This is a genomic window from Curtobacterium sp. YR515 (assembly GCF_900113095.1).
GTDB lineage: Bacteria > Actinomycetota > Actinomycetes > Actinomycetales > Microbacteriaceae > Curtobacterium.
In genome coordinates this window covers 113,689-168,416 of the sequence record NZ_FOOD01000006.1, presented here as the reverse complement: position 1 = coordinate 168,416, position 54,728 = coordinate 113,689, and the positions used below count along the sequence as shown (strand labels likewise).

At 72.5% G+C, this 54,728-nt stretch carries 61 protein-coding genes (2 of these 61 only partly in view); 28 read left to right on the top strand and 33 right to left on the bottom strand.

Features of this window, described 5'->3' with window-relative positions; translation table 11 throughout:
- Positions 1-103: the end of a hypothetical protein gene (locus BM028_RS17115; protein WP_092388194.1), read on the top strand. 548 nt of this gene lie to the left of the window's left edge; the window shows 103 of its 651 coding nt (coding positions 549-651); the start codon falls outside the window, past its left edge; its stop codon occupies positions 101-103.
- On the opposite strand, the gene BM028_RS17110 is transcribed toward BM028_RS17115, so the two are convergent.
- Entirely contained in the window at positions 100-711 is a 612-nt protein-coding gene (locus BM028_RS17110) for a helix-turn-helix domain-containing protein (RefSeq protein WP_071296572.1), read from the bottom strand. The genes BM028_RS17115 and BM028_RS17110 overlap by 4 nt on opposite strands.
- Positions 712-778: 67 nt before the next feature.
- Between BM028_RS17110 and BM028_RS17105 the strand changes: the two genes are divergently transcribed.
- Positions 779-1,753 (top strand): NAD(P)/FAD-dependent oxidoreductase, encoded by a 975-nt coding sequence (locus tag BM028_RS17105; RefSeq protein WP_092388191.1) that lies wholly within the window; start codon positions 779-781, stop codon positions 1,751-1,753.
- Positions 1,754-1,841: 88 nt separating this feature from the next.
- On the opposite strand, the gene BM028_RS17100 is transcribed toward BM028_RS17105, so the two are convergent.
- From BM028_RS17100 to BM028_RS17080, 5 genes are all read right to left on the bottom strand, one after another.
- Entirely contained in the window at positions 1,842-2,507 is a 666-nt protein-coding gene (locus BM028_RS17100) for a pentapeptide repeat-containing protein (protein ID WP_092388188.1), read from the bottom strand.
- 4 nt (positions 2,508-2,511) lie between these two features.
- Positions 2,512-2,931: a DUF6314 family protein gene (locus BM028_RS17095; RefSeq protein WP_092388185.1), complete on the bottom strand. Its 420-nt coding sequence runs from the start codon at positions 2,929-2,931 to the stop codon at positions 2,512-2,514.
- A gap of 9 nt (positions 2,932-2,940) precedes the next feature.
- Positions 2,941-3,288 (bottom strand): SHOCT domain-containing protein, encoded by a 348-nt coding sequence (locus BM028_RS17090; protein ID WP_139219856.1) that lies wholly within the window; start codon positions 3,286-3,288, stop codon positions 2,941-2,943.
- A 75-nt stretch (positions 3,289-3,363) separates the two neighbouring features.
- Entirely contained in the window at positions 3,364-4,401 is a 1,038-nt protein-coding gene (locus tag BM028_RS17085) for an NAD-dependent epimerase/dehydratase family protein (RefSeq protein WP_092388179.1), read from the bottom strand.
- Positions 4,401-5,594, bottom strand: coding sequence for a zinc-dependent alcohol dehydrogenase (locus BM028_RS17080; protein ID WP_092388176.1), 1,194 nt, complete (start codon positions 5,592-5,594; stop codon positions 4,401-4,403). Before BM028_RS17080 ends, BM028_RS17085 begins: the two co-directional genes overlap by 1 nt.
- 338 nt (positions 5,595-5,932) lie before the next feature.
- Between BM028_RS17080 and BM028_RS17070 the strand changes: the two genes are divergently transcribed.
- Positions 5,933-6,751 (top strand): polysaccharide deacetylase family protein, encoded by an 819-nt coding sequence (locus tag BM028_RS17070; RefSeq protein ID WP_092388170.1) that lies wholly within the window; start codon positions 5,933-5,935, stop codon positions 6,749-6,751.
- On the opposite strand, the gene BM028_RS17065 is transcribed toward BM028_RS17070, so the two are convergent.
- Positions 6,743-7,378: a TetR/AcrR family transcriptional regulator gene (locus BM028_RS17065; RefSeq protein ID WP_092388168.1), complete on the bottom strand. Its 636-nt coding sequence runs from the start codon at positions 7,376-7,378 to the stop codon at positions 6,743-6,745. The genes BM028_RS17070 and BM028_RS17065 overlap by 9 nt on opposite strands.
- Positions 7,379-7,432: 54 nt before the next feature.
- Here BM028_RS17065 and BM028_RS17060 point away from each other — a divergent pair, with 54 nt between their 5' ends.
- Positions 7,433-7,759 (top strand): hypothetical protein, encoded by a 327-nt coding sequence (locus BM028_RS17060; protein ID WP_092388165.1) that lies wholly within the window; start codon positions 7,433-7,435, stop codon positions 7,757-7,759.
- Here the strand turns inward: BM028_RS17060 and BM028_RS17055 are convergent.
- Complete coding sequence (locus tag BM028_RS17055) at positions 7,743-8,243, bottom strand: GNAT family N-acetyltransferase (RefSeq protein ID WP_092388163.1); 501 nt, start codon at positions 8,241-8,243, stop codon at positions 7,743-7,745. The two genes, BM028_RS17060 and BM028_RS17055, sit on opposite strands and share 17 nt — an antisense overlap.
- 51 nt (positions 8,244-8,294) lie before the next feature.
- Between BM028_RS17055 and BM028_RS17050 the strand changes: the two genes are divergently transcribed.
- Complete coding sequence (locus BM028_RS17050; protein WP_092388160.1) at positions 8,295-8,879, top strand: TetR/AcrR family transcriptional regulator; 585 nt, start codon at positions 8,295-8,297, stop codon at positions 8,877-8,879.
- Between the two features lie 85 nt (positions 8,880-8,964).
- Here BM028_RS17050 and BM028_RS17045 read toward each other — a convergent pair whose 3' ends face one another.
- A complete protein-coding gene (locus BM028_RS17045; RefSeq protein ID WP_092388157.1) occupies positions 8,965-9,861 on the bottom strand; it encodes an aminoglycoside phosphotransferase family protein in 897 nt (298 codons plus the stop codon).
- Positions 9,862-9,883: 22 nt separating this feature from the next.
- On the opposite strand from BM028_RS17045, the gene BM028_RS17040 reads away from it, so the two are divergent.
- Positions 9,884-10,252 (top strand): nuclear transport factor 2 family protein, encoded by a 369-nt coding sequence (locus BM028_RS17040; protein WP_092388154.1) that lies wholly within the window; start codon positions 9,884-9,886, stop codon positions 10,250-10,252.
- An 83-nt stretch (positions 10,253-10,335) separates the two neighbouring features.
- On the opposite strand, the gene BM028_RS17035 is transcribed toward BM028_RS17040, so the two are convergent.
- The 8 genes from BM028_RS17035 to BM028_RS17000 all read right to left on the bottom strand — a co-directional run bounded on the left by BM028_RS17035 (position 10,336) and on the right by BM028_RS17000 (position 15,542).
- Positions 10,336-10,986 carry a DNA alkylation repair protein gene (locus tag BM028_RS17035; protein ID WP_175496115.1) on the bottom strand — a complete coding sequence of 217 codons (651 nt, stop codon included), beginning with the start codon at positions 10,984-10,986 and terminating at the stop codon, positions 10,336-10,338.
- Complete coding sequence (locus tag BM028_RS17030; RefSeq protein WP_071303334.1) at positions 10,983-11,786, bottom strand: sulfite exporter TauE/SafE family protein; 804 nt, start codon at positions 11,784-11,786, stop codon at positions 10,983-10,985. The genes BM028_RS17035 and BM028_RS17030 overlap by 4 nt, the downstream gene beginning before the upstream one ends.
- A 38-nt stretch (positions 11,787-11,824) precedes the next feature.
- The gene (locus tag BM028_RS17025; RefSeq protein ID WP_070419286.1) at positions 11,825-12,226 is read right to left on the bottom strand and encodes a sigma factor-like helix-turn-helix DNA-binding protein; all 402 of its coding nucleotides are present in this window, start codon (positions 12,224-12,226) and stop codon (positions 11,825-11,827) included.
- Positions 12,223-12,432 carry a ribonuclease PH gene (locus BM028_RS17020; RefSeq protein WP_092388151.1) on the bottom strand — a complete coding sequence of 70 codons (210 nt, stop codon included), beginning with the start codon at positions 12,430-12,432 and terminating at the stop codon, positions 12,223-12,225. The genes BM028_RS17025 and BM028_RS17020 overlap by 4 nt, the downstream gene beginning before the upstream one ends.
- Before the next feature lie 63 nt (positions 12,433-12,495).
- Positions 12,496-13,692 (bottom strand): peptidoglycan DD-metalloendopeptidase family protein, encoded by a 1,197-nt coding sequence (locus tag BM028_RS17015; RefSeq protein ID WP_092388148.1) that lies wholly within the window; start codon positions 13,690-13,692, stop codon positions 12,496-12,498.
- A gap of 152 nt (positions 13,693-13,844) precedes the next feature.
- Positions 13,845-14,321 (bottom strand): SRPBCC family protein, encoded by a 477-nt coding sequence (locus BM028_RS17010; protein ID WP_070417228.1) that lies wholly within the window; start codon positions 14,319-14,321, stop codon positions 13,845-13,847.
- Positions 14,318-14,707 carry an ArsR/SmtB family transcription factor gene (locus BM028_RS17005; protein WP_071303328.1) on the bottom strand — a complete coding sequence of 130 codons (390 nt, stop codon included), beginning with the start codon at positions 14,705-14,707 and terminating at the stop codon, positions 14,318-14,320. Before BM028_RS17005 ends, BM028_RS17010 begins: the two co-directional genes overlap by 4 nt.
- A gap of 79 nt (positions 14,708-14,786) precedes the next feature.
- A complete protein-coding gene (locus tag BM028_RS17000; RefSeq protein ID WP_071303327.1) occupies positions 14,787-15,542 on the bottom strand; it encodes an AraC family transcriptional regulator in 756 nt (251 codons plus the stop codon).
- A 76-nt stretch (positions 15,543-15,618) separates the two neighbouring features.
- Between BM028_RS17000 and BM028_RS16995 the strand changes: the two genes are divergently transcribed.
- Positions 15,619-16,458, top strand: a complete 840-nt coding sequence (locus tag BM028_RS16995; RefSeq protein WP_092388145.1) for a sulfite exporter TauE/SafE family protein — start codon at positions 15,619-15,621, stop codon at positions 16,456-16,458.
- Positions 16,459-16,485: 27 nt separating this feature from the next.
- Positions 16,486-18,378, top strand: coding sequence for a gamma-glutamyltransferase family protein (locus BM028_RS16990; RefSeq protein ID WP_092388142.1), 1,893 nt, complete (start codon positions 16,486-16,488; stop codon positions 18,376-18,378).
- Positions 18,379-18,397: 19 nt separating this feature from the next.
- Here BM028_RS16990 and BM028_RS16985 read toward each other — a convergent pair whose 3' ends face one another.
- A complete protein-coding gene (locus BM028_RS16985; protein ID WP_092388139.1) occupies positions 18,398-19,441 on the bottom strand; it encodes an NAD(P)-dependent alcohol dehydrogenase in 1,044 nt (347 codons plus the stop codon).
- A 274-nt stretch (positions 19,442-19,715) separates the two neighbouring features.
- On the opposite strand from BM028_RS16985, the gene BM028_RS16980 reads away from it, so the two are divergent.
- The 3 genes from BM028_RS16980 (at position 19,716) to BM028_RS16970 (ending at position 22,067) form a co-directional block, all read left to right on the top strand.
- Positions 19,716-20,156, top strand: coding sequence for an OsmC family peroxiredoxin (locus BM028_RS16980; RefSeq protein ID WP_071303323.1), 441 nt, complete (start codon positions 19,716-19,718; stop codon positions 20,154-20,156).
- Positions 20,157-20,251: 95 nt separating this feature from the next.
- Positions 20,252-20,509 (top strand): hypothetical protein, encoded by a 258-nt coding sequence (locus tag BM028_RS16975; RefSeq protein ID WP_092388136.1) that lies wholly within the window; start codon positions 20,252-20,254, stop codon positions 20,507-20,509.
- Positions 20,510-20,561: 52 nt separating this feature from the next.
- Positions 20,562-22,067: a threonine/serine exporter family protein gene (locus tag BM028_RS16970; protein WP_071296545.1), complete on the top strand. Its 1,506-nt coding sequence runs from the start codon at positions 20,562-20,564 to the stop codon at positions 22,065-22,067.
- A gap of 159 nt (positions 22,068-22,226) precedes the next feature.
- Here BM028_RS16970 and BM028_RS16965 read toward each other — a convergent pair whose 3' ends face one another.
- Positions 22,227-22,901, bottom strand: coding sequence for a TetR/AcrR family transcriptional regulator (locus BM028_RS16965; RefSeq protein WP_092388133.1), 675 nt, complete (start codon positions 22,899-22,901; stop codon positions 22,227-22,229).
- Positions 22,902-23,069: 168 nt separating this feature from the next.
- Here BM028_RS16965 and BM028_RS16960 point away from each other — a divergent pair, with 168 nt between their 5' ends.
- Positions 23,070-23,393, top strand: coding sequence for a hypothetical protein (locus BM028_RS16960; protein WP_092388130.1), 324 nt, complete (start codon positions 23,070-23,072; stop codon positions 23,391-23,393).
- A gap of 77 nt (positions 23,394-23,470) precedes the next feature.
- Here the strand turns inward: BM028_RS16960 and BM028_RS16955 are convergent, their stop codons facing one another.
- Positions 23,471-24,382: an SDR family oxidoreductase gene (locus tag BM028_RS16955; RefSeq protein WP_071296596.1), complete on the bottom strand. Its 912-nt coding sequence runs from the start codon at positions 24,380-24,382 to the stop codon at positions 23,471-23,473.
- Between the two features lie 194 nt (positions 24,383-24,576).
- Here BM028_RS16955 and BM028_RS16950 point away from each other — a divergent pair, with 194 nt between their 5' ends.
- Positions 24,577-25,380, top strand: a complete 804-nt coding sequence (locus BM028_RS16950; protein WP_139219854.1) for a hypothetical protein — start codon at positions 24,577-24,579, stop codon at positions 25,378-25,380.
- Between the two features lie 10 nt (positions 25,381-25,390).
- Here the strand turns inward: BM028_RS16950 and BM028_RS16945 are convergent, their stop codons facing one another.
- Both BM028_RS16945 and BM028_RS16940 read right to left on the bottom strand, forming a co-directional pair.
- A complete protein-coding gene (locus tag BM028_RS16945; RefSeq protein ID WP_071303320.1) occupies positions 25,391-26,173 on the bottom strand; it encodes an endonuclease/exonuclease/phosphatase family protein in 783 nt (260 codons plus the stop codon).
- A gap of 25 nt (positions 26,174-26,198) precedes the next feature.
- A complete protein-coding gene (locus BM028_RS16940; RefSeq protein ID WP_092388127.1) occupies positions 26,199-26,759 on the bottom strand; it encodes a sigma-70 family RNA polymerase sigma factor in 561 nt (186 codons plus the stop codon).
- Between the two features lie 48 nt (positions 26,760-26,807).
- On the opposite strand from BM028_RS16940, the gene BM028_RS16935 reads away from it, so the two are divergent.
- On the top strand, positions 26,808-27,449 hold the full coding sequence (locus BM028_RS16935; protein ID WP_092388124.1) for a TetR/AcrR family transcriptional regulator: 642 nt from the start codon (positions 26,808-26,810) through the stop codon (positions 27,447-27,449).
- On the opposite strand, the gene BM028_RS16930 is transcribed toward BM028_RS16935, so the two are convergent.
- Together BM028_RS16930 and BM028_RS16925 are read right to left on the bottom strand one after the other, a co-directional pair.
- Positions 27,442-28,977, bottom strand: coding sequence for an LCP family protein (locus tag BM028_RS16930; protein WP_092388121.1), 1,536 nt, complete (start codon positions 28,975-28,977; stop codon positions 27,442-27,444). The genes BM028_RS16935 and BM028_RS16930 overlap by 8 nt on opposite strands.
- A gap of 138 nt (positions 28,978-29,115) precedes the next feature.
- The gene (locus BM028_RS16925) at positions 29,116-30,462 is read right to left on the bottom strand and encodes an MFS transporter (RefSeq protein WP_083295113.1); all 1,347 of its coding nucleotides are present in this window, start codon (positions 30,460-30,462) and stop codon (positions 29,116-29,118) included.
- 78 nt (positions 30,463-30,540) lie between these two features.
- Between BM028_RS16925 and BM028_RS16920 the strand changes: the two genes are divergently transcribed.
- From BM028_RS16920 to BM028_RS16910, 3 genes are read left to right on the top strand one after another with little or no spacing between them, the layout of a single operon-like run.
- Entirely contained in the window at positions 30,541-32,817 is a 2,277-nt protein-coding gene (locus BM028_RS16920; protein ID WP_368073388.1) for an FAD-dependent oxidoreductase, read from the top strand.
- 45 nt (positions 32,818-32,862) lie between these two features.
- Positions 32,863-34,269: a hypothetical protein gene (locus tag BM028_RS16915; protein ID WP_092388115.1), complete on the top strand. Its 1,407-nt coding sequence runs from the start codon at positions 32,863-32,865 to the stop codon at positions 34,267-34,269.
- Between the two features lie 26 nt (positions 34,270-34,295).
- Positions 34,296-35,072, top strand: a complete 777-nt coding sequence (locus BM028_RS16910) for an IclR family transcriptional regulator (RefSeq protein WP_070417242.1) — start codon at positions 34,296-34,298, stop codon at positions 35,070-35,072.
- Between the two features lie 92 nt (positions 35,073-35,164).
- Here the strand turns inward: BM028_RS16910 and BM028_RS16905 are convergent, their stop codons facing one another.
- Positions 35,165-35,815 (bottom strand): GntR family transcriptional regulator, encoded by a 651-nt coding sequence (locus BM028_RS16905; RefSeq protein WP_092388112.1) that lies wholly within the window; start codon positions 35,813-35,815, stop codon positions 35,165-35,167.
- A 12-nt stretch (positions 35,816-35,827) separates the two neighbouring features.
- Positions 35,828-37,954 carry an MMPL family transporter gene (locus BM028_RS16900; protein ID WP_092388109.1) on the bottom strand — a complete coding sequence of 709 codons (2,127 nt, stop codon included), beginning with the start codon at positions 37,952-37,954 and terminating at the stop codon, positions 35,828-35,830.
- A 76-nt stretch (positions 37,955-38,030) separates the two neighbouring features.
- Between BM028_RS16900 and BM028_RS16895 the strand changes: the two genes are divergently transcribed.
- Both BM028_RS16895 and BM028_RS16890 read left to right on the top strand, forming a co-directional pair.
- Positions 38,031-38,453 carry a MarR family winged helix-turn-helix transcriptional regulator gene (locus BM028_RS16895; protein WP_070417245.1) on the top strand — a complete coding sequence of 141 codons (423 nt, stop codon included), beginning with the start codon at positions 38,031-38,033 and terminating at the stop codon, positions 38,451-38,453.
- A gap of 63 nt (positions 38,454-38,516) precedes the next feature.
- On the top strand, positions 38,517-39,743 hold the full coding sequence (locus tag BM028_RS16890) for an LCP family protein (protein ID WP_092388106.1): 1,227 nt from the start codon (positions 38,517-38,519) through the stop codon (positions 39,741-39,743).
- Between the two features lie 64 nt (positions 39,744-39,807).
- Here BM028_RS16890 and BM028_RS18880 read toward each other — a convergent pair whose 3' ends face one another.
- From BM028_RS18880 to BM028_RS16865, 5 genes are all read right to left on the bottom strand, one after another.
- A complete protein-coding gene (locus BM028_RS18880) occupies positions 39,808-40,497 on the bottom strand; it encodes a LysM peptidoglycan-binding domain-containing protein (RefSeq protein WP_071303314.1) in 690 nt (229 codons plus the stop codon).
- Between the two features lie 335 nt (positions 40,498-40,832).
- Positions 40,833-41,984, bottom strand: a complete 1,152-nt coding sequence (gene rlmC, locus BM028_RS16880) for a 23S rRNA (uracil(747)-C(5))-methyltransferase RlmC (RefSeq protein WP_092388103.1) — start codon at positions 41,982-41,984, stop codon at positions 40,833-40,835.
- Positions 41,985-41,991: 7 nt separating this feature from the next.
- A complete protein-coding gene (locus tag BM028_RS16875; protein WP_092388100.1) occupies positions 41,992-42,873 on the bottom strand; it encodes an SMP-30/gluconolactonase/LRE family protein in 882 nt (293 codons plus the stop codon).
- Between the two features lie 25 nt (positions 42,874-42,898).
- Positions 42,899-43,543 carry a FadR/GntR family transcriptional regulator gene (locus BM028_RS16870; RefSeq protein WP_175496114.1) on the bottom strand — a complete coding sequence of 215 codons (645 nt, stop codon included), beginning with the start codon at positions 43,541-43,543 and terminating at the stop codon, positions 42,899-42,901.
- Between the two features lie 11 nt (positions 43,544-43,554).
- Entirely contained in the window at positions 43,555-44,277 is a 723-nt protein-coding gene (locus BM028_RS16865; protein ID WP_092388093.1) for an SDR family oxidoreductase, read from the bottom strand.
- A gap of 61 nt (positions 44,278-44,338) precedes the next feature.
- On the opposite strand from BM028_RS16865, the gene BM028_RS16860 reads away from it, so the two are divergent.
- Positions 44,339-45,166: an SDR family NAD(P)-dependent oxidoreductase gene (locus BM028_RS16860; protein ID WP_092388090.1), complete on the top strand. Its 828-nt coding sequence runs from the start codon at positions 44,339-44,341 to the stop codon at positions 45,164-45,166.
- Between the two features lie 21 nt (positions 45,167-45,187).
- Here BM028_RS16860 and BM028_RS16855 read toward each other — a convergent pair whose 3' ends face one another.
- On the bottom strand, positions 45,188-45,604 hold the full coding sequence (locus tag BM028_RS16855; RefSeq protein ID WP_071296432.1) for a MarR family winged helix-turn-helix transcriptional regulator: 417 nt from the start codon (positions 45,602-45,604) through the stop codon (positions 45,188-45,190).
- A gap of 73 nt (positions 45,605-45,677) precedes the next feature.
- Here BM028_RS16855 and BM028_RS16850 point away from each other — a divergent pair, with 73 nt between their 5' ends.
- The 8 genes from BM028_RS16850 (at position 45,678) to BM028_RS16815 (ending at position 54,002) form a co-directional block, all read left to right on the top strand.
- Entirely contained in the window at positions 45,678-46,622 is a 945-nt protein-coding gene (locus BM028_RS16850; protein WP_092388087.1) for a quinone oxidoreductase family protein, read from the top strand.
- A gap of 109 nt (positions 46,623-46,731) precedes the next feature.
- Complete coding sequence (locus BM028_RS16845; protein WP_092388084.1) at positions 46,732-49,620, top strand: Na+/H+ antiporter subunit A; 2,889 nt, start codon at positions 46,732-46,734, stop codon at positions 49,618-49,620.
- Complete coding sequence (locus BM028_RS16840; RefSeq protein WP_071303302.1) at positions 49,617-50,027, top strand: Na(+)/H(+) antiporter subunit C; 411 nt, start codon at positions 49,617-49,619, stop codon at positions 50,025-50,027. The genes BM028_RS16845 and BM028_RS16840 overlap by 4 nt, the downstream gene beginning before the upstream one ends.
- A complete protein-coding gene (locus tag BM028_RS16835; RefSeq protein ID WP_070417258.1) occupies positions 50,024-51,724 on the top strand; it encodes a Na+/H+ antiporter subunit D in 1,701 nt (566 codons plus the stop codon). Before BM028_RS16840 ends, BM028_RS16835 begins: the two co-directional genes overlap by 4 nt.
- The gene (locus tag BM028_RS16830; protein ID WP_070417259.1) at positions 51,721-52,308 is read left to right on the top strand and encodes a Na+/H+ antiporter subunit E; all 588 of its coding nucleotides are present in this window, start codon (positions 51,721-51,723) and stop codon (positions 52,306-52,308) included. Before BM028_RS16835 ends, BM028_RS16830 begins: the two co-directional genes overlap by 4 nt.
- Positions 52,305-52,649, top strand: a complete 345-nt coding sequence (locus BM028_RS16825; protein ID WP_254803980.1) for an MrpF/PhaF family protein — start codon at positions 52,305-52,307, stop codon at positions 52,647-52,649. The genes BM028_RS16830 and BM028_RS16825 overlap by 4 nt, the downstream gene beginning before the upstream one ends.
- Positions 52,646-53,002: a monovalent cation/H(+) antiporter subunit G gene (gene mnhG / locus BM028_RS16820; protein WP_070417261.1), complete on the top strand. Its 357-nt coding sequence runs from the start codon at positions 52,646-52,648 to the stop codon at positions 53,000-53,002. Before BM028_RS16825 ends, mnhG begins: the two co-directional genes overlap by 4 nt.
- A gap of 100 nt (positions 53,003-53,102) precedes the next feature.
- Complete coding sequence (locus tag BM028_RS16815; protein ID WP_092388081.1) at positions 53,103-54,002, top strand: hypothetical protein; 900 nt, start codon at positions 53,103-53,105, stop codon at positions 54,000-54,002.
- Between the two features lie 81 nt (positions 54,003-54,083).
- Here the strand turns inward: BM028_RS16815 and BM028_RS16810 are convergent, their stop codons facing one another.
- Positions 54,084-54,728: the 3' portion of an MFS transporter gene (locus BM028_RS16810; protein WP_092388078.1), read on the bottom strand. The gene runs 600 nt beyond the window's last position; only the last 645 of its 1,245 coding nucleotides appear in the window; its start codon lies beyond the right edge, outside the window; it ends in the stop codon at positions 54,084-54,086.

The following is a 54,728-nucleotide window of genomic DNA, read 5'->3' as shown; positions in this document are numbered from 1 at the left end:
CGGCGACACGTACTACACCCGCGGCGACGTCGGCATCCACGTCCAGCAGTCGAACACGCCGACGTCGGGTCTGCTCGACGACGTCATCGCACACGTCTTCTAGCGGTCGGCGGGCCGCGACCGGATGTGCGCCCGCTCGCCCTGCGGCCCGTACAGGCACAGCACCTCGGTCACCTCGTCCGTGGTGTTCCCGACCCAGTGCGGCGTGTGCGTGTCGAACTCGACGACCTCGCCCGGCCCGAGGTCGAAGTCACGGTCGCCGAGGAGCAGCCGGAGCCGTCCGGACAGCACGTAGAGCCACTCGTAGCCCTCGTGCGTCCGGAGGGATCGATCGGTGTTCGCGGGCTCCGGCGGGATCAGCTGCTTGAAGGAGCGCACGCCTCCGGTCCGTCGGGTGAGCGGCACAACCACCCGGCCGCCGTGCAGCTCCGGCGCGAGGTGCACGCGTGGATCCCCGGTCCTCGGCGCACCGACCAGGTCGTCGAGGGGCACCTGGTACGCCCGTGCGAGCGGCAGCAGGAGCTCGAGCGTGGGCTTCCGCTGGCCCGACTCGAGCCGCGACAGCGTCGACACCGAGATGCCGGTCTCGGCGGCGAGCGCCGCGAGCGTGACGGCACGGCGCGTCCGCAGCGCGCGCAGTCGTGGGCCGACCCCGTCGACGACCTCGGCCGTCGTGCGCGGGGTGATCCGTTCCTCCCGATCCGTCGCCATGCCGGCCATGTTGCCAGACCGGCAAGGATGTTTGCCGTCGGCGCTCATGGATCCGCAGGATGCAGGCATGCGTGATCACTACGACGTCATCGTGGTCGGCGGAGCAGCCGCCGGCCTGTCAGCAGCACTCGTCCTCGGCCGGTCGCGACGGTCCGTGCTCGTCGTCGACTCCGGCGAGCCGCGGAACGCCCGCGCCGAGGGGGTCCACAACTACCTGGGACGTGAGGGCGCCTCGCCAGCGGAGCTCGGCTCGGTCGGCCGCGACGAGGTGGCCGCCTACGGCGTCGAGGTGACGACCGGGAGGATCGTGGCCGCGTCCGCCACGGACGGTGACGGTGTCGACCCGGTCGGCTTCTCGGTCACGCTGGAGTCGGGCGCGGTCGTCGCGACACGCAGGGTGGTCGTCGCCTCCGGCGCCGTGGACGTCCTGCCGGAGGTCCCGGGCCTCGCCGAGCAGTGGGGGCGCGGTGTGGTGCACTGCCCGTTCTGCCACGGGTGGGAGATCCGCGACCAGCGCATCGGCGTGCTCGTGACGTCGCCGATCGGGGCGCACCAGGTGCTCATGTTCCGCGCGCTGAGCGAGGACGTGACGGCCTTCGTCACCGACCCGGCGCTCGTCGACGACACCACCCTGGCCGGTTTTGCCGCCCGCGGTGTCCGGGCCGTGACGGGACCGGTGCGCGACGTGGTGTCCGACGGTGATCGGCTCACCGGCGTCTCGCTGGCGTCCGGCGAGTTCGTGGCGCTCGACGCCCTGGCCGCGGCGAGCACGGCGGAGGCGCGCATCGGGTTCCTCGAGGGACTCGGGCTCGAGGCCACAGACCAGTTCATGGGTGACCACCGGTACGCGAGCGCCCTGACGGTGGACGCCGCCGGACAGACGAGCGTGCGAGGCGTGTACGCGGCCGGGAACGTGGCGGCGCCGATGGCGACCGTCATCGCGTCGGCGGCGGCCGGGACGCAGGCGGGCGCGGCGGTGCACGGCGACCTCGTGCAGGCGGACCTGGCGCGCGCGCTGGCGACCGCGTCCGCCAGCGCGTGAGGCAGTGTGCGAGGTTCCGCGCGCCGTGCGAGGACGTTCGCGTCCCACGCAGCACGGAACCTCGCACGCTGCGCCCCGCGCCGGCGGGTCAGTCGACGCGGTAGCCCGCCTGGGCAGCGAGGAGCGGCGCGAGCGTGTACAGCTGGTCGGCGGCGATCGTCGCGCCGCGGAACCCCTCGAGCCGCTCCACCCGGTCGAGGTCGGCGGCGCGGAGGTCGACGTGCTCGATCCGGGTATTCGACCCCTCGGCCGCGCGGATCCTCGTCCCCTCGAACGACACCCGCAGCAGTCGGGCGTCGGCGATGTCCAGCTCGTCGACGACGCAGTCGCGGAACACCACGTCGGTGAACGTCGACCCACGGAGGTTCACGAACCCGAGCTTCATCCCGACGAACTCGACGCCGTTCAGCCCCGCGTCGTACAGCTCGGCGGAACCGATGCGGCCGCCGGCGATCCGGACCTCGCGCCAGGAGCTGCTCGACGCCCGGAGCACCGGCGCGTCGAGCGTCTCGACGACCGAGTCACGCACCCGCAGTCCCCGGAGGTCGGCGCCGTCGACCCGGAGGGTGCCGATCACCGACTCCTCGATCTCGAGGTCCGGCAGCCGCTCCCCCGCGAGGTCGAACACGTCGATGCGCTTCCCCTCGATCCGGTCGCCCGTGAGGACGTCGCCGGGACCGGGCGTCCAGCCGTCGAGGTCCGTCGGTTCGGTCAGGGTGATGCGCGGGGCGTCGGTACCGGAGCTGCGGGGCATGCGCTCAGTCTGCCGCGTGGGACCGACGTCGCAGCGTGCTGTCGAGGACGTAGTCCTTCGCGGGACCGTGCGCCTCCCACCGGACCGTCCACCGTTCGGCGTCCCCGGCGAGCACCCCGGAGTAGTCGTCGGGCGCGCACGCGTGCGACACCGCCGATCCCCAGACCCAGTCGTGGAACACCCGGCCGTCGGCGAAGTGCACGGTCCAGCGGTCGTCCGGGCTCCGGCGCACCCGGAGCGTCCGTGCCACGGGGACGGTCCGCCCGTCGAAGGCCATCGTGCCGGTCTCGTCCCAGCGGACCTCGTCCGGGGCCGCGCGTGTCAACGTGGTCGTCCCGGTCACGAGGCCGTCGACCCCGGCACGCCGGTCGTGGACCGTGCGGCGCAGGGTCCACTCCCCGAGCAGGTCGATGGGCTGCAGCACCCGACCAGGCTAGCCGCGGAGGGCCTCGGTGCGGGCGGTGCGGTGCTCCTCGTCCGAGATGACGCCGCGGGCGAGCAGGTCGTCGAGTTCGGCGAGCCGCTGCTCGAGCGACTTCTCGGGCGCGAGCGTCCGGCTCTGCATGGCCTGGTACGCCAGGTCCTCCTCCATCGTGAACGGGTTCTGGCCCCGCTTCGCCATCCGGGCGCTGCGGAGGACGATCGTCACGACGATCGCGACGAACCCGAGACCGATCACGGCCGAGCCCACGCCGAACAGGACCCCGAAGGCGCCGAAGTCGCCGAGCCCGCCGAAGCTCCCGAACCCGCCGCTGCCGTCACTGTACAAATCCCCGAACACGCCGTCCCCCTTCGTCGGAACGATCCGACCGTAGCGCTTCCCCGCCCCGGGCGCTGCCCCGCGAAGGGGCCACCCTCACCCGCTCAACGGCCCCGACCCCGGCACCCGCGCCCCGTCCGCGAACCCGGCCACGAGCTCGCGCAAGGCATCCTCGGAAGTGTGCCGCGCCTCCCATCCGAGCACCGACCGCGCCCGGTCGGTCCGCATGATCGGCACCTGGGCCGCGATGTCCACCCACCCGGCGTCCGTCGGCTGCAACCGCAGCCGCCACGTGAGCGTGACGAGCCCGCGGATCAGCCACATCGGCGCCCTGATCGCCCCGAGCATCCCGAACGCCCGCGCCATCCTCGGCGGGTTGAGCACGGGGGTGGCAGCGATGTTGAACGCCCCGCCGGCACGTCGGTCGATCGCGCGCCAGAAGGCATCGGCGACGTCGTCGGCGTGCACGGCCTGGAACACGAACGGCAGCGGCAACGGCAGGACCGCCCAGCGGATCCACCGGACGATCGACATCGGCACGAGTCGTCCGAGGAACAGTCCGCGGAGCTCGGCGGCGGCGCTGCGCTGGAAGACCAGTCCGGGGCGGAGCCGGGTCACGACGACGTCCGGGTGGCGAGCGGCGAAGGCGTCCATCGCCGCCTCGTTCTCGGCCTTGTGGATCGAGTACGTGGCGGTCGGGATGCCGGTGACGGGGAACTCCTCGTCGACGGGCGTCCGCTTGCCGTCCACGTCGACCCCGCGGTACGCCCCCACGGACGACGCGACGACGACCTGGGGGACGCCGACGCGCGCCACGGCCTCGAGGACGTTGGCGGTCCCGGTCACGTTCGTCCGGTACTGCGCCGAGATGTCGTGCGTCGGTTGCAGGGCCCAGCCGAGGTGGACCACCGCGTCGGCACTCCGGAATACGGCGGCCAACTGGTCGACCGCGTCCGGGGCACCGATGTCGACGGCGTGCCAGACGGCCGTCCCGTAGGGCTCGGCACGGAGGTCCGGCAGCCGCCGAGCGATCCCGACGACCTCGACGGAGGTGCCCTCGGCGCGGACCGCTGCCAGCCGCCGCAGCACGGCGGTCCCCAGGTTGCCGGTCGCGCCGACGACGACGATCCGCATCAGGCGGCGGCCAGTGCGGGGTCGAGCACGACCTTCACGCAGCCGTCCTCCTTCTTCTGGAACACCTCGTACATGTGCGGGGCGTCCTCGAGCGAGACCCGGTGGGTCGTCAGGTCGAGCGTCCCGAGCGGGTCCGACGGGTCCTGCACGAGCGGCATGACGTCGTCGATCCAGCGCTTCACGTTGCACTGCCCCTCGCGGACGGTGATCTGCTTGTCGAACAGCGTGAACATCGGCATCGGGTCCGCTCGACCGCCGTAGACACCGCTCAGCGAGACCGTGCCGCCACGGCGGACCAGGTCGATCGCCGCGTGCACGGCGGCGAGCCGGTCGACACCGGCGACCTCGATGGCCTTCTGCGCGATCGCGTCGGGCAGGAGTCCGGCGGCGCGCTGCGCGAACCCGGCGACCGGGTTGCCGTGCGCCTCCATGCCGACCGCGTCGACGACCCCGTCGGGACCGCGACCGTCGGTCAGGTCGATGAGTTGCGGCACGACGTCCTTCGTCAGGTCGAACACCTCGGCACCGTGCTTCGCCCCCAGGTCGCGGCGGACCTGCTCGGGGTCGACGGCGAGCACCCGGTAGCCGAGGTGCGCGCCGATCCGGGCCGCGAACTGTCCGACCGGACCGAGGCCGAGCACCGCGAGCGTCCCACCCTCGGGCACGTCGGCGTACTGCACGGCCTGCCAGGCGGTCGGCAGGATGTCGCTGAGGAACAGCCAGCGGTCGTCGGGCGTGCCGTCGTCCGGGATCACGATGGGTCCGTAGTCGGCGTGCGGCACGCGGAGGTACTCGGCCTGTCCGCCGGGGACCTGGCCGTACATCTTCGTGTAGCCGAACAGCGAGGCGCCCGTCCCGTACTCGGCGGTCTGGGTGGTCTCGCACTGCGACTGCAGGCCGTTGCGGCACATCCAGCAGTGGCCGCACGAGATGTTGAACGGGACGACGACGCGGTCGCCCACCTTGAGGTTGGTGACGGCGGAGCCGACCTCCTCGACGATGCCCATCGGCTCGTGGCCGAGGACGTCGCCCTTGTCGATGTAGGCGCCCAGCACCCGGTAGAGGTGCAGGTCGGAGCCGCAGATCGCGGTCGAGGTGATCCGCACGATCGCGTCGGTCGGCTCCTGGATGGTCGGGTCGGGGACGGTCTCGACGGACACCTTCTCGGTGCCCTGCCAGGTCAGTGCGCGCACGTCGCGTTCCTCTCGTGGTCGCTTCGGGCCGGCCAGGAGGCGCGGCTCGTCTCCCCACGTCGGTACCCGCCCGCCCCGTGGTGCGTTCCCAGCCCCGTCCGGTCAGCGCGTTCCGTGGCGGACGCGAGCCGCGCCTCCTGGCCCGCCCGCGGCGACCCCGTGCCCCGCGTCAGCCGCCTGCCGGAGGTGCGCATCGGAACGACGTCTGCGCGCCGTCCACCGTGCGCACTCGTCGTCGCCGTGCGCAGTCCCGTGCCCGCGCCAGGTGGCCGACCGGCCAACCGGATCGTCCCGCCAGCCGATGCGCCCGACCGGCCGGTCGACCGAAGCTGGTGCCGATGGACCACCGCACCACCCGCCGCTCCCTGCTCGCCGGAGCGGGCGCCCTGCTCGCCGCCGGGGCGCTCTCCGCCTGCTCGCCGACCGGACCACGACGGGAGGCCGTCACGACGCACCCGCCGACCCCGACGCGTTCCCCGACGCCGACGCCCACGCCGACGCCGACACCGACGTGGGTGCAGCCGACGATCTCGAGGACGCCGCTCCCGGCGGGCACCGTGACCGGACTGCCGGCGGGGACGCCCGGGATCGCGTGGACCGTCGACGACGGAGCGTCCTCCGACGTCGTCGGTGCCTACGCCCGCTTCGCCGCCGCGACCGGCACTCGGTTGACGTTCTTCGTGAACGGGGCGCGGCCCTCCTGGACGGAGCACGCCGACGTGCTCCGGCCCCTCGTCGAGTCGGGGCAGGTGCAGATGGGCAACCACACCTGGGACCACCCGGCGCTGACGAAGCTCGGCGACCAGGCCATCGAGGACGAGCTGACGCGCAACCACGAGTTCATCGAGCGCACGTTCGGCGTCGACGCGCGCCCGTACTTCCGGCCGCCGTTCGGGTACCACGACGCCCGGGTCGACGCGGTGGCCGCTCGGGTCGGCTACACCACGCCGTTGCTCTGGTACGGCACGCTCGCGGACTCCGGAGACATCGGTGCCGGGCAGATCGTCGGGTTCGCGGACCAGTGGTTCACGCCGGGCCGGATCGTGATCGGGCACGCGAACTTCCCGGGGACGATCGACGCGCTCCCCCGGCTGGGCGCGCTCGTCCGGCGGCGTCGGCTCGGGACGTACACGTTGGACGACGTGTTCTCACGCTGACCGCGGACCCCGCGCGGGACCGGGGCCGGGGTCGCCGGGATCGGCGGGGTCGGCGGGGTCGTGCCGGGTGGCCGTGATCCCAGGTCCTGCTCCGGTGCGTGCCAGCGCGCGACGGGCGGCGGCGCGGGCCTCGGCAGCGGTCGGGGCGGGTTCGAGCCCCAGCAGTCGCCGACGGTGTCGCTCCCCGAGGAGCAGCGTGAAGAGCGCTTCCGCCTCGCCCGGGTCCACGCCGGCGCGGACGAGCGCGGCCTGCGCCGTGAGCGGGCCGGCCTCGTGGAAGCCCCGTGCGAGTTCGGGCGAGCTGACGGCCGTGGCGATGACCAGCCGGTGCAGCGCGACCGCGCGGTCCGAGAGCAACGCCTCGACCACGGCGGTCGCGGTCGATTCGAGGTCGGGGTGCGCGTCGTCGCTGTACCCGTGGTGCCGCTGGACGACCGCCCGGAGCAGGGCCGCCTTGTCGCCGAAGGCCGTGTAGATCGTCCGCTTCGTGACCTCGGCCGCCGCGGCGACGCGGTCGAGCGAGACGTCCGCGAAGCCGTGCGCCAGGAAGAGGTCGGTCGCGACGTCGAGCACCCGTTCGTCGCGTGCAGCACGCTCGTCCGCGGTCGGTCGCCCTCGCTTGCCCATGGTCCGAGTGTACCGGTAATGATACGTTGGCGTTTCATTACGAGAGGATGCGCAATGGACGACGTGATCTGCCACGTGGCGATCGCCGACGACTGGGAGATGAGCCGCGGGTTCGGCGTGTACGAGGTCGCGACCCGGAACGTGCCGCTCGAACCCGGCGACCACGTCCGTGTGACCACCCCTGCGGAGGTCGATGCGATCGTGGCCGAGCGCTACGCCGACCTGTCCATCCCACTGCTCCGGGTCGACCTGAGCGTCGCCGGACTCCGGGCCGCCGGCGTGGAGGTCGCCTGGCACGAGGGCACACCCCGGGTCCTCGGAGGCATCCCGATGGACCCGGACGTCGTCCTGGCCGAGACGCCCATCAGTCCGCGGCGCTGACCTCGGGGACCGCGTCGAGTCGCCGACCGAAGCACACCGAGTTCGTCGATCCGGCGTAGGCGCCGAAGAGCGGGATCGCCGTGTACCCCTCGCGCTCGTAGAACCGGATCGCGTCGGGTTGCGCCGTGCCGGTCTCGAGGACCACCGAGCCTGCGCCCGCCCGCACCGCTTCCCGCTCGAGCCGCCGGAGCACCGCCGTCGCCACACCGGTCCCCCGAGCGGACGGCGCCGTGTACATCCGCTTGATCTCCACGACCCCGGCACCGAGAACGTGGTCCGGGAGCGGCCGGAGTCCGCCGCAGGCGATCGCGGAGCCGTGCTCGTCACAGGCCAGGACGAACACCGGAACGTCGGCCGCGGTCGGCGGGACGCCGGGCTCGTGGTCGCTCGTTCCGTACCGCGCGTCGAGCTCCTGCCGCTGCGCTCGGCGGAGCCGGTCGGCATCCGGGTGGTCGAACGGGACGGTCGTGATGGTCCAACGCATGGCGATCCTTTCGGTAACGACCGTTACGGTAACACCTGTTACGCTTCCGGTGTGCCCAGGACCCGAGACGACGCCGCCCAGCGGACCCGGCTGTCCGAGGCCGTCTTCACCACCCTCGCCGACCTCGGTCCGACGGGCCTGACGCTCCGTGCGGTCGCCGAACGCGCCGGGTGCACGACGGGGCTCGTCCTCCACACGTTCCCCGACAAGCGCGCCCTCCTCCTGCACGCCCGGGACGTCCTGCACGACCGCACGAGGGTCCGTGCCGACGCGCTCGAGGCGGACGCCTCGGATGCGGCGTCGGCAGTGCGAGCCGTGGCCGGCGGCGCACTCGCGGTCGATGCCGGGCGCCTCGCCGAGGCCCGGGCGTGGGTCGCGTTCCTCGCCGCTACGCTCGGCGACCCGGTGCTGCGTGAGCGGCACGTAACGAACAGCCGCGCCTTCGCCGAGCGACTCGCTCGACTGCTCGCGCTCGCGACCGGTCTCGCGGGTGCGGTGTGTGACGACCGCGCGGCTGCCCTGGCCGCGACCGTCGAGGGGATCACCGCGTTGGCCGCGGGCGACCCGGAGCGGTGGAGGCCCGAGCGACAGCTCGCGGCACTCGACCTCGTGCTGGACGCGGTGCTGACGCCCTAGTCCCGCCGACCCCGGCCCCGGCGGGCGGTCCGACTGCTCGGGTAGGCCGGGCTGCGCGGGGCGGCCCGGCTGCGTGACGCGCAGCTCAGACCGCGACCGGATCGGCGAGGACCGCCCGCAGCACCGCCTCGTGCTCACTCCTGTCCCCCGGCCCGGCGCTCCCCGCGAGCATGATGAGCGCCTTCCAGAGCGCCCAGCCCCGAGCACGCGCCCACGTGTCGCCGTCGAGACCCACCGCGTCGCGGAACTCCCGGCGGGCATCGCCGTCGAGGAACGTCCACGCGAGGACGAGGTCGCACGCCGGGTCGCCGACGCCGCACGTGCCGAAGTCGATCACCGCGGAGAGCCGGCCGTCCGCGCCGACGAGCAGGTTGCCCGGGGCGACGTCACCGTGGAACCACACGGCGAGCCCGTCCCAGACCGAGGCCGTCGCAGCGTCCCAGACCGCTTCGCAGGCCCGGCGGTCGACGGCGTCCCCGAGCGTGTCGAGCGCCGCCACCACCTCGGCCGCGTAGTGCGAGGGGTGCGCTCCCCGGTGGAACGAGTGCGCCCCGGCGACCGGCCCGTCCCCGGCCGGCACGGCCCGGAGCTGCCGGAGCACCGCGCCGACGTCGGCGGCGAAGACCCGTCGGTCGAGGTCCGTCGCCCGGAGCGCGACCGTGCCGTCGATCCAGCGCCGGACCGACCACGGGAACGGGTACCCGTCGGCGGGGACGCCCAGGCCGACGGGCTCCGGCACCGGGACGTCGAGCCGCGACGCGAGGTACGGCAGCACCCGCTGCTCCTTCTCGACCGCCGCCACGTACCCGGCGGCGCTCGGCAGCCGGACCGCGAGCTCGCCGCCGAGCCGGTAGGTGCGGTTGTCCCACCCCTGCGGATCGACCTCGCGCACGGGCAGCCCGGACCACTGCGGGAACTGCGCGGCCACGAGCCGTTCCACGAGTGCGGGATCGATGCGGGGTCGGGGCACCTCGGTGTGCATGCCCCCAGGCTAGGCTCCGGGCATGGCCACCGTGTCCGAGCTGCTGACCGCGAACCTCCACGACGTCTTCGGGAACCGCGACGCCGCCTCCCGGCGTGCCGCGATCGAGCGGACGTACTCCCCCGACGTGACCTTCACCGACCCGGAGGGCACCGCCGTCGGCTGGGACGCCCTCGAACAGAAGGCCGCCGAACTCCTCGAGACCGTGCCCGGTGCCTTCCAGTTCGTCGAGGAGGGGCGTCGCTACGTGTCGGAGACGCACGGCGCACTCGCGTGGGGCTTCGGCCCGGTCGGGGCGCCCGCCGTGCGCGGGATCGACGTCGTCGAGGTCCGCGACGGTGCCGTCGTGTCGCTCACGACGTTCTTCGCGGAGCCCACCGAGTCCGACTGAGGGCACGCGCCGCGTCCGACTGAGGGCACTCGCCGCGTCCGACGTGACGGCCGACGGTCGCGTCAGCCGCGCAACCGGTCGCGTCAGCCGCGCAACCGGTCGCGTTCGGCAGTCGGCAGGTGCTCGGTCGCCGTCGCCCGTGCCGCCGGGCCGAGGAACCGCCCCTGCCGCGCGAGGAACGCCACGAGCGCGTCCTCCGACGCCCGCTTGCCGGTCTCGCGCAGCACCCACCCGAGTGCCGACTGCACGGTGTCGCTCCGCTCCCGCACGAGTCGCCCCGCGATGGCGAGCGGCACCTCGGCGTCGCCCTGCTTCACGAACGCCAGGGTCGCGACCAGAGCGATCCGCCGGACCATCGCCACGTCGGACTTCACGAGCGCGAACAGCGGTCCGGTCGAGCCGCCGACGAGCGGGGCGCCCACGAGCTCCTCCGCCGCGAGGTCGACCAGCACCGTGTCGTCGAAGCGCTCCGCCTTCGCCGCCGACAGGTACTCGTCGGTCAGCTCCGGGTCCGGGTGCGCCCGCATCGCCTGCACCATCAGGAGGACCGCGACGAGCCGTGCCCCCGCGTCCTCGCTCCAGAGCAGCGCGGACCGCTCGCCCTCGTCGAGGTCGGCGAACTGCCGCGCGACGCGTCGCGCCGCCGGCACGTCACCGGTCGTCCGTGCGAACGCCGCGAGTACGGCCTCCGCATCCGCCGGGTTCCGTCCACCACCGGCCTGGAGGCGCGTCACGCGACCTCCCCGTCCGTCGCCTCGTTCCGCGGCACGGCCCGGCGACCACGGCGCAGGACGATCACCGCGACCACCACGAGGAACGCGGCGAAGAGCCAGGTGCCCACCTGCGGATCGACGAGGCGGGCGATCCACGCGCCTCCTGGAGAGCAGATCGCGGCCGTGATGCCGATCGTGAGGCCGACCCGCAGCTCCACCGCACGGCGACGGAGGTTCGCCACCGTGCCGGAGACCGACGTCGGCACCATCGTGAGCAGCGAGGTGCCCTTCGCCAGCAGGTCGCCCGCGCCGAGGACGACCTCGAGCCCCGGCACGATGACGACCCCGCCACCCACCCCGACGAGCCCCGACAGCACGCCCGAGAGCAGCCCGAGCAGCAGGAGCACGATCGCCTCGACAACCCCGAAGTGCACGTCGCCCCCACGCGTCGGCACCGTCGTGAACAGCGAGACGAGCACGACCGCGATGAACCCGACGAAGATCCACGGCAGGACCCGCAGCGGGAGCGCACGGAGGAGCCGCGCACCGATCGGGGCGCCGACGACGCTGCCGACCGCCAGGGTCAGGGCCGCGAGCCAGTGCACCTCGCCCTGCACGGCGTAGGTGATCGCACCGACGACGGCCGCGGGGGCGATCGCCACGAGGGACGTCGCCGATGCCCGACGTTGGTCGAGGTGGAGGAACGCCATCAGCGCGGGCACGACGATGACCCCGCCGCCGACGCCGAACAGGCCGGAGAGCACCCCCGCGACCACCCCGATCGCCACCAACACGAGCACCCGGCCGCCGCGCTTCTCCATCCCGACAACCCTACGGCGCTGGAGGAACGGCTCGGCCGTCAGGAGGCGACCGCCACCGCAGAGTCGTCCTCGTGCACCAGCTGGTGCACGCGCTGGTACGAGACGCCGAGCACGACCGCGATGTCGCGCAAGGTCATGCCGTCACCCTGCAACGCCACGGCGATCGCCCGGCGGAGGGAGAGCGCACGCGCTTCCTTGGCTTCGGCCTCTGCCCGGAGCGCGGTCGCTTCTTCGAGGGATCGGGCGAGGGCCGGCTCGAGCTCAGCGCGGATGACGACCACGACGTCCGTCTGGTCGACGTCCGCCACGAACGCGATCGCCTCGCGCTGCGCTGCGGCGGCGAGGTCGAGTCGCTTGACCTGCGAGATGGCGCCCGGGTGCTGGTCGTTCTGCACGACCCACCAACCGCCGTCTCGGTGCGCGTGTGACGTGTAGGTCATCGCCACCACCCCTTTCCGAGCTCCTGCTCGAACTGCTTGAAGAACGCTCGCGCAGTGCCGTCTGCGATCTCGGTGTGCCGCCCGATCGTGCTCCGAGTACTCCCGACGATCACACCCGTGTGGTTGGTCAACTCGACCTCACGATGATCCAGGCCTGCTCTGCGCGCGGCGATCTTGATTCGTTTGAGGACCGCCTGACGCTTCACAGCATATGTCTAACGCCCTTGACGCATCAAGTCAAGCGCGTTAGACGACACCAGCGGCTTGCGTCAGCGGAAGTGCAGCAACGTCAACGGATCGAAGAGCGACCCCGCCCGCCGCGTCTCCACGTGCACGTGCGGCCCCGTCGACTGCCCGGTGTTCCCGGACCGCCCGATCTCGCTCCGCACGGACACGATCTGCCCCTGCTTGACCTCGATCTTGCTGAGGTGCGCCGTGAGCACGGTGACGTTGCCGTAGGTCACGACGATGTAGTTGCCGTACGAGGCGTTGTTCGCGACGGTGCTCGTCACGGTGCCGGTCCCGGAGGCGTACACGGGCGTGCCCACCGCGACCGGGGCGTCGGCGCCCTGGTGATAGCGCGGGACGTGTCCGGCCCCGCGGTCGTCGCCGTAGCGCCCGGAGATCTTCGTGCTCGCGACCGGCCACATCATGCCGGTGACGGGCTTCGTCGACCACACCCGGGTGTCCTTGCCGCCGTAGAGCACGACGTTGCCGTCCACCTGCACCATGAGCGTGCCGGCGCCCGCCGTGCCGGTCCGCGAGTTCCAGAGCGTGACCTTCTTCTGGGCGGCGTCGCGGCCGACGACGGCGAAGTTGCCGTCCTTGCGCAGCTCGGCCCACGCGCCCTTGTGGCCGGCGGTGCCGGACTGCCAGACGACCTTGCGGTTCACGGTCTGCACGAGGTTGCCGTCGGCCTGCATGGAGAGGCGACGGGCACCGCTGGTGTCGGAGCTGAGCACGGTGCCCGAGTAGATCGAGTTGCCGGCGGGGACCGTGCCCTGCTGGCTCGTCCAGTTCACGATCGCGGTCTTGCCGGAGTAGAGCCCCATCGTGCCGTCGGCGCGGACGGCGAACGACGTGGACTGCGCGGTGCCGGCCGAGGCCCAGCGGACGATCCGCTTCCCGCCCCGCAGCAGGTCGACGGCCCGGTTGCGGCCGATCGTCACGATCGCGCCGGGCTGGTTCGAGGTGTTCGATGCCCAGAGCACCTGGTTCCCGACGCCGTACTCGACGAGGTTGCCGTCGCCCTGCAGGATCAGCCGGAACTGCCCGTTCGGCGAGGTCACCGAGTCGCCGGGCTGGAGGGTCGTGCCGGCCGGGACGGAGCCCTTGTGGACGACGGCGGCGGACGCCGGTTCGGCGATCCCGACGACACCGCCGGCGACGACGGCGATGGCCACGATCGCGGCGGCGAGTCGAGGGAGTCGGCGTGCGTGCGCGACGGAGGACGGTGTGCTGGTCATGGAACCCCTGATCTGGAACCGGCCGAGCCCCTGCGCGGCCGTTCGGCGACGTGCTCTCGACACGCCGCCGAACGATGGTCACCTTTTCGTGACGAGTCCACAACCCCGTTGCCCGGACCGGACAACCCCAGTTCCGGGGGCAACGACCGTCGTCACGGGGCCTGGAGGAACTCCTTCGGCGACCCCAGGAGCGCCTCGAGCTTGTGGAACGACTGCGTCCAACCGGCGATGTTCATGTCGCGCATGACCTCGGGGAAGGGGCCCTGGGTGAGCGTGACGATCGTGCCGTCGCCGTCCTCGGCGAACTCGAGCGTGAGGGACAGCGGCGTCCCGTCCTCGATCCCGGGGATCCCCTGGGCGGTCGAGGTGCCGACGATGATCCGGTTCTCCTCGATCTGCTCGAGCACCGAGGTCACGGGCGACGTCCACTCGGGGTTGTCGTTGCTCACCATCGTCAGGTTCCACGCCCCGCCGGCCCGGGCGTCGACCTCGACGGTGGCTGCCGGGACGTGGAAGCCGAGCGGCCCGAACCACAGCGCGAGCAGGGTGGGGTCGACGAAGGCGCGGTAGACGTCCGCGACGGGGTACGCGAACCGGTGCGTGGCGTGGGCGGTGAACTGTTCGGTCATGACTGCTCCTGGTGGTCGACGGACGTGACGGTCGGTGCGGTGGACGCGCCACCCACCGGGGCGGGCGGTCGCTGGGAGGCGAGCAGCGCCTCCAGGCTGTCGAACCGGCGGTCCCAGTCGGGCCGCAACCGGCCCACCCAGGTGCCGAGCTCGTCGACGGCCTCCTGCCGGAGGCGGCACGTGCGCCAGGTGCCGTGCCGTTCGCGGGTGATGAGGCCGGCGCGTTCGAGGATGCCGAGGTGCCGGGAGATCGCCGGCGCACTGACGTCGAACGGTGCCGAGAGGTCGGTGACGGTGGCTTCGCCCCTGCCGAGTCGTTCGACGATGCGGCGACGGATGGGGTCGGCGAGCGCCGACAGGACGGCGTCGGTGCGGTCGGTCTCCATCGTCGCCTCCTCGGTGAACCCTGCGGTTAATTAACCGCTGGGTTCAGTATGGGTGCGTCCCCGGTCCTGCGCAAGCCGCTCACCGGAACCGCGACGGCGGCGCACCGAACGCCTTCGTGAAGGCGGCGGTGAACGCCGCGGGGGTGGCGTACCCGAGTCGGCCCGCGACGTCCGTCACGCTGGACCGTCGGAGGGCCGGGAGGCTCGACAACAGACGCGCACGGACCCGCCAGCCCGCGGGCCCCACGCCCGTCGCCTCGCGGAAGTGCCGATCGAGGGTGCGCTCGGACACGGAGGCCGCGCGCGCCCAGTCCGCGTTCGTCACGTGGACGTCCGGTGCTGCCAGGTAGGAACGGCACAGCTCGCGGAGGACCCCGTGCGGTGGCAGGGACACGGAGAGCGGGATCGGCGCCACCCGCTGCAGCTCGTGCAGGGCGAGCCGGACGAGCACCCCGTCCCGACCGGCCTCGTCGTAGGGGACCTCGAGCGCGTTCGCGGCGCGGAGGACCTCACGCAGGAGCGGGCCGACCTCGACGACGGTGCAGACGGTCGGCCACCACGGGACGGCGTCGGGCTCGATGTAGAGGCTCCACGTCGTGACGTCGAGCATCCGCACCTCGTGCGCGACGCCCGCGGGGATGAGCACGGCGCGGTCGGTCGGCACCGTCCACGACCCCTCGTCGGTCTCGACGAGCATCACCCCGCTCGCGCCGTAGAGCAGCTGTGCCCGCCGGTGCTCGTGCCGGGCGAGCAGGTGGTCGGGCGGGTAGTCGGTGCCGATCGGCAGGACGTCCACGGGGAGGCCGTCGAAGTCGGCCACGGACACGTTGCGCACACGGCAAGGCTAGGTCTCGAAGGAAGTTGCCGCACATGCGATCGTCCGCCGCTCCCCTTCCGGCTGTGATGGAGGGGTGTCGTTCGTCGTGCTCGTCCTCATCGGTGTCCTCGTCGGGGTCACCACCGTCCTCTTCGGCTTCGGCGGCGGGTTCGTCACCGTGCCGATCATCACGGTGGCGGACGCCGCGCTCGGCGGGGACGCCGTCCGGGTGGCGACGGCGACCTCCGCGCTCGTGATGCTCGTCAACGCCGCGGTGGCGACCGCGTCCGCGCGGCGGGGTGCGCTCGCGCCGCTCCGGGGCCGGTGGACGCTCTTCCTGCTGCTCGGCGGCGGCGGGGTCGTCGGCGTCGCGGCGGCCCGGTTCGCCCCCGACGTGCTCATCCGGTGGGGCTTCGTCGTCTACCTCGCCGTCACGGTCGCGGACCTCGTGCTGCGCCCGGGGTTCCTTCGTCCCGGCCGCGCACGTCCCGGTGCCCCGGACCCGTCCGCGCAGTCGACCGCGAGCCGGGCGACCGCCGCCGGCGTCCCGACCGGTGGCGGCCTGCCGACGGTGGCGGGCCTGCCGATCGGTGCCGCCGCGGCGTTCCTCGGGGTCGGCGGCAGCGTGATGACCGTCCCGGTGATGCGCCGAGCTGGTGCGACGATGTCCGCCGCGACGACCCTGGCGAACCCGCTCACCCTCGCGATCGCCCTGCCCGCGACCATCGCGACGCTGCTCGTGCCCGCCGGGGCCCTGCACGCGGCGGGCCTCGTCGGCGCCGTGGACGTCCGGGCGGCGGCAGCGCTGCTCCTCGGCGCCGTGCCGGTCATCGTCCTGCTCCGACGCCGTCCCCCGCGCCTGCCCGAAGCCGTGCACGCGTGGGGGTACCTCGTGCTGCTCGTCGCCGCCGGTGTCGCCGTGGCTGTCGCCTGATCGGGACCGCGGGGACAGGATGGGAGCATGCCGAACCCCGCGTTCACGCCGCCCACCGCACACCCCACCCGCCCGGACATCCTCGGCACGTTCGGCACGGCGGCGGCCACGCACTGGATCGCGACCGCCACGGCGCAGTCCGTCCTCGAGCGCGGCGGGAACGCATTCGACGCAGCGGTCGCGGGGGCGTTCGTCCTGCAGGTCGTCGAACCGCACCTGAACGGCCCCGGAGGCGACCTCACCGCGGTGTTCGCCACCGCCACGGACCCGACGCCGACGGTGCTCGTCGGGCAGGGTCCGGCCCCGGCCGGCGCGACGCCGGAGCACTACCGCGCCGAGGGCCTCGACCTCGTCCCCGGTTCCGGTGCCCTCGCCGCCACCGTCCCCGGCGCCGTCGACGCCTGGCTCCTGCTGCTCCGCGACCACGGCACGTGGGAGCTCGCGGACGTGCTCGCACCGGCGGTCGGCTACGCACGCGACGGCCACCCCGTCACACCCGCGGTCGTCCGGACGATCACCGCCGTGCAGGACCTGTTCCGACAGCACTGGCCCACCTCCGCAGCGCAGTGGATGCCAGGAGGCGCGGTGCCCGTCCCCGGGGAACTGGTGCGCAACGAGGCGCTCGCCTCGGTGTTCGAGCGGCTCGTCGCCGCCGGTGCCGGCGCCGACACCCGGACCGCCCGCATCGACGCCGCCCGCGGCGAGTGGGCCGAGGGCTTCGTCGCCGAGGCGATCGACCGGTTCGTCCGCGAACCGCACCGGCACGCGTCCGGGACCGACCACGCCGGGGTGATCCGGGCGTCGGACCTCGCCGCGTTCCGGGCGTCCTACGAACCCGCGACGACGGCGGAGTTCCGCGGCTGCACGATCGCGAAGACCGGCCCGTGGGGTCAGGGCCCGGCGCTCCTGCAGACCCTCCGGCTGCTCGAACCGCTCGACGACGCCCGGCTCGACCCCTCGACCGAGCTCGGCGCGCACACGATCGCCGAGGCCCTGAAGCTCGCGCTGGCCGACCGCGAGGCGTTCTACGGCGACGGTGACGTCCCCCTCGACGTGCTGCTCTCGGACGCGTACACCGACGCGCGCCGGGCACTGATCGGCGAGCGTGCGTCGGCCGAACTGCGTCCGGGGACGGTCGACGGGGTCGTGCACGCCATGCCGCCGGTCCGGACGTCGTACGCGACCGGTGCCGCGGCGGGGCTCGGCGAACCGACCGTGCAGGTCGCTCGGGACCGGACCCCAGCCGCGGCTGCCGCACCCGCCGCGCCTGCTGCTCCCGCCGCTCCCGTCGAGGACCGCGGCGAACCGTTCGTCGCCCCGGACGGCGAGACCCGCGGCGACACCTGCCACATCGACGTCGTCGACCGCTGGGGCAACATCGTCAGCGCGACCCCGTCCGGTGGCTGGCTGCAGTCGTCCCCGACGATCCCCGAGCTCGGCTTCTGCCTCGGCACCCGGCTGCAGATGACCTGGCTCGAACCGGGCACGGCGTCGACGCTGCGCCCCGGCGAGCGCCCACGCACCACACTCACCCCGACCCTGGTGCTCCGCGACGGCGAACCGGTCGCCGCGCTCGGCTCACCCGGCGGCGACCAGCAGGACCAGTGGCAGCTGCTGTTCCTGCTGCGGTGGATCGTCGGCGGGTACTCCCCGCAGCAGGCGATCGACGCCCCCGCGCTGCACACGACGTCGTTCCCGGGGTCGTTCTGGCCGCGCACGTGGGAGCCGGCGGGGCTCGTGGTCGAGGACCGCCTCGGGGACGACGTGATCGCCGGCCTCGAAGCCCGCGGGCACGTCGTCACCCGGGCGGGCGACTGGGCGCTCGGTCGACTGTCCTGCGTGACGCGGGACCCCGCGACCGGCGTGCTCGGCGCTGCGGCGAACTCGCGGGGCGCGCAGGGCTACGCCGCCGGACGCTGACCGACCCGAGGCGAGTGGGTCAGAGCGTCGGGACGACCACCGCGCGGCCCGAGAGCTCGCCGGCCTCGAGCTTCCGGTACGCCTCGAGCGCGTCGGACAGGGCGTAGCGCTCGACATCGGGGACGATCTGCCCCGCCCGGTACATCGCGACGACCTCGTGCAGGTCCTCGATGGTGCCCCAGTACGTGTTCGTGATGGTCGACTCGTACGGCGTCCGGAAGAAGTTCCACTCGGTGGTGCCACCGGCGATCCCGACGACGGTGAACCGGCCGCCGACGGCCATGGACGCCTGGGCGACCGTGATCGTCGGCGTCGCCCCGACGAAGTCGAACGCGGCGTCCACCCCGCGGCCGCCGGTGATCTCGCGGATCGCAGCGGCCTGGTCCGGGCCGCCCGGCACCGTGATCGCCCCGCGGGCAGCAGCGCGGTCCATGGCGTCCTGCTTCATGTCCGTCGCGATGACGGTCGCACCGGTGAGCGCCGTGAGGATCTGCACGGCGATCTGCCCGAGGCCGCCGAGTCCGACGACGAGGGCGTACTTGCCGCCGCCGGCCAGGTTCGGCAGGGAGTTCTTGATCGCGTGGTACGGCGTGAGGGCCGCGTCGCTGAGCGGTGCGGCGGCGACCGGGTCGGCGTCGCCGAGCGGCACGAGGTTGCGCGCCGGCACGGTGACGTACTCCGCCATGCCGCCGTCGCGCCCGAGGCCGATGCCCATGTACGGGTTCGTGGCGGCGTTCTCGCAGTAGGTGTCCTGCCCCTTCGAGCAGTACGAGCAGTGCCCGCAGCCGACCGGGCCGTAGACGAGGTAGGCGTCACCCACCGTGAAGCCGGCGACGCCGTCGCCGAGTTCCTCGACCCAGCCGGAGTTCTCGTGCCCGAGGACGAACGGGGGCTGCTGCGCGCCCGGCTGCCCCGCCTGGAACTCGCGGTAGACCGCGACGTCCGAGTGGCACGCACCGGCACCGGCGACCTTGAGGAGCACCTCCCCCGGGCCCGGGGTGGGCTTCGGGACGTCCGTGAGGGACGGGAACGTCTGGAACTGTTCGAACACGACGGCGCGCATGGTGGGTCTCCTTTGAACGCCCTCCAGATTACACCCGTCGTTCAGGGCGACACGTGTTGCGCATCCGGCCCGACCGCCGCACGACCGGCGAAGAGCCCGCGGTCGAAGCGGGCACCGCCCGGACGCGATCGGCCGACCACACTGTCCCCCATGCGCCCGATCGTCGGGCAGACCTGCGTCTTCCCCGAGAGCCGATGCGAGAACGGTCGTTCTCTGATTGACTCGGCGTCGGCGGTCCCGATCGGGACCGATCCCCCACACGAAAGGAGCGGCCATGCCCACGCGCACCGCACGCACTGCTTGGAACGGCGGCCTCGAGGACGGCACCGGCCAGGTCGAGCTCTCCAGTTCGAAGGTCGGCACGTACGACGTCTCGTTCCCCAAGCGCGCCGCCGAGGACGCCGACGGCACCACCAGCCCCGAGGAGCTCATCGCCGCCGCGCACTCCGCGTGCTACGCCATGCAGTTCTCCGCCGTCCTCGGCGAGGCCGGCGGCACGGTCGAGGCCCTCGACGTCAAGGCCGACGTCTCGCTCGGCCCGGACAGCGCGGGCGGGTTCAAGCTCACCGGCATCGTCCTCACCGTGAACGGCGAGGTCTCCGGCATCGACGAGGCGGCCTTCCTCAAGGCCGCCGAGGACGCCAAGGCCACCTGCCCCGTCAGCAAGGCACTCACCGGCGTCGACATCACGCTGCACGCGACGTTCGAGCAGTAGGCGAGCGACGCGGGAGCCGTCACCTGATGACGGACTGGAGGCGCGGTGCCGGCTGGCACCGCGCCTCCCGTCCGTCACCACGTACGCTGGACGACGTGATCCGACGTCTCTTCGCCACCCCGACCGGCATCGCGTTCTGGGCGGGACTCGTCGCGGTGGTCGCGGGACTCGTGGTCGCGGCCACCGCGCCGCCGGCCGCGTTCGGGTGGTTCGCGTACGCCCCACTGTCGGACTACGCCTTCGTCGCGGGGACCAACTCGTGGCAGCGGGTCGTCGGGCAGCTGCTCGTCGTCGTGGGCGCGGTGGTCGCCGCGTTCGCCGCCGGTCGGCTGAGCGTCCGTCGCCCGCGCTGAGGCGTTCAGCGCGCGTCCGGACTCGGCGGAGCGCGCCTGGCACGATGGCGTGATGGCCGAGCAGTCCCTCCCCGGAGCCAGACCCGGGCGTCCACCACGGCCACGCGTCCGGAGCCTCGCGCAGCACGACATCCGCGACGCCCGGGCACGCCTCCGCGGCACCATCTACGAAGAGGTCGTCCCCGACACCCGACCGCTCGAGCAGTACTCGCCGGTGCAGATCGTGGACTTCTGCCTCGACCTCGCCGAGGTGATGCTCGCGTCCGGTGCGGACACCCGCAGCGTCGAGACGGCCGTCGTCGCGGTGTCGACGAAGTGGAACCTCGCGCCGCTCGATCTCGACTTCTCCGGCAGCTCGGTGACGATCCAGTACGCACCGGCCGACCACCCGCCGCTCGTGAAGGTCCGCACGGTGCAGTCGGACGGATCCGACCTCGACCGCCTGGCGCGGGCGAACCAGATCGTCGACGACCTCGTCCACGACGAGCGCGACATGACCTCCGCCGTGAGCGCCCTGGTCGCGGTGCTCCGGCTCCCGCCGCGCTGGCCGCGGTGGACGGCCGACGTGGGGCTGTCGATCCTCGGTATCTCGATCGCGATGCAGGCCGGCGGTGGCTGGCGTGCCGGACTCGGCGCCTTCGTGCTCATGCTCGGGATCATCGTCTCGGGCCGGTGGCTGACCGGCCGGGGCTTCCCGCAGTTCTTCGTCTCCGGTGCGCAGGGTGCGGTGGCGTCGGCGATCGGCACCCTCGCGATCTGGGCGGGTGTGCTGCACCCGGGGCAGGCGGCGACGATGGTGGCCGCGCTCGTGGTGCTCCTGCTCCCGCACCCGTCGCTCGTCACCTGGGCGCAGGACGCGATATCGGGGTTCCGGGCGATGGCAGTGGCCCGGGCGTTCTACATCGGGCTCGTCATCGCCGCGATCGTGGTCGGGGTCCCCGCGGGCATCGCCGTGACGAAGTGGCTCCGGATCGAGGTCGACCCGTCCGGCATCGTCACGCAGACGCTGCCGCTGTGGGCGTCACTGCTGCTCACCGTGGTGTCGGCCGCGGCGAACTGCTTCGTGCAGCAGGCCAGCGCGCGGGTGATCCCGGTCGCGGTGGTGTTCTCGGTCGCCGCCGGTGCCGCGCTGCGGGGCCTCCGGGAGCTCGGCATCCCGTTGCTCGGTGCGACGTTCCTCGCCGCCGTGCTGCTGGGCGTCCTCGCGACGATCGCGGCCGCGCGGATGCGGACGGCGGTGGCGGCGATCTCCGTGCCGGCGTTCTGCGGCGCCCTGCTGCCCGGTGTCGCGGTGTCGAACGCGCTGCTCAACTTCATGTCCGGGTCGTCGAGTGCCGCGCTGGACTTCGTCGCGGCGGTCTCGGTCGCGCTGGCGATCGGGGCGGGGCTGGTCCTCGGCGGCCTCGTGGCGACGCCGGGGGCACGGCGGGCGCTCCGGCGGTCCCGGCGGGTGGTCGTGCACTCGGTGCACAACGACACGACGGCGATCAAGGTCATCCGCGACTCGGGCTACGACCCCGGCAACGGCTCGGTGCCGCGGGGGCCGCGCCCGCGCTGACGGGCTGGCGCCGGCGCCGCCGCGCTGGCCGGCCGGCCGGTCGGTCGGTCGGCGACTTCACGGGCTGAGCGACATCTCACGGGCCGCGACGCGCGTGAAGTGTCGCCCAGCCCGTGAGAACGCGCACCGCCGCGTGACGCCGCGCACCGCCGCGCGGCGTCAGAGCTCCCAGCCGCCGTCGCTCCACGTCGAGAGCCGCCGGGCCGCCTGCGGCTCGTACCGCTCCATCCAGCCCCGCTCGAGCCGCGCGACGGCCCGGTCGAACGCCGGCACGAGGTCGAGGTCCGACCGCAGCATCGCCTGCAACTGGAGTCCCTCGTACAGCGCGATGAGCTGCTCGGCCCCTCGGCGCGGGTCCATCGTGTGCGGCGCCCGACCGACCGCGATGTCGTGCTCGAGGCCGCGCTTGATCTGCGCGTAGAAGAGCTGGTAGCGCGACCGGAGGTACGACGCCATGGGGTGCGCCGGGTTGCCCGCGACCGAGAGCAGCGCGACGAGGAGCCGCATGAGCGCCGGGTCCTCGTCGTTCGACGCGACGATCCCGCGCAGGAGCTGGACGGTCGAGCCGTCCCCGACCTCGCGCGCGACCTCGTCCATGCGGCCGCCGTTCCACCGGTCGACGGCGGCGAGCACGAGTCCGTCCCACGAGGGGAAGTGCTGCCGGAGCTCCTCGACGGTGATCCCCAGTCGCTGGGCGACGAGTCCCGCGTCGGCCTCGTGGAAGGGCACGTCCCGCAGCAGGTCGACGGTCGCCCCCACGATCGTGATCCGCAGGTGCAGGGTCGCGGCCGCGGCGGCTGCCGCCTGCGTGTCCGCGCTGGTGTGTTCGAGCATCGTGCCCTCCGTCGGTCCCCGGACGTCCTGTCCGCGTCGCCCCTGGGGGCAGGTCCATCCAAACGGAGATCGGGGGACACCAGAATCCCCGGTCCGGGTGTCGGCATGTCGGGGGACAAGCGACGCGGTTCGCAGCGCGTTCGCGGTCATCCGTGTGACGATGCCGTCATGACCCCGAACGACCCCACCGCGCAGGGACTGGCGACCATGGCCTCGGCCGGCTTCGAGTTCGGCGGCGACCCGGATCAGGTCGCCCACGACGTCCGGACCATGTGGGAGCAACTCGGGCGGCCGACCGGCGCGTTCGACGCCGCGGCCCGGGCGATCGCCGCGCTCCCGCAGCGCCCCGAGGTCCCGATCGCCGACCAGGCCCGGCGCCGCGCGTTCGAACGGGCCGCCGGCATCAACCCGGTCGAGGTCGAGCTGGCCGCGGCGCTGTCCGCGCGCGAACTGCTCGAGCGTCTGGCGCGCACCTGCACCGCGCCCTGCTGACGACCGATTGACGGACGGGAGGGGCGGTGCCAGCTGGCACCGTCCCTCCCGTCCCTCCCGTCCTTCCGCGGCCGCGACTACGGCGTCGGCATGCCCCCGTCGACGTGGAGCGTCTCACCCACGACGTACGACGACTCGCCGCTCGCCAGGAAGACGTACGCGGGCGCGAGCTCGGCCGGCTGCCCCCAGCGGCCGAGGTAGGTCTGCTCACCGGCGGACGGCAGGGCCTCCGGCGGCTGGCCACCGGCGGGCTGGAGCGGGGTCCAGATCGGCCCCGGTGCGACGGCGTTCACGCGGATGCCCTTCGGCGCGAGCTGCGCGGCGAGGCCCTTCGCGAGGTTGTTCACGGTCGACTTCGTCGCCGCGTAGTGCACCAGGTGCGGTGACGGCGCGTACGCCTGGATCGAGGTCGTGTTGATGATGGTCGATCCCGGCTGCAGGTGCGGCACGGCCGCCTTCGTGATCCGGAACGTCGCGTAGACGTTGGTCTTGAACGTCTCGTCGAACTCCTCGTCCGAGATGTCCTCGATCGAGGACACGTTCTGCTGCTTGCCCGCGTTGTTCACGAGGATGTCGAGCCCGCCGAGCTGCTCGACGGCGTCCGCCACGAGCTGCTCGCAGGTCGCGAGCGAGGTGATGTCACCGGGCAGGGCGACGGCCTTGCGACCGGCGGCCTCGACGAGGGCGATGATGCGGTCGGCGTCCTCCTGCTCCTCGGGGAGGTACGAGATCGCGACGTCGGCACCCTCTCGTGCGTAGGCGATCGCGACGGCGGCCCCGATGCCCGAGTCACCGCCGGTGATGAGCGCCTTGCGGCCGGTGAGTCGACCGGAGCCGCGGTAGGTGTCCTCGCCGTGGTCGGCCGGGACGTTCTCCGCCATCTCCTCGTCCGTGCCGGCACCCTCGAGGTACTGCTCGTCGGGCTTCTTGTCGGCGTACATCTTCGTCGGGTCCTGCATGCTGTACTGGTCGATCTGCTGGTCCGTCATGCCGCCGACGGTACGCACGCGGCACCCCTGCACCGTCCAGGAGGCTGTCCCCCGTTCCGCCGACAGCTACCCGTCGGCGGGGCCTGCCGAGGGCTCGTGACGCGTCACCGACGAATGTCACGGTCCGGTGACGACCAGGCCCCGATTCGGTAACACCCGTCGTCCAGACGGGTCGGGCGTCGTACCGTCGAGTGGTGACCTTCCGGACCGTGCTGGCGTTGAGCGCCGCCGTGCTCGCCTTCTCGGCCGGCACGGTCGCCGTCGACGGCACGGTCGGGACCGGGGTCGCAGCGACCCCGGCGAGCGCGGCCGAGCTCGGTCCGGACCCGGTGCACCACGAGCCCGTCCGGGTCACGAACGCGAAGCTCAAGCGGGTCGACTCGATCGAGCTCGACGCCGAATCGCTCGTGTTCCGGCGCGGCGACAAGACCGTGACCGAGGCGTCGATGCGCGACTCCCGCACGACGGTCAGCCTGCTGAACCGCCTGCTCGGCACCGCGTCGCGCACGCAGACGGCCGAGGGTGACGGCGGCGCGTGCTTCCCCGCCGGGACGACCTACACGTGGGGCGGGGCGGTCCGCGTGGCTGCCCTGACGTCCCCGGCCGCTGCCGGCAACGCGGTGGAGATCCGCGTCCTGCGCGAGACGGTGCGGTCCCGCTTCGGCGGCGACGTCGAACTGACCGGACCCGACGGTGTCCAGGTGGGCGACGACATCCGCACGGCGATCCGGGACGCCCCGAAGTCCGACCGGATGTCGTTCGGCTCCGCGGACGCCCGCGCGTTCCAGCTCCTGCTCGAGCCCGGGTGGGCGCCGCAGCACGACACCGCGAGCCCGCCCGACAGTCGCGGCACGGGCACCGAGACGGACACGAGCACGCCGTCCGACACGGACGCTGCCGCCGACCTCGGGACGAACGGCGTCTCCGCCCTGACCGACGACACCACGGTCACGGTGCTTGGGTCGCCGATGCCGGTGCACGCCAAGCGCACCTGCTGACCGACCCCGGTCAGACCCGCAGCGTCGCCACCACCGGGAAGTGATCGCTCGCGAACCACGTCTCCGGGCCGTCGTGGTCGATGACGACGCGGTCGACGCCGGCGATCCCCCGGGTGAACACCCAGTCGATGCGCTCCCCGGAGTCGACCGGCGGCTGCCAGTCGTTGAAGGTCGCCGTCCGGTCCGCCGGGTCGCCACCGACCAGCCAGGCGTCCTCGAACCCGGCCTCGACGAGCACCCGCGACGCAGGTCCCGCTCCGGCCGGCTCGTTGCAGTCCCCCGCCACGATGACCGGGCCGTCCGCCGTGCTCAGGCGTTCGACGATGAGCGCCGCGCTCCGTGCCCGGACGTCGTCCCCGTGCGGTCCGACCTCGTGGTCGAGGTGCGTCGTCAGGAGCGTGAACGCCTCGCCCTCGGCGTCGAGGAACCGCGCGTGGTTCGCCACTCGGGGGAACAGGCTCCCCCAGGTGTTCGACACGGGCTCGTCCGGGGTGTCCGAGAGCCAGAAGGCGCCCTCGTCGATCGGCCGGAGTCGGCTGCGACGGAAGAAGACGGCCGCGTGCTCACCGGCCGTGCCGCCCTCGCGACCCTGGCCGACGTCGCCGTGGTCGGGCAGACCGGCGCGGAGGTCGTCCAGCTGGTGCGCGAAGGCCTCCTGGACGCAGACGAGGTCGGGGTCGTGCCGCCGGACCACGTCGAGCAGTACCGGCAACCGGGCGGGCCAGTCGTGGGCCGGATCCGGGTTCTTGACGTTGTAGGTCATCAGGGTGATCGGACGCGCTGCGTTGCTCACCCGTCGAACCTACCGACGGGCACGCTCAGGGCACCATGACCCGCCGCAGTGCGATGACCCCGTCGCGCGCCCGGGTCTTGGCGGTGCCGACCGGGACCCCGAGCCGCGCGGCGACCTCGGGCCCGGTCATCCCCACCAGGTGCCGCAGGACGACGGCGTCGCGCTGGCGCCCGGGGAGCGCGGCGACGGCGCGGCGGAGCTCGGCACGGTCGAGGACGCTCTCGGCCCGTTCCACGCTCGAGTGGTCCACGAGGTCGGCGTCCCTGGTACCGATCCGCAGGTCGCGGTCACGGTCCGCCCGGCTCTTCCGGACCCGGTCGATCGCCCGGCGCTGCGCGATCGTGCGGATCCACGCGATGGCCGAGTGCGCCGGGTCGAACCGGTCGGCGATCTGCCAGATCTCGAGGAAGACGTCCTGCACGACCTCTTCCGCCTGCCACGCATCGACGAGCTGGTGGCGGACGTACCGCTCGACGAGCGGCCGGAAGCGGTCGTGCAGCCGGGTGAAGGCGGCCCGGTCACCGGCGGCCACCGCGAGGAGGAGCATGCGTTCTTCGTCGCGCTTGGCGAGGAGTTCGTCGTTCACGCCTCGAATGTCACATACTGCAAATGTACTCGCAAGTACACTCTGAGCATGCGCCCCGAACACACCCCGAAGACCCTTCGACGCACGACGTCCAAAGGACTGGCGACCCGGAGCCGGATCGTCGCCGCCGCGGCCGACCTGATGCTGACGCGCGGCATCTCGGGGACGACGCTCGACGACATCGGCGCCGCCGCCACGGTCGGACGGTCGCAGATGTACCACTACTTCGCCGACAAGCAGGAGCTCGTGCGCGACGTCGTCCGGCAGCAGACCGACGCGATCATCGCGCACCAGGGGCCGGACTACGGCGACCTCACCACGTGGGACGCCTGGGAGCGGTGGCGGGACAGGACGGTCGCCGACGCCGAGGCCGGCGGCTGCGTGGGCGGCTGTCCGCTCGGGTCCCTCGGGACCGAGGTCGCCGAGCGCGACGCCGACACCCGCGACCTCGTCGCCGCCGGCTTCGCCCGCTGGGAGCAGGGGTTCCACGACGGCATCCGCACGATGCGCGAACGCGGGCTGCTCGGACCGGACGCCGACCCCGCCGCGCTGGCGACGACCGTGATGGTGGCGCTGCAGGGCGGTCTGCTCCTGGCGCAGGTCCAGCGGGACGTCCGCCCGCTCGCGATCGGCCTCGACACCGCGATCACGACCATCCGCCGGCACGCGACCGGCTCCGGCGTCAGTTGATGCAGACGCCTGCCTTGCCGTAGCTCTTCACGTCGGTCGACGACGGCTTCGGCTCGGGCGCGGCGGGCTTCGAGGCCGCGGGCTTCGACGCCGCAGCGCCGGATCCGGTCGAACCGGCATCGGACGATCCGGAGCCGGCAGCGGGGCTCGAGGCGGCACCACCGGCAGCGGCGACCGGGGTCACCGTCTTGCCGTCCGACCCGAGCACCAGCGTCACGCCGGTGACCGCGTTCGTCCGCACCGCGACGGCACCGGGCACGACGGCCGCGACCGCCTTCGCCTGCTTCTCCATGCCGGCCGGGTACTGCACCTGGGTCGTCTTCGTCAGGTCGGAGGACCCGGGCGCACCGACCTGGAAGCCGCGCGCGGTGAGGACGGTCCCGGCGGCTCCTGCGGCACCCGTGACGCCGCTGCCGTTCAGCACGGTGACCGAGGTGCTCGCCGGCTGGGCGCGCCCGGCCTTGCTGTACTCCGCGGGCTCACCGACCAGCCCCTGCACGAACGCGGGCAGCCCCACCTCGTCGACCTGCACGATCGAGAGCGGCGCTCCGTTCACCGTGATCGTCGGAGTGCCGAGCGTCGGGATGGTGGCGGACTGGATGTTGCCTGGTCGCAGGTTCCGCATCTGGGTCGCCAGGTTGACCAGGTCGGTGTCGGTCTGGATCGAGCCGCCGACCGCCTTGAGGATGTTGCCCATCTTGATCGGGTTGAGCAGCGTCCCCGCGGAGAGCACCTTGCGGGCCTCCTGCGAGAGGAAGTACTGCTGCCGGACGTTGCGGTCGAGGTCCCCGTTGGGCAGCCCGTGCCGCTGTCGGACGAAGGACAGCGCCTGCTTCGCGTCGAGGGTGGACTTGCCCTTCGGCAGGTTCACGCCCGAGTACGGGTCGTTGACGGCGTTGTTGAGGCAGACGTCGACCGGCCCGAGCTCCTTGACCACCTGGTAGAAGCCGAGCAGGGAGACGCGCACGTAGTGGTCGATCGTCAGGCCGCTGAGGTTCTGGATCGTCTTGATGAGCAGCTTCGCGCCCCCGGTGTCCCCGCCGCCGTTGAGGGTGCCGAAGTAGAACGCGCTGTTGAGCTTGCCCTTGCCGACACCCGGGATGTCGACGTACGAGTCGCGCGGGAACGAGATCATCGTCGCCTGCGAGCCGTCCTCGTTGATGTGCAGGACGATCATCGTGTCGGTGTTCGTCGCACCGCCGTCCGACTCGGTGCTGAGCTCCGCCATCTCCTCCGGCGTCGCGTTGTCCGGGCGGTGGTCGTCGCCGACCAGCAGGATGTTCTGCGCCTGGCCGTCGACGTCGTCCTTCGTCGCGGTGCTCCCGGTGATCGCGTTGATCTTGGTGACGCCGTTCGACAGCGATCCGTAGGCGTACGCGGCGTAGCCGCCGCCGAGCAGGAGGGCCATGGTGAGCACGCCCGCGACGGCGGGCAGGACCACCCCGCCACGTCGCTTCTGGCGGCCGTGCCGCGGTGGCGTGAAGCCGCGGCGGCCACGACCGGTCGTCTGCTCGGGCTCGTTCGTCACCCGGAAACCATAACCGGCGTGTGTGCCGACAACATCAAACCGTCCTGGCAGGTCGCCGCGATCCCGCCGTGACCCACCGGCGGACGGGAGGCGCGGTGCCAGCCGGCACCGCGCCTCCCGTCCGTGTTCGGTCGCGTCTCAGGACGCGAGCTTGCCCTTGTTGGTCTCCCGCGCCCGCAGCACCGTGATCCCGGTGATCGCCGCGGCCGCCATCACGTAGAACGCCGGCGCGAACGTGTTGCCCGTCGCCGTGATCAGCCAGGTGGCGAAGTACGGCGTGATCCCGCCGAAGAGCGCGACGCTGATGTTGTACGCGATGCCCATCGACCCGTAGCGGATCGCGGTCGGGAAGAGCTCGGCCATCGCAGCGCTCACGGCACCGTCGAAGGCCGCCATGAACAGCCCGAGGAGCACCATCGCGCCGGCGGCAGCCCAGAAGTTGCCGGCGTTCATGAGCATGAGCGTCGGGTAGGTGAGCACGAGGAAGCCGCCGCAGCCGGCGAGCATCACGGGCTTCCGGCCGATCTTGTCCGAGAGCAGGCCGAAGAACGGCACGAGTCCGGCGATCACGATGAACCCGATGACGACCACGCCGTACGACACGAGCGGCGAGTAGCCGAGGTCGGCCTGCAGGTACGACGGCATGAACGTCTGCAGGATCCAGTGCCCGACGGCCTTGAGGACGACGAACCCGACGCAGAAGAGCAGTGCCTTCCACCCGGTGCGGAGCGATCGCCGGAGCGGGTTCTTCGCGAGGTCGCCCTTGGCCTTGAGCGCGCGGAACTCCGGGGTGTCCTCGAGCTTCGAGCGGAGGTAGAGCCCGACGAGCCCGAGCGGCAGCGCGATGAGGAACAGCACGCGCCAGCCCCACGACTCGAGGGCGCCGTCGCCCGCGATCGCCGTGAACAGGAAGACCAGGCCGCCACCCACGATGAACGCCGCGAAACCGAAGACGTCGATGAAGCTCGTGACGAAGCCGCGTCGGTTCGAGGGCGCGGACTCGGCGAGGAGCGTGGTCGCCCCCGCTCCCTCACCACCGGCGGCGAAGCCCTGCACGAGCCGCACCACGACGAGGAGGATCGGCGCCAGCAGCCCGACGCTCTGGTAGGTCGGCAGGATGCCCATCACCGCGGTCGCGCCGCTCGTGATGAGGATGACCGTCGCGAGGGTCGTCTTCCGGCCCACCCGGTCGCCGAGCGAGCCCCAGAAGAGTCCACCGAGCGGACGCATCACGAACCCGGCGCCGAACACGGCGAAGGCCGAGAGCAGCGCGACCTGCGGGTCCCCCTGCTTGAAGAAGTACAGCGAGATGACCGTCGCCAGGGTGCCGTAGAGGCCGAAGTCGAACCACTCCACGAAGTGGCCGACGCCGGCCGCCACGATCACCTTCCGCATGCTCCGGCGGCGGGCGTCGTCGCCGAACACGTCCGGGACGGGGGCGTTGGCGGCGTCGGCGCTGGTGCGCGTCTGGGTTCCGTCGCTCATGGGGAGACCTCACACTTCGTTGTCGAGAGTTGGTTGACGATAGCACTCGCCGGGCACACTTTGCCACACAGTGGGAAAGTGTCGCCAGCAAGTGATACCGTCGCCGCCATGCAGTCCCGTGAACAGCACCACGACGTCGTGGTCGTCGGAGGTGGCCTCGCCGGTGTGAGCGCCGCCGTCGCCGCCGCCCGCCTCGGCTCCAGCGTCGCCCTCGTCACCAACCGCCCGGTCCTCGGCGGGAACTCCTCGAGCGAGATCCGCGTGTGGGTCGTCGGCGCCACCGCCCACGGCACGCAGCGGTTCGCCCGCGAGACCGGGATCATGGGCGAGCTGTTCCTCGAGAACCAGTACCGGAACCCGCAGGGCAACGCGATCTACTGGGACCAGGTCGTGCTCGACCTCGTGCGCGCCGAGCCGAACGTCCACCTGCACCTCAACACCGACGTGCGGACCGTGACGACGGTGGACGACGAGACCGGCGCACCGCGCATCGCGTCCGTCACCGGCTGGACGATGGGCTCCGAGATCGAGACGACGTTCACCGCCCCGGTGTTCCTCGACTGCACGGGAGACGGGCTCGTCGGCGCCCTCGCCGGGGCGTCGTACCGGATCGGGCGCGAGGGCCGCGACGAACACGGCGAGGAGTGGGCGCCCGAACAACCGGACGACGAACTCCTCGGCAGCTCGATCTTCTTCTCCACGCACGACACCGGCCGCCCGGAGAAGTTCGTGCCGCCGTCGATCGCGAAGGACCTCAGCACGACGCCGATCCTGGCGAACCGGGCGATCAAGACCGGGGACAACGGCTGCAACTACTGGTGGATCGAGTGGGGCGGCGAGCTCGACACCGTCACCGAGAACGAACGGATCCGCGACGAGCTGTGGGGCGTCGTCTACGGCATCTGGGACCACATCAAGAACTCCGGCGCGTTCGACGCCGACTCGCTCACCCTCGACTGGGTCGGCGCGATCCCGGGCAAGCGGGAGTACCGACGGTTCGTGGGCGACCACACCCTCACCCAGCAGGACCTCCTCTCGCAGCGGACCTTCCCGGACACGGTCGCGTTCGGCGGGTGGTCGATCGACCTGCACCCGGTCGAGGGCGTCTACGCCGAGACGGCCGGGGCGCAGCAGCGGTACACGGACGGCACGTACGACATCCCGTTCCGCTCCCTCTACTCGGCGGACGTCGCCAACCTGCTCTTCGCTGGCCGGAACATCTCCGCGTCGCACGTCGCGTTCGGGTCGACCCGCGTGATGGCCACCTGCGCCACCCAGGGCCAGGCCGCCGGGACCGCCGCGCACCTCGCCGCCCGCCACGGCTTCACGCCGCGCGAGCTCGGCGCCGACCACGTCGCGATGCTGCAGCAGACGCTCCTCCGCGAGGACGCGCCGCTCATCGGCGTCCGGGCCCACGACGGGGCGGACCTCGCCCAGCGCGCCCGGATCAGCGCGAGCAGCGAACTCGTCCGGCTCGACACCACCCCGTGGGCGACCGCGGACACCTTCGCGCTCGACCGCGACGCGGCGCTGGTCGTGCCGGTCGACCCCGTGCTCGGTTCCGTCGCGTTCCGGACCGTCGCCGACCACGACACCGACGTCACGATCGAGCTCTGGACCACGGGCCGGCCGCAGAACTACGCCCCGATCGAGCACGTGTCGACGCACACCGCGAGCGTCCCCGCCGGGGCGGACGAGGCGGTCGTCGACCTCGGGTTCCGGCCGGACGAGCCGTGCAACGCCGTCGTCGTGGTCCGCCGGACCCCCGGCGTGCGCCTGGTCCTCACCGACGGGCACCCGTACGGCGTCCTCGCGCTCCGCGCCCGCACGGCCGACGACGAGCAGTTCGACGACCACATCCCCGAGGAGGCCGACCAGCCGGTCACCGACTGGGAGGCGCGGGCCCTGCGCGGACGCTCCTTCGCGTTCACCGCGTCCGACGCGTCGGACGCGTGGCGCGCCTCCCGGGTCGCCGACGGCTACCAGCGCCCCTTCGGCGGACCGCACCTGTGGTCGTCGGAGCCGGACGACGGCGCGGCGACCCTCACCCTCGACTGGGCGGAGCCCGTCGACGTCCGCGAGGTCCGCATCGTCTGGAACGACGACGTCGACGCCGACCTCATCAACCTGCACCACCACCGCACGCCGTGGGACGCGGTCCCGACCCTGGCCCGCGACTACCGGATCGAGGCGTGCGTCGACGGATCGTGGCGGGGACTCGCGACCGTCACCGACAACCGGCACCGGCACCGCGTGCACGACGTCGCGCCGACGCGGACCGCCTCGCTCCGCGTCGTCGTGACCGCCACGAACGGTTCACCGTTCGTGGCGGCGAGCGCCGTGAAGGTCTACTGACCCACCGCACCACCCGCAGCACCACCACGATCAAGGGAGATCGCCATGCGCCTGCGCGCACTGACCATCGCGACGGCCGTCGCACTGTCGCTCACCACCGTCGGGGTCGTCGGGCCGCCGGCCGTCGCGTCCGGCACCGCGGTCGCCGCCGGCACCGCGAGCATCCAGGCGAACCCGGGGAACCCGACGTCGCCCACCGCCACCGCGCACACGGTGACGGTCAACGGGACCGCCGTGCCGGTCAAGGCCGAGTCCGTGAGCGGCACCTCGCACGACGTCGCGATGTTCGCGAAGGGGACGGGTACCGCGACGATCAGCGTCACGATGCCCGGCCTCGCCGCGTCGGCCACCCCGGTCGTCACGCCCCGGACGCTCGGGATCGCCACGACCCGGGCCGGCGACACCGTGACCTTCACGATCCGCGACGCGCACCCGCTCGTCATCGAGACCCCCGGCGTCCGCGCACTGTTCCTCTTCGTCACGCCGTCGGAGACCGCGGTACCGTCCGCGTCGGACCCCGACGTGCTGTACTTCGGGCCCGGCGAGCACCACGCCGGCGTGATCCGCCCGGTGTCGGGCCAGACGGTCTACCTCGCGCCGGGTGCCCTCGTGCACGGGCGCATCGACGGCGACGGCGTCACCGGCGTGCACGTGCTCGGGCGCGGGATCCTCGACGCCGGCTCGGACACGTCGCGGACCGACAAGACGATGGCGATCCGCTTCCACGACAGCTCGGACATCACGGTGTCCGGCATCGGCGTCCGCAACGCCCAGTGGTGGCAGACGCTGTACATCCGCTCCTCGGGCATCCACGTGTCCTGGCTGAACCTGATGGGCACGCTCATCAACAACGACGGCATCGACACCGACGGCGTGCAGGACATGACGGTCGAGCACAACTTCGTGATGAGCGGTGACGACGGGTTCGGCTGGCACGCCCTCGACGCGGCCACGAACGGCGAACCGGAGACCCGTGGGCTGCACGCGACCGACACCACGTTCTGGAACGTCACCGGCGGCAACCCCGTCCGCTTCGGCTCGTCCATGGAGACCGAGGTCTTCACCGACCTCTCCATCACGCAGTCGTACGTCCTCCGCGCGAAGGAGGTCGCCCTGAAGTTCGACGTCCAGGACTGGGCGACGGTCTCCGACGTCACCGTGGACGGCTTCCACGTGGAGTCGCAGCCGGTCGGCGGGCAGGCCATCGTGCTGCAGGTGCTCAAGGGTCAGTACTCGAACGACACCGGGTACCGCGACGAGCGGGGCAGGATCACGGGCATCACGATCCGCGACTTCACCGACGTCACGGCCGACACGGTGACGCTGTCCGGGTGGGACGCGACGCACGGGGTGTCGGACGTCGCCCTCGAGGACGTCGTGCTCGGCGGCGCACCCCTCACCACGGCACAGGTGCGGACGAACCAGTTCGTCAGCGGTGTCACGGTGTCCTGATCGACTCCACGGGACAGAATGGGCGGATGGCCACCACCCCTCCGAACCAGAGCATCGAGCGCGCCGCGGCGGTCCTCGGCGCGCTCGGTGCCGCCGACGGGGCGATGCGCGCCTCCGACATCGCACGGGCGATCGGCCTCGGCACGTCGACGACCGGGCGGCTCCTCGCCACGCTCGAGTCGCTCGAGTACGTGCGACGCGACCCCGAGTCGCAGGGGTACTCCGTCGGCCGGGCCGTCCTCGAGCTCGCCAGCCAGGGACTCAACCACAACCCCGTCCACCGCGAGAGCCGGGCCGCCGCGCAGGAGCTCGCGCACCGCATCGGCCTCACCGCGAACGTCGGGGTGCAGGACGACGCGGCCTGCATCTACCTCTGCCACTTCGAGGGCTCACTCGCCCCGAAGTCGCACACCATGATCGGCATGCGGCAGCCGCTGCACGCCTCGGCGCTCGGCAAGGCGCTCATGCTCGACCTGTCACAGGCCGAGCGGGAGGCCCTGCTCGGCGCGGACCTCGCGCGCTACACCGACCACACGATCACGTCGCACGACGCGCTGACGGCGGACCTCGAGGCCTCGGCGAAGCGCGGCTGGTGCGTCGAGAACCAAGAGGTCGCGCTCGGACGGTTCTGCATCGCGGCACCGATCCGGAACGCGTCGGGGCGCATCGTCGCGGCGCTGTCGATCTCCGGGCGGGTGACGCAGCTGCGGGACCGCGACACCGCGTCGCTCGCCGAGGACCTCATCGAGGTGGCCGACCGCATCAGCGTCGGCCTCGGCATGATCAGCGCGGTCGCGCACTGACGGACGGGAGGGACGGTGCGGGCCCGCACCGCGCCTCCTGGCCGTCAGGTGGTCGCGCGGTCGCGCTCGTCGCGTCAGTCGCGCTCGTCGCGTCAGTCGCGCGACGGCAGCAGGTGGATCGCCTCCATGGCGAGCTCGGCGGCGATCGGGTCCTTCGCGACGACGGCGGCCTTGAGCTTCTCGAGCTCCGGCAGCACGACCTCGGCCGGCACCAGCTCGGCCAGCTCAGGCACCCGCAGCTTGAACGCGAGCCCGTCCGTCGTCGCCTTGCAGAGCTGCTCGAGCGACGGGTTGCCGCAGTGGTCGGCCCACATCGCGTAGATGTCCGCGCCGTGCTGGGCGACCTCGCCCTGGTGCCGGGCCTCGACCTGCGCCGTGACGTCGTCGAGGGTCTTCACGACCTTCTTGCGCTGCGCGTCCGTGAAGCGCGGCGTCGCGAGGCGGGCGACACCGCCGTAGATCACGCCGAGCGTGCGGTAGGCGTCGACGAGCTCGTCCTTCGTCGGGGCGGCGACGCGGGTGTACCGGTTCGGCGCCATCTCGATGAGTCCGGCACGGGCGAGCTCGGCGAGGGCTTCACGGATGGGGGTGCGGGAGACACCGAGCCAGGCGATGAGGTCGTCGTCGTTGAGCCGTTCGCCCGGCTCGAGGGTGCCGTCCATGATCGCGTCCCGGATCTTGTCCTGCACGGTGTCACGGAGGAGCTTCCGCTCGGCGGCGGGCTGCGTCGAAGGAACTGGCATGCGCCCAGCGTGTCACATGTGATGGGCCGGACGCGACAGGCGCGACGGCCACCAGGCCCGGCGCCCGAGGTCGTACGCCAGCGCGGGGACGAGCAGCGACCGGACGACGATCGTGTCGAGCAGCACGCCGAAGGCGACCACGAACGCGATCTGCACGAGGAACAGGATCGGGATCACGCCGAGCGCCGCGAACGTCGCCGCGAGGACGACCCCGGCCGAGGTGATCACGCCGCCCGTGACCCCGAGCCCGCGCAGGACGCCCTCGTGCGGACCGTGCTGCAGGGCCTCCTCGCGCACCCGGGTCATGAGGAAGATGTTGTAGTCCACGCCGAGCGCCACGAGGAACACGAACGAGTACAGCGGGACGCTCGGGTCGGCCCCGGGGAAGTGGAACACGTGGTCGAACACGAGGGCACCGACGCCGAGCGCCGCGGCGAAGGACACGATGACGCTGCCGATGAGCACGAGCGGCGCCACGATGCTCCGGAGCAGCAGCATCAGGATGAGCAGGATGACCGCGAGCACCACGGGGATGATCAGCGTGCGGTCCCGGATGCCGGTGTCGTTCGTGTCGACGGCGGTCGCGGTCGCGCCGCCGACGATCGCGCCGGGGTCCACCCGCTCGACCGCCGTGCGGAGGGCACGCACGGTCTGCTCGGCGGCGTCGGAGTCGGCCGGGTCGGACAGGGTGGCCTCGAGGAGGACGTCGCCGCGGGAGACGGTCGGGGTCGCACCGGTGGTGCCACCCGGGTTGCCGCTCGTCGTCACGGGGACGGTGCCGGACGGTGCGTCCTTCGCGGCCGCCACGACGCTGTCCACGCCGTCCACGCCCGTGATCGCAGCGGCGAGCTCGTCGGTCTCCGCCGCGGCGCCGATGACCTGGGCCGGGCTGCCGGACCCGCCCGGGAAGTGGTCGGCGAGCACCTCCTGACCGTCGCGCGCCTGCGAGCTCCCGATGACCAGGTCGCTCTGCGGGACACCGTCGGCGTTGAGTCCGACGAGGCCGGTGCCCATCGCGAGGAGCCCGACGGTGCACACGATCCAGACCACACGGGAGCGGCGCGCCACGAGCCGGCCCACCCGTGCCCAGAGCCCGCGGGCGTCGGGCCCGGTGAGGACGGGGTGCGCGCTGCCGTACTTCGGGCGGAGCGGCCAGAACGCCGCGCGCCGGAACGCCAGCAGGAGCGCGGGCAGCAGGGTGAGCGCGGCGAGGAGGCTGAACGCGATGCCGATGGCCGCGACGGGACCGAGTGCCTTGTTCGAGTTGAGGTCGGAGAGCAGCAGGCAGAGCACGCCGACGATCACGGTCCCGCCCGAGGCGAGGATCGGCTCGAGGCTCCCCCGCAGGGCGGCCTTCGTCGCGTCCCACCCGGTGCGGTGGTCGCGCAGTGCCTCGCGGAAGCGTGCGGTGTAGAGGAGCGCGTAGTCGGTCGCGGCGCCGATGACGAGGATGGACAGGATCCCCTGCACCTGGCCGTTCACGGTCACGATGTCGGCCTTGGCGAGCCACCACACGACGAGGATCGACGCGCACAGGGCGAACGTCGCGGTACCGAGCACGAGGATCGGCAGGAGCGGTGAGCGGTAGACGATGATGAGGATCACGAAGACCGCGGCGAGCGCCACACCGAGCAGCAGCCCGTCGATGCCCGCGAAGGCCTCGGTGAGGTCGGCGGTGAAGCCCGCCGGACCCGTGACGTAGCCCTGCACCCCCGACGGCAGCGCGTCCTCGACGTCGGCGCGGACGGCCTCGACGGCGTCACCGGTGTCCGCGCTCTGGGTCAGCGTGGCGACGATCTCGACCGCGTCGCCGTCCTCGCTCGGGATCACCGGGCTGACGCCCTGCACGTCGTCGCGGTCCCCGAGCCGGTCGGCCAGGGTGGTCGCGGCGCGCTGGTCCGCAGCCGTCAGGCCGCCGTCGCGCTCGAGCACGATGATCGCCGGTGCGCCCGACGCCTGCCGGAACTCGGACGCGCGTTCCTGCACCTTGGTGGCGTCCGCCGATGCCGGCAGGAACGACGTCTGGTCGTTCGTGGACACCTCGGAGATCTTGCCGAAGAACGGACCGCCGACGGAGGCGATCGCGAGCCAGACCACGATGACGAGCGCGGGGAGGACGATGCGGAGGAAGCGGGACACGTCCGTGAGCGTACTCCAATCGTCAGCATGCTGATTACTAGAGAGATCGAAGGAACGGGATCCGTAGACTCGGAGCATGGACGACACCCCCGACGCATGGCCGCTGGGGCGTCTCCTCTCCGCCGCTGCCCGGGCGATCGAACGGGACTGGGACGAGCGTCTGCGTGCGATCGGCCTCCCGCACGCGGCGCTCATCGCGATCGACATCCTCGTGCGGACCGGCCCGACCGGCGCGGACACCCTGGCCCGGACGGCACGCGTGCAGCCGCAGACGATGTCCCGCACGCTCGAGCGCATGGAGCGCGACGGCCTCGTCGAACGCTCGCCGCACCCGGACGACCGGCGACGTCGGATCGTCACCGTGACGGAGCACGGGCGCGAGGCGTGGGAGACCGCCCGGCACATCGAGCGTGACGTCCTGCCGGACGATGCCGCACTGCGGGGCGCCCTGACCCTGCTGCTCGAGAAGCACCGACCGAACCGAACACCTAGCGGTTGATATACCACATACGGTAGACTCGCGGAGTCGGTAGCACGACCGACCCGACCCGCAGGAGACCCGATGTCCGAGCGCCGAGCAGCCCGTCAGGCCGCCGAACGAGCCGAAGCAGCCGATGCGGCCGAACTGGCCGAGGCGGCAGCGCAGGCAGCATCGATCGCCGCCGCCGACGCCGCCGCCGACGCCGGCACCGAGGCGGGCACCGACACCCCCGCACCGCGGGCACCCCGGAGCGGATCGAGCGCCCGCAGGCCCCACAGCAGCGGCTCGAGCCGGAGCGGGAGCCGGGGCAGCAACGGCCGGAAGCGGCGCCGACGCCGCCGGAAGCGCCCGTTCCTCGTCGCCGTCCTCGGCACCGCCGGCTCGCTCGTCGCCGTCGCCACGGTGCTCGCCGTCGTCGCCGGCCTCTTCATCGCCGGCCTCGTCCGCAGCTTCGACGCCGACGTCCTCGCCGACCCGTTCCCGACCGGCGCGCGCCCTGCTCCGACCGAGGGCGCGCAGAACATCCTGCTCATCGGATCGGACTCCCGCCAGGGCGCCGACCCCGACGGCGACCGCGCTGCCGGTGGTCGCTCGGACACCCTGATGCTCGCCCACGTCCCGGCCGACAAGCGGGCCGTGTACCTCATGTCGATCATGCGCGACTCGTGGGTCGAGGTCCCCGGCCACGGCACCGCGAAGATCAACGCGGCGTACTCCTGGGGCGGGGTCCCGCTGACGGTCCAGACGGTCGAACGCCTGCTCGACGTGCGCATCGACCACGTCGCCGAGATCGACTTCGCCGGCTTCTCGGGCATGACCGACGCGCTCGGCGGGGTGACGGTGCAGTCACGGACGGCGTTCTCGGCCCGCGGGCACGAGTTCACCGCCGGCGCGAACCACCTCGACGGCGACGCGGCCCTGGCGTTCGTCCGCGAGCGGTACGCCTTCGCCGACGCCGACCACACCCGCGTCCGGAACCAGCAGGCGTTCATGCGCGGGATCGTCGACGGACTCCTCTCGCGCGACACCCTCACGAACCCCGGGCGCGTGCAGGACTTCGTCCGGGCGACGAGCGAGTACCTGTCGGTGGACGCCTGCCTCACCGTCGGCACGATGGTCGACCTCGGCTGGTCCCTGCGTGACGTCCGGCCGTCGGACCTGCGGACGTTCACGATGCCGACCGCGGGCGGCGGGACCTCGGCGGACGGACAGTCCTACGTCGCGGTGAACTCCATCGCCGTGCAGTCGCTGTCCCAGGCGCTCCGGTCGAACGACGTCGCCGGGTGGCTGGCCGACAACCCGCAGTAGCCGGACACAGCAGCACGCCCGGTGACCACACGGTCACCGGGCGTCCTGTCGATCGGAGGAACGATCAGGCGGGGAGCTGGAGCTCCTGGCCGGCGTAGATCAGGTTCGCGTCGTCGATGGTCGACGTGTTCGCGGCCCAGAGCTTGTTCCAGCCGCCGTCGATGTGCAGCTTCGTCGCGATGCTGTCGAGGGTCTCGCCCGACACGACCGTGTAGGTCTTGCCGCTCGTCTTGACGGCCGCGGGCTTGCTCGGGGCAGCCGGAGCCGCCTCGGTCGCGGGGGCAGGGGTCGACGGCGCGGCCTGCTGCGGGGCGGCCTGCTGCACCGGCGCCTGCTGCTGCGGGGCAGCCTGCTGGGTCGGGGCGGCGGGAGCCGGAGCCGGAGCGGCTGCCTGCGGGGCGGCGCCGGTCGTGCCGCTCAGCCCGAGCTGGGCGGAGCAGGCCGGCCATGCGCCCCAGCCCTGCGAGGCGAGGACACGCTCGGCGACGGCGATCTGGGTCGCACGGCTCGCGGAGGCCGGGTTGCCCGTGCCGCCGTTCGCCTGCCAGGTGCCGAGGTTGAACTGGAGGCCGCCGTAGTAGCCGTTGCCGGTGTTGATCGCCCAGTTGCCGCCGGACTCGCACTGCGCGAGGGCGTCCCAGGTCGAGCCGGATGCTGCGTTCGCGGGCGCCGCCGCGAGGCCGACACCCGTCGCGGCGATGCCTGCGAAGGCGAGGCCACCGACGATGGTGCGGGTACGAGAAAGCTTCTTCATGGTTGATTGCTCCACCGGGACCACGGATCGAGAGCCGATCGCCACTGCCCGTCCCGACCGATCGCGGTCGTGTCGTGGGGTGCGCCACCGGGGGCAGTGGTCTCGTGCCGGTGGCGCCTCGGTCGGCCACCATAGGAAACTCTTCACCGTTATCAAACCGAGACAAACGGTTCTACCCGTTGGTGCTATGTCTCGCGATACAGAACCTGTACGCGTGGATCCCCATGGGCATGGTCATCGCGGCGGACCCGGGTACGCCACCTTGGCAATTCCCTGGCAATGACGGCCAGGAGGCACGTGGCGGCGCCGACCCGCGCCTCCCGTCCGCCGGTCGGTCACCCTCGGGACAGCAGCGTCACCGCTTCCAGGTGGCCCGTCTGCGGGAACATGTCGAGCACCCGCGCGCGCCGCAGGCGCAGCGACGGCATCCGCGCGAGGTCCTTCGCCAGGGTCACCGGGTTGCAGCTCGAGTAGACGACGTGCCGGACGTCCGACTCCTCGAGCCAGGTCGACAGCGTCTCGCCGATCCCGCGCCGCGGCGGGTTGACGACGACGAGCTCGGGGACCGTGTCGGGTCGGGCACGGAGCGCGTGCTCGGTCGCGTCGTCCGCGGCGAAGCGGACGCCCTCGAGGCCGGCCTCGCGCGCCGACTGCCACGCCGACAGGACGGCCTCGCGGCTGGTCTCGATGCCCGTCACCGCGCGACCGGGGCGGGCGGCGTGCAGGGCGAAGCCGCCGACGCCGCAGTAGAGGTCCCACATCGACGCCGGCGCCACCTCGTCGATCCACGCCGAGGCCTGGGCGTACAGCTCGGTGGCCACGTGCGTGTTCGTCTGGAAGAAGCTCTGCGGGCGGAGGTGCATCGTGACGTCACCGAGTCGCATCGAGAGCGTCTCCCGCTCGGTGAGCACGATCTCCCGCTCCCCCTCGGTGACGGCCTTGTGCTCCGGGAGCAGGTTCACGGTGACGACGACGGCGTTCGGCAACACCCGGTGGAGCGCGTCGAGGTGCTGCCGGAGGCGCGCCAGCTGTCCCTCGGAGCGCAGGACGAACCGCACCATGAGTTCCCCGTCCGGCGACTCCGTCACGAGCACGAACTTCAGCTCGCCCCGACGGCTGGCGACGTCGTACGGGATGAGCCCGGCGTCCGCGATGAACCCGGCGAGGATCGGGAGCGCGTGCTGGATCCCGGGCGTGCAGATGCCGCAGTGCCGCAGGTCCACCCCGCGCTGCCGGTGGTCGAGGATGCCGACTGTCGGGTGCTGGACGGTCCCGCCGACCACCATCTTCGCCTTGTTGCGGTACGCGGACTCGGCGCTGGTGATCGCGGGCAGCCACTCGACCGAACCCGGCCCCCCGGCGGCCTCGACCGCGTCGTGCAGGAGTTCGCGCGTGCGGAGTTCCTTGTCGAGGACCTGCTCGGCGTACGGCTGCCCCATGAGCGTGCACGAGCGGCACACCCCGCGGTCGAAGTAGTCGCACTGCATGGCCGAGTCAGGATACGGCAGCGGCGTCCCGGGTCGTGGTCGCGATCCGGTAGATCGACGTCGTCGCGGCGAGGAACAGCGTCGTGCCGTCGTCACCGCCGAAGCACAGGTTCGCGGTGACCTCGGGGACCGCGATCTCGCCGAGGCGGGTGCCGTCCCGGTCGAACACGACCACACCCCGGTGCGACGAGGACCACACGTTGCCGTGCACGTCGACGCGGATGCCGTCCGGGGCGCCCTCGCCGGGCTCCAACCGCGCGAACACCCGACCGTTCTTGAGCAGGTCACCCCGGTCGCCCCGCCGGTCGTACGCCCGGATGACCGGGTCGTCGCCGGACGAACTCGCGACGTAGAGCACCTGCTCGGTCGGGTCGAACGCCAACCCGTTCGGTTCGTCGAGGTCGGTGGCGACCGGCCGCAGGTCCGCACCGTCCGGGCCGCACCGGAACACCCAGTGGTCGCCGTACTCGCGCTCGCCCGGGTGCCCCTCGCGCGGCTGGGTGATGCCGTACGCCGGGTCGGTGAACCACACGCTGCCGTCCCGCGCGACGACGACGTCGTTCGGGGAGTTCAACCGGACGCCGTCCCACGCGTCCACGATCGGCGTGACGACCCCGTCCCGGTCGCGCTCGACCCGTCGGTACCCGTGCGAGCACTGCACGACGCTGCCGTCGCGGTCGAGGGTGCGGCCGTTCGTGAACTCGACCCCCTCCGCGTACACCGACGTCTCGCCGGAGTCGGCGTGCCACTGCAAGATCCGGTCGCCCGGGATGTCCGACCACCGCAGGGTCCGGCTCGCGGGGATCCAGCACGGCCCCTCGGCCCAGGTGCTGCCCGTCGCGATGCGCTCGACGGCGCCGGGGTCGGGGACGAGATCGGTGAACGACATGTGCTCTCCTTCGAACACCTCGACCCTATTCGCCCGTGCGGTCGATGATCTCGGTCATCGCCCTGGCGGCTCCGTCCGCGTCTCCGTCGGCCACCGCGCGGGCGAGTCGGACGTGCAGTCCGACGTCGTGGAGACCCGGCCGGATCCCGGCCCGGTCGTCGAGTGCGCGCGCGACCACGCGGTGCAGCCGTCCGTACATCGCGTTCCCGGACAGCTCCAGCACCAGTCGGTGGACCTCGCGGTCTGCCTGGAGGAACGTGGCCGCGTCGTCCGGACCCGTGGCGGCGGCGAGGCGGTCGGCGGCGGCGAGCAGCGCCTCCAGGTCGGCACGGTGCGACGCGTCGGACGCGCGCCCGGCGGCTCCCGCAGCGGCCACCGGCTCGACCGCGCGGCGCAGCGCGCGCAACTCCCCGAGGACGACCCCACGCTCCGGACCGGCGAGCCGCCAGCCGATGACGCGCGGGTCGAGGACGTCCCACTCCGACGCGGGCAGGACCCGGAGCCCGACGCGACGACCGGCGCTGAGGAGGCCGAGGCCGACGAGGACGCGGACCGCCTCGCGGACGATGCTGCGGCTCGAGCCCGTGCGGGTGACGAACCCGTCGATGCTGTCGCGGTGCCCCGTCGGCAGCGATCCGTCGACGATCGCGGCGCCGAGTCCGTCGAGCACCCGGTCGAAGATCACCGCTGGGAGACCGGGCTGACCACGAGCTCGTCGACGCGCATGTGCGACGGGGCCTCGAGCACGAACGAGACCGAGCGGGCGATGTCCTCCGGCTGGAGCATGACCGCGCGTGCGGCCGCGTCCGGCACCGAGGGGCGCTGGTCGAGGAAGTCGGTGGCGACGTCACCCGGGCACAGGTGGGTCGCTCGGACGCCGTGCCCTGCCTCCTGCTGGTTGAGCGTCCGGACGACGGAGCCGAGCGCGGTCTTCGACGCCGAGTAGGCGACCCCGGCCCCGGGTTGGAACGACCAGCCCGCGTACGAGGACACGACCACGACGATCCCGCCGGACTCGCGCAGCGCGGGCAGTGCCGCGTCGACGACCGTGACGACGGCGGTGAGGTTGGTGTCGACGATGGCGCGGAAGTCCGACAGCGACTGGTCGTCCCACCGACGCTGGGGGCTGTTGAGCCCGGCGGCGAGGACCAGTCCGTCGAGCCGCCCGTACTGCGCGAGCAGGGTGTCACGGGCAGCGGCGACGGCCTCCGGGTCGTTCGCGTCGAGGGGCAGCACGTCCACCGTCCCGCCGTCGTCGCGGATCGCGGTCGCGACCGCGGCGAGCCGGTCCGCCCGGCGTCCGCTGAGCACCACCGTCCAGCCGTCGCGGGCGGCCGCACGAGCGCTCGCCGCTCCCATGCCGCTGCCGCCGCCGGTGATCCAGAGCACGCGTGCGTCGTTCATGGGGGAATAGTATGCCTATTGCTGCGACCGGACCACGGCCGCACCGACGACGGGAGCGACGATGCACCTCGACCTGACCGACCGCGTGGTCGTCGTGACCGGAGCCGCGCGCGGCATCGGTGCCACGATCGCCGCGCGGTTCCACGCGGAGGGGTGCCGGGTCGTCGCGCTCGACCTGGCGTTCGACGAACCCGCTGCCGCTGCCGCTGCCGCGGACGCGCCCGCTGCTGGGGACGGGGCCGCCGCCGGGGACGGGGCCGCCGCCGCCGCACTGCGGGTCGACCGGGTGCGCTGCAACGTCGCCGACCCCGACTCCGTCCGCGCCGCCGTGGACGAGGTCGTCGCCCGGCACGGCACGATCGACGTGCTCGTGAACAACGCCGGCATCAACGTCGAGGGAGTGGTCGCCGACCTGCAGTGGGACGACTGGCGCCGATGCATGGACGTGAACCTCGGCGGGACCTTCCTGATGAGCCAGGCCGTGGCACCCGTGATGCAGGCCGCCGGGCGCGGACGGATCATCAACGCGGCGTCGTTCGCCGCGATCGTGCCGAGTGTCGGGAGCGCTGCCTACGCGGCGTCGAAGTCGGCCGTCGTGGCGTTCACCCGCGTACTCGCGTCGGAGCTCGGCCCGTGGGACATCACCGTGAACGCGTACGCCCCGGGGATGGTGCCGACGGCGATGAACGGCTTCGCGACGATGCCCGCCGAGGCCCAGGACCGCCTGCTCGACACCCTGTCGCTGCGTCGGTGGGAGACGGCCGACGACGTGGCCGACCTGCTCGTGTTCGTGGCGAGCGACGCCGCCGGGTACATCACGGGGACGCTGCTGGACGTGTCCGGCGGCAAGTTGGCGACCCAGATCCCGGCGCGGGCGCACGGGCGCTGAGTCCAGCGTCACCCGGATCGGTCAGCGCAGCATCCGCTCCAGCAACACCCGCAACTCCCCCCGCTCCCCCACGGACAACCGGGTGGTCAGGGGCAGCAGCGACTCCCGGATCGCCGCCTCGAGCGATCGGGCGACGTCGAGCCCGGCATCGGTGATGACGACGTCCACCGCCCGGGCATCCTCGGCGTTCGGCACCCGCCCGAGCAGCCCCTTGGCCGACGCGCGCGCCACGAGCCCGGTCATCGTCGACTTCTCGAGGCCGAGGTACTGCGCCAGGTCGCCGATCCGCATCCGCCGGTCACGCAGGATCGCGAGCACGCGCAGCTGCGTCAGCGACAGCCCGGCGTCGGCCGCGATGCCGGTCAGGGCACCCATCGTCCGGAACGCGCTCTCGCCGAGGGCGTCGACGAGCCGCTCGTCCTCCGTCATCTCCTGCATACCCTCAGCCTACTTGACTCACTTCGTGTTACGAACTACTTTGTTCGCAACACGAACCTTTCAGGAGGCAGTCATGCACGCAGCCGTCGTCACCGAGTTCGGCCGGACCCCGGTCTGGCAGGAGTTCACCGAACCCGTCCCCACCGCCGACGAGGTCGTCGTCGACGTCGTCGCCGCCGGACTGCACCCACGGGTGCGGTCCCAGGCCGACGGCTCGCACTACACGAGCGAGGGGGCGCTCCCCCTCGTCCCGGGCGTCGACGCGGTCGGGCGGTTCCCGGACGGGACGCTCCGCTACTTCGCCGTCGCGAGCGACACCCGCGGCACGATGGCCGAACGGGTCGCCGTGGACCCGCGGGCGAGCGTCGTCCTGCCCGAGGGTGCCGACCCGGTGGCGGTCGCCGCCGGCGCGAACCCCGTGATGTCCTCGTGGGTCGCGCTCCGACGCCGCATCGACTTCGCGCCCGGCAGCCGTGTCCTCGTACTCGGCGCGACGGGCGCCTCCGGCTCCGCGGCGGTGCAGGTCGCGAAGCACCTCGGCGCCGAGCACGTCGTCGCGAGCGGACGGGACGTGACCCGACTCGGAGCGCTGCCGGCACTCGGCGCGGACGTCGTGGCCCCGCTCGACGACGTCGACGCCGTCGGTGCGGCAGCCGCGGACGTCGACGTCGTGATCGACTACGTGTGGGGCCAGCCCGCCGCGGACGTCATGCGCGCACTCGTCACGGCGCGACAGGAGCGCGGACGCCGGCTCGACTGGGTGGCGATCGGCTCCACGGCGGGCCAGGAGGCGCGGATCCCCTCCGCAGCGCTCCGTGCGTCCGGCCTGACCATCGTCGGGAGCGGCCAGGGTTCCGTCGGTCGGGCGGCGTTCGTCGCGGAGCTCCCGGGGATCGTGGCGGCGATCGCCGACGGCACGATCCGGGTGGACGCGACGGCGGTGCGCATGGCGGAGGTCGAGGCGGCCTGGGCCGGACAGGTCGGTGCTTCGGCGGGCAGAGTGGTGCTGGAAGCCTGATCCTCGATCGGCCTCCCTGTCCGCCCACTCAGGAACTCCACATCCCCTTCTCCGTAGGCTGTGAGGGCCCAGTGAGCCGGACTGCAGCCCGACCCCGAGGAGGTGCCCGATGGTCATCGTCCTCGTCGCGTTCGCGATCGTCGCCCTGATCGTCCCCGCCCTGACCCCCGTCCTCGGCCGCCGCGTGTTCTACGTGGCGGCCCTCGCACCGGCAGCAGCCGCGGTCCTGACCGTCGCGCAGACCGGTCCGGCGTTGCACGGCGCGGTCACGGAGCGGTTCCAGTGGGTGCCGCAGCTCGACCTCGCGATCGCCCTGCGGATGGACGCCCTCTCGTGGGTCCTCGCCCTCGTGGTGAGCGTGGTCGGCGCCCTCGTGCTCGTGTACTGCGCCACGTACTTCGGGCCGGACGAACCCGGACTCGGTCGGTTCGCCGGGGTCCTCACCGCCTTCGCCGGGTCGATGTACGGGCTCGTGGTCGCCGACGACGTCATCGTGCTGTTCGTCCTCTGGGAAGCGACGACGGTCTTCTCCTACCTGCTGATCGGCCACGACTCGGTGAAGCGTGCCAGTCGCGCGGCGGCGATGCAGGCGCTCGTGGTCACCACCGCCGGTGGTCTGGCGATGCTCGCCGGTCTCGTGGTGCTGTCGGTGACCGCCGGGACGACGTCGCTCTCCGGGATCGTCCAGGATCCGCCGTCGGGGACGATCGTCTCGGTGTCCGTCGTGCTCGTCCTGCTCGGCGCGCTGACGAAGTCCGCCATCGTGCCGTTCCACTTCTGGCTCCCCGCCGCGATGGCCGCCCCGACCCCGGTCAGCGCGTACCTGCACGCCGCGGCGATGGTCAAGGCCGGCATCTACCTCGTCGCCCGGCTCGCCCCCGCGTTCGCGCTCCTCGGCGGGTGGCGCGAGACCATCACCGTGCTCGGGGTGCTCGGCATGCTCATCGGTGGGTACCGTGCGCTCCGGCAGACCGACATCAAGCTCCTGCTCGCCTACGGCACGGTCGCCCAGCTCGGGTTCCTCGTGCTCGCGGCCGGGTGGGGTGCGCCCGAGGTCGCCCTCGGCGGGGTGGCGCTGCTGGTGGCCCACGCGGCGTTCAAGTCGACCCTGTTCCTCGTCGTCGGTGCGATCGACCACGTCACGGGCACCCGCGACCTCGCGCGCCTGAGCGGTCTCGGACGCCGGATGCCCTGGCTGACGGTCGTGGCCGTCCTCGCACTGCTGTCGATGGCGGGCATCCCGCCGACGATCGGCTTCGTCGCGAAGGAGGCCGTGCTCACCGGCTTCATCGACTCGCTGCACGGCCCCGACGCCGGGTGGGCGTGGTTCGCGCTCGTCGGCGTGACGATCGGCTCGGTGCTCACCGTGGCCTACTCGCTGCGGTTCCTGTGGGGCGCCTTCGCCCGGAAGCCCGGCGTGCCCGACACCGAACCGCACGGCCTGCACGGCCTCGGCGTCGTCCCGTCGGTCCTCGCGCTCACGGGTCTCGCGCTCGGCCTCGCGACGCCCCTCGTGGCGCACGGCATCGAGCCGGCCGCGCACGCCGCCGCCCTCCCCGGCGAGGTCCCGCACCTCGCGCTCTGGCACGGTCTCGAGCCGGCGCTCGGCCTCTCCGCGGTGACGCTCGTCGGCGGTCTCGCGCTGTTCGCCCTGCGCCGCCCGGTCGAGGCGCTCCAGCACCGCCTCGCGGGTTCCCCCAGCGCGTCGAGCATCTACCGGCACCTCATGCGCGGGCTCGACCGGGTGGCGACGGGCCTCACCGCCGGGGTCCAGCGCGGTTCGCTCCCCTACTACCTGACCGTCATCCTGTCGGTGTTCGTCGCCGGGGCGCTCGTCAACCTGGTCATCGGCGGGCCGTGGGCGTTCCACGTCCGGTTCGCCGACTCGTGGGGACAGATCCCCGTCGTCCTCGTCATGTCGATCGCCGCGATCGCCGTCCTCACCGCCAAGACCCGGTTCGCCGCGGCGGTGCTGGTCGGCGTGACCGGGTACGGCATGTCCGTCCTGTTCGTGCTGCACGGAGCGGTCGACCTCGCCCTGACCCAGCTCGTGGTCGAGACGGTGACGCTCATCGCGTTCGTGCTCGTGCTGCGCCGGCTCCCCCCGCGGATCGCCACCGCGAACCCGTCCCGCTTCCGCGTCGTGCGGGCGCTCTTCGCGGGCCTCGCCGGGCTGACCCTCGCGATCGTGGTCGTCGTCGCCGCGTCGGCACGGACGGCCGAGCCGCTCTGGCCGGACCTGCCGGCGTTGACGAGCTCGTTCGGGCACGGCCTGAACGTCGTGAACGTGGCCCTCGTCGACCTCCGAGGCTGGGACACCCTCGGCGAGCTGACCGTCGTGGTCGCCGCCGCGACGGGCGTCGCGAGCCTGATCTTCGTGAACTCCCGCGAGGACACGCTCCCCCGCCTCCGCGACCTGCCGGCCCGGCTGACCGCCGACCGCGACGAGCGCACGGACGGCGAGCCCCGCGCCTGGCTGCCGACGAGCGCCGCGATCCCGACCGGCCGTTCGGCGCTGCTCGACGTCGTCGTCCGCCTGCTGTTCCACGGCCTGATCGTCCTGTCGGTCTACCTGCTCTTCGCCGGGCACAACGCGGCGGGCGGCGGGTTCGCCGGTGGTCTCGTCGCGGGCATCGCCCTCGCGGCCCGGTACCTCGCGGGTGGCCCGGCCGAGCTCGGCGCCGCAGCCCCGGTCCGGGCCGGACGCCTGCTCGGGCTCGGCGTCGCCACGGCCGCGATCACCGCCCTCGTGCCGATGTTCTTCGGCAGGGAAGCCCTGTACTCCGAGTTCTTCGAGGCCACCGCCCCGGTGCTCGGCCACGTCGAGTTCGTCACCGCCACGTTCTTCGACATCGGCGTGTACCTCGTGGTCGTCGGCCTCGTGCTCGACGTCCTCCGCAGCCTCGGCGCCGAGGTCGACCGGCAGCGGCTCGAGGACGCCTCGACGCCCGTGCAGGACATGACCGAAGCCCCCACCCCGGAAGGGAGCGCCACGTGACCGTCACCCTCGTGCTCGTCATCGCGATGGCGGTGCTGTTCTCCTGCGGGGTCTACCTGCTCCTCGAACGCTCGCTGACCCGGATGCTGCTCGGCTTCCTCCTGCTCGGCAACGCCCTCAACCTGCTGCTCCTCGTGATGTCCGGTGCTGCCGGCAACCCGCCGATCGGCAAGACCTCCGAGGGCATCACGGACCCGCTCCCCCAGGCGTTCGCCCTCACCGCGATCGTCATCACCTTCGCCGTGAGCGCGTTCCTGTTGGCCCTCATCCACCGCTCGTGGAAGCTCTCCCGCGCCGACGAGGTCGAGGTCGACGAGGCCGACGTCGCGATCGGTCGGGAACGCGACGAACCCGCGGACGAAGACCCCGAGACCACCACCGACGCAGAACAGGAGGCGACCCGATGACCTGGCTCGTCCCGCTCCTCGTCCTCGTCCCGCTGCTCGGCGCCGCGGTCGCGCTCGGACTCCTCAACCACCAGAAGCTGCAGCGCGCGATCACCGTCGTGGTGCTCGTCGTCGCCCTGGCCGTCGCCGCGACCCTCATGGTGCTCGTCGACCAGCACGGCACGATCGTGGTGCAGGTCGGCGGGTGGGACGCGCCGTACGGCATCTCGCTCGTGGTCGACCGGCTGAGCGCGCTGCTCCTCACCGTGAGCGCGAGCGTGCTCCTCGTCGTCCTGCTCTTCTCGATCGGCCAGGGGCTCGCGGCCGACGACGGCGAGGCGCCGGTCACGATCTTCTACCCGACGTACCTCGTGCTCGCCGCCGGCGTGCTCGACTCCTTCATCGCCGGGGACCTCTTCAACCTGTACGTCGCGTTCGAGATGCTGCTGGTGGCGAGCTATGTGCTCATCACCCTCGGTGGCAGCGAGCAGCGCGTTCGGGCGGGCACCACGTACATCGTCACGAGCCTCATCGCGTCGGCGATCTTCCTCGCGGCGATCGGCCTCGTGTACGGCGCCACCGGCACGGTCAACATCGCCCAGATCAGCGAGCGGATGGCTGCCCTGCCCGAGCACGTGCAGCTGCTCCTCCACACGATGCTGCTCATCGGGTTCGGCATCAAGGCCGCCGTGTTCCCGCTGGCATTCTGGCTGCCGGACTCCTACCCGACCGCGCCGGCACCGGTGACGGCGGTGTTCGCGGGCCTGCTCACGAAGGTCGGCATCTACGCGATCATCCGGCTCGAGACGATCATCTTCCCGAGACCGCAGCTCAACACCGTGCTCCTCATCGTGGCGATCCTGACGATGGTGGTGGGCGTGCTCGGCGCGGTGTCGCAGACCGACGTGAAACGACTGCTGTCCTTCACGCTCATCAGCCACATCGGGTTCATGGTCATGGGTGTCGGCCTCGGTTCGGTCGCCGGGACGGCCGCCGCGGTGTTCTACACGGTCCACCACATCGTCGTGCAGACGACGCTCTTCCTGGTCTCCGGGCTGATGGAACGCGTCGGCGGCACGACCTCGACCCGATCGCTCGGCGGGCTGCTCAAGGCCGCCCCGCTGCTCGCCGCGCTCTACCTCGTGCCGGCGTTCAACCTCGGTGGCATCCCGCCGTTCTCCGGCTTCATCGGCAAGCTCGGCCTCTTCCGTGCCGCGGCGATCGACGGCTCGCCCCTCGCCTACGCGACGATCGCCGCCGGTGTCGTGACGAGCCTCCTGACCCTGTACGCGCTCATGCGCGTCTGGGACGCCGCGTTCTGGCGTCCGAAGCCCGCGGCCGAGGCAGCTGCCCCGCACGCGAGCACCGCAGAGCCGCACGCCCACCTGCGGTCGCCGGAACCGGCGCCGCTGACCGTGTCCGAGGACACGGGCAAGGCGTTCCACCCAGGAGGCTCGGTGACGGTCACCGACGCACCCCACGCGAGTCGCGCCTCCAGTCCGGAGACCGCACCGACGGCCACGCAGGACGGCGTCGGCGAAGCCCCCACGCGCGTGAAGCTGCCGCGCATGCTCGTCGGCGTGACGACCGTGGCCGTCCTCGGGTCGGTCGCCCTGACCGTCGTGGCCGGCCCGCTGTACGGCTACGCGACCCGAGCGGCGGAGTCGCTCGAGTCCCCGGACCGCTACGTGCAGGCCGTGCTCGGGGGGACGCGATGACCGCGGACAGCACCCGGCGGATCACGAACGCGCGGCGCATCGCCGTCGCGTGGCGCTACGACGTCCCGCTCGTCGCCGGGCTGACCGTGCTCTGGGCGCTGCTCTGGGGTTCGTGGACGCCGCTGACCCTGCTCTGCGGGATCGTCGTCGCGCTGCTCGTGACGCAGTTGCTCCCGCTGCCGCCGGTGCCGCTGTCCGCCCGGTTCTCGATCCCGCACGCCGCGTGGTTCCTGGTGGTGTGGTCGGGACTGGTCGTACTCGCCTCGTTCCGGGTCGCCTGGGTCGCACTCCGCCCACGCGGGGTCCGGCGGAGTTCGATCACGCTCGTCCAGCTCCACACCACCTCCGAGATGACGTTCACCCTGGCGACGCTCGCGATCTCCCTCGTGCCGGGGTCGTACGTCGCCGACGTCGACCTGCGACGCCGCCGGCTGCTCCTGCACGTCCTCGACACCGAGCGGGTCGAGCAGGTCGACGCGGCCCGCCGTGAGGCGCTCGGCATCGAGACGCTCGTCATCCGGGCCCTCGGGTCGAAGCAGGACCTCTCCGAACTGTCCGAACCCCTGCCGGAGGTCACGCGATGAGCGTCGCAGTCGTCGTCATGGGCAGCGCGATCGCCCTGGTGCTCGCGCTGCTCGGGGCCACCCTCGTGCTCGCCGTCCTCCGCATCGTGCGGGGCCCGACCATCCTCGACCGGATGATCGGCTCGGACATGGTGCTGACGACCGCGCTCGTGGTGATCGGTGCCGCGATGGTGATCCGGCGGGACCTGACGGCCGTGCCCGTCCTCGTGGTGATCGCCGCGACGAGCGTCTTCGCCACGATCGCCGTCGCCCGTGCGGTCACCCCGTCCTCCGATCCGTCCGACGAGGGGCTGACCGTGACCACGCCCGAGCACGCCGACGACCAGGAGCGTCCCCAGTGATCGACATCATCCAGGGGTTCATCGACGGCGCCGGGGTCCGCGCGTGGATCGCCGTCGGGCTGCTGCTCGTCGGGGCGGTGCTGTCGCTCGGCGCCGGCGTCGGGATCGTCCGGTTCCCCGACCCGCTCGTCCGGCTGCACGCGATGGCGAAGCCGCAGGTGCTCGGGCTGGCGTTCGCCCTCGCCGCGATCGTGGTCGCCGTGTGGACGTGGACGGCGCTGTGGGTCGTCCTGCCGATCATGGTGTTCCAGCTGTTCCTCGTGCCGGTGTCGACGCACATGATCGCCCGAGCCGGGCTGCGGGCGGACGACTACCGCCACGAGGACCTGCTGGTCGACGACACGGAGTCGTGACCACCGCGCTCGCCCGTCGTCGGTACGCCTGACGAGTGTGAGCCGTTCAGATTGCGCATGTGACATTTGAGTCTCCACCTCACAGAGATCGGAGACCACCATGCGGATCCCGTCCGTCATCCTGGCGACCTGCGTCGCCTCCGCCATCAGCGTCGGAGCCGGCGCGCTCGTCGCACCCGCCGCGTTCGCCGCGTCGACCGCAGCACCCGCCGCGGCGGTCCAGCCCGCCGCAGCGCAGCTCGTCGTGACCAGCCCCGGCGAGTACCTGCCCGGCGGCGACGTGCTGATCGCGGGCACCGCAGAGGCCGGCAGCGACATCACCTTCTCGTCGACCGGCGACTTCCTGCTCGGCGAGACCACCGCCGACGACCGCGGCGACTGGCAGTGGACGTTCGACGCGAGCGACATCGGCGGCGACTACACGCTCCGGATCAGCGACGGCCGCACCTCGGTCGACCACACCCTGCGTGACGTCAGCCCGCCCACGGCCGGCCTCGTCGTCACCAGTGGTGACACGTACGACCCGGGACCCGACACGGTCGTCGCCGGCACCGCGGAACCGGGCAGGCGGATCGTCATCGAGTCGGCGTACGGCTGGCGGCTCGGCGAGACCGAGGCCGACGACCAGGGCGACTGGCGCTGGGAGTTCGACACGTCCGAGTACAGCGGCGACATCGCCCTGCGGATCCGCGACGGGTGGAACACCGTCGAGCACACCCTCCGCGACGTCAGCGTGCCCGTCCCCGTCTCGCAGATCACCGTCACGAGCGCGGACACCTACCGCCCCGGTGACGAGCACGTGCTCGTCTCCGGGCACGCCGAACCCGGCCGGACCCTCGAGATCTCGACGGTCGGGGACTTCCTCCTCGACCGCGTCGTGGCCGACGACGAGGGAGCGTGGAGCTGGGTGTTCGACGCCAGCGACGTCGGCGGCGACTACACGCTCCGGATCGCCGACGGCTTCTCGAGCGTGGACCACACGCTGCGCGACGTGAGCTGAGTCCGCACGCGCGCTGACGCGCGGACCACGGGCCTGGAGGCGCGGTGCGGGCCCGCGCCGTCCCTCCAGGCCGTCAGGCGGTCACGCGTGTGCGCGACGCGACAGCACGAGGTTCGCCACCGCGGCGAGCACGACGACCGCCGCGGACGCGGCCGGCAGCAGCATCGCGGCGTCGGCCCCGTGCTGCTGGGCGACGTCGCCCGTGATCGCCGACGCGATGGACTGCCCCACGATCACGGCGGAACCGAGGATCGTCATGGTGGTCGCCGAGCGCCCGACGGGTGAGCGGTCGGAACCGAGACTGTACTGCGCGACCAGGGTCGGTCCGATCCCGATCCCCATCACCGCGAGCACGACCCCCACGGCGACGACGGAACCGGCCTGCGAGAACCAGACCGCACCGCCGAGCAGCACGACGCCGAACACGAGCCACCGCCACCCGAGGGCGAACCGGCGCGGGAACGCCGCCGAGCCGAGGGCGAGCCCCGCGGAGCCGATGCCCATCAGGCCGTAGAGCAGCCCCGCCTGCGAGGGCTCGCCGTGGGTCTCCATGAAGGCGGTCAGCGCGGTGAGCGTCGAGCCGAAGAACAGGCCGACGCCGAGGATCCCGAGGACCACCACGACGAGCCGGGGCCGCAGGAGCTGACGGGCCGGTGCCTGCTCGAGCTCTTCGTGCCGGCCGACGACGAGCTTGCCGGTCGGGTGCAGCGCGAACGCCGTGACGAA

Bases quoted from the DNA above. Each gene is read 5' to 3' on its own strand.
- BM028_RS16955 (WP_071296596.1), bottom strand. From the start codon at position 24,382: ATGACGGACCAGCAGATCGACCAGTACAGCATGCAGGACCCGACGAAG.
- BM028_RS16990 (WP_092388142.1), top strand. From the start codon at position 16,486: ATGCCGAACCCCGCGTTCACGCCGCCCACCGCACACCCCACCCGCCCG.
- BM028_RS16845 (WP_092388084.1), top strand. From the start codon at position 46,732: ATGGTCATCGTCCTCGTCGCGTTCGCGATCGTCGCCCTGATCGTCCCC.
- BM028_RS16835 (WP_070417258.1), top strand. From the start codon at position 50,024: ATGACCTGGCTCGTCCCGCTCCTCGTCCTCGTCCCGCTGCTCGGCGCC.
- BM028_RS17010 (WP_070417228.1), bottom strand. From the start codon at position 14,321: ATGACCGAACAGTTCACCGCCCACGCCACGCACCGGTTCGCGTACCCC.
- BM028_RS16875 (WP_092388100.1), bottom strand. From the start codon at position 42,873: ATGTCGTTCACCGATCTCGTCCCCGACCCCGGCGCCGTCGAGCGCATC.
- BM028_RS17015 (WP_092388148.1), bottom strand. From the start codon at position 13,692: ATGACCAGCACACCGTCCTCCGTCGCGCACGCACGCCGACTCCCTCGA.
- BM028_RS17005 (WP_071303328.1), bottom strand. From the start codon at position 14,707: ATGGAGACCGACCGCACCGACGCCGTCCTGTCGGCGCTCGCCGACCCC.
- BM028_RS16825 (WP_254803980.1), top strand. From the start codon at position 52,305: ATGAGCGTCGCAGTCGTCGTCATGGGCAGCGCGATCGCCCTGGTGCTC.
- rlmC (WP_092388103.1), bottom strand. From the start codon at position 41,984: ATGCAGTGCGACTACTTCGACCGCGGGGTGTGCCGCTCGTGCACGCTC.
- BM028_RS16860 (WP_092388090.1), top strand. From the start codon at position 44,339: ATGCACCTCGACCTGACCGACCGCGTGGTCGTCGTGACCGGAGCCGCG.
- BM028_RS16965 (WP_092388133.1), bottom strand. From the start codon at position 22,901: ATGCTCGAACACACCAGCGCGGACACGCAGGCGGCAGCCGCCGCGGCC.
- BM028_RS16905 (WP_092388112.1), bottom strand. From the start codon at position 35,815: ATGCCAGTTCCTTCGACGCAGCCCGCCGCCGAGCGGAAGCTCCTCCGT.
- BM028_RS16960 (WP_092388130.1), top strand. From the start codon at position 23,070: ATGACCCCGAACGACCCCACCGCGCAGGGACTGGCGACCATGGCCTCG.
- BM028_RS16855 (WP_071296432.1), bottom strand. From the start codon at position 45,604: ATGCAGGAGATGACGGAGGACGAGCGGCTCGTCGACGCCCTCGGCGAG.
- BM028_RS16895 (WP_070417245.1), top strand. From the start codon at position 38,031: ATGGACGACACCCCCGACGCATGGCCGCTGGGGCGTCTCCTCTCCGCC.
- BM028_RS16890 (WP_092388106.1), top strand. From the start codon at position 38,517: ATGTCCGAGCGCCGAGCAGCCCGTCAGGCCGCCGAACGAGCCGAAGCA.
- BM028_RS17100 (WP_092388188.1), bottom strand. From the start codon at position 2,507: ATGCCCCGCAGCTCCGGTACCGACGCCCCGCGCATCACCCTGACCGAA.
- BM028_RS16910 (WP_070417242.1), top strand. From the start codon at position 34,296: ATGGCCACCACCCCTCCGAACCAGAGCATCGAGCGCGCCGCGGCGGTC.
- BM028_RS17055 (WP_092388163.1), bottom strand. From the start codon at position 8,243: ATGCGTTGGACCATCACGACCGTCCCGTTCGACCACCCGGATGCCGAC.
- BM028_RS16815 (WP_092388081.1), top strand. From the start codon at position 53,103: ATGCGGATCCCGTCCGTCATCCTGGCGACCTGCGTCGCCTCCGCCATC.
- BM028_RS17025 (WP_070419286.1), bottom strand. From the start codon at position 12,226: ATGACCTACACGTCACACGCGCACCGAGACGGCGGTTGGTGGGTCGTG.
- BM028_RS16865 (WP_092388093.1), bottom strand. From the start codon at position 44,277: ATGAACGACGCACGCGTGCTCTGGATCACCGGCGGCGGCAGCGGCATG.
- BM028_RS17060 (WP_092388165.1), top strand. From the start codon at position 7,433: ATGGACGACGTGATCTGCCACGTGGCGATCGCCGACGACTGGGAGATG.
- BM028_RS17070 (WP_092388170.1), top strand. From the start codon at position 5,933: ATGGACCACCGCACCACCCGCCGCTCCCTGCTCGCCGGAGCGGGCGCC.
- BM028_RS18880 (WP_071303314.1), bottom strand. From the start codon at position 40,497: ATGAAGAAGCTTTCTCGTACCCGCACCATCGTCGGTGGCCTCGCCTTC.
- BM028_RS16980 (WP_071303323.1), top strand. From the start codon at position 19,716: ATGCCCACGCGCACCGCACGCACTGCTTGGAACGGCGGCCTCGAGGAC.
- BM028_RS17065 (WP_092388168.1), bottom strand. From the start codon at position 7,378: ATGGGCAAGCGAGGGCGACCGACCGCGGACGAGCGTGCTGCACGCGAC.
- BM028_RS17040 (WP_092388154.1), top strand. From the start codon at position 9,884: ATGGCCACCGTGTCCGAGCTGCTGACCGCGAACCTCCACGACGTCTTC.
- BM028_RS17030 (WP_071303334.1), bottom strand. From the start codon at position 11,786: ATGGAGAAGCGCGGCGGCCGGGTGCTCGTGTTGGTGGCGATCGGGGTG.
- BM028_RS17085 (WP_092388179.1), bottom strand. From the start codon at position 4,401: ATGCGGATCGTCGTCGTCGGCGCGACCGGCAACCTGGGGACCGCCGTG.
- BM028_RS17105 (WP_092388191.1), top strand. From the start codon at position 779: ATGCGTGATCACTACGACGTCATCGTGGTCGGCGGAGCAGCCGCCGGC.
- BM028_RS16850 (WP_092388087.1), top strand. From the start codon at position 45,678: ATGCACGCAGCCGTCGTCACCGAGTTCGGCCGGACCCCGGTCTGGCAG.
- BM028_RS17110 (WP_071296572.1), bottom strand. From the start codon at position 711: ATGGCGACGGATCGGGAGGAACGGATCACCCCGCGCACGACGGCCGAG.
- BM028_RS16985 (WP_092388139.1), bottom strand. From the start codon at position 19,441: ATGCGCGCCGTCGTGTTCGAACAGTTCCAGACGTTCCCGTCCCTCACG.
- BM028_RS16935 (WP_092388124.1), top strand. From the start codon at position 26,808: ATGCGCCCCGAACACACCCCGAAGACCCTTCGACGCACGACGTCCAAA.
- BM028_RS17045 (WP_092388157.1), bottom strand. From the start codon at position 9,861: ATGCACACCGAGGTGCCCCGACCCCGCATCGATCCCGCACTCGTGGAA.
- BM028_RS16925 (WP_083295113.1), bottom strand. From the start codon at position 30,462: ATGAGCGACGGAACCCAGACGCGCACCAGCGCCGACGCCGCCAACGCC.
- BM028_RS16970 (WP_071296545.1), top strand. From the start codon at position 20,562: ATGGCCGAGCAGTCCCTCCCCGGAGCCAGACCCGGGCGTCCACCACGG.
- BM028_RS16915 (WP_092388115.1), top strand. From the start codon at position 32,863: ATGCGCCTGCGCGCACTGACCATCGCGACGGCCGTCGCACTGTCGCTC.
- BM028_RS16830 (WP_070417259.1), top strand. From the start codon at position 51,721: ATGACCGCGGACAGCACCCGGCGGATCACGAACGCGCGGCGCATCGCC.